The 55,227-nt window shown below is 65.3% G+C and carries 57 protein-coding genes (2 of these 57 running past the window's edge); 37 read left to right on the top strand and 20 right to left on the bottom strand.

All coding sequences use genetic code 11. The features are described from left to right. Positions 1-70: the end of a UTP--glucose-1-phosphate uridylyltransferase GalU gene (galU, locus tag F9929_RS18705; protein WP_152048068.1), read on the top strand. Its footprint begins 800 nt before the window's first position; only the last 70 of its 870 coding nucleotides appear in the window; its start codon lies beyond the left edge, outside the window; it ends in the stop codon at positions 68-70. Positions 71-155: 85 nt separating this feature from the next. Beyond that, positions 156-503, top strand: coding sequence for a hypothetical protein (locus F9929_RS18700; RefSeq protein WP_152048067.1), 348 nt, complete (start codon positions 156-158; stop codon positions 501-503). A 28-nt stretch (positions 504-531) separates the two neighbouring features. Here F9929_RS18700 and F9929_RS18695 read toward each other — a convergent pair whose 3' ends face one another. Continuing rightward, positions 532-2,319, bottom strand: a complete 1,788-nt coding sequence (locus F9929_RS18695; protein ID WP_152048066.1) for an outer membrane beta-barrel protein — start codon at positions 2,317-2,319, stop codon at positions 532-534. 143 nt (positions 2,320-2,462) lie between these two features. On the opposite strand from F9929_RS18695, the gene F9929_RS18690 reads away from it, so the two are divergent. Together F9929_RS18690 and F9929_RS18685 are read left to right on the top strand one after the other, a co-directional pair. Further along, a complete protein-coding gene (locus tag F9929_RS18690) occupies positions 2,463-2,765 on the top strand; it encodes a DUF1244 domain-containing protein (protein WP_152048065.1) in 303 nt (100 codons plus the stop codon). 153 nt (positions 2,766-2,918) lie between these two features. Continuing rightward, positions 2,919-3,167: a DUF2312 domain-containing protein gene (locus F9929_RS18685; protein ID WP_152048064.1), complete on the top strand. Its 249-nt coding sequence runs from the start codon at positions 2,919-2,921 to the stop codon at positions 3,165-3,167. Between the two features lie 107 nt (positions 3,168-3,274). Here the strand turns inward: F9929_RS18685 and F9929_RS18680 are convergent, their stop codons facing one another. From F9929_RS18680 to F9929_RS18670, 3 genes are all read right to left on the bottom strand, one after another. Then, the gene (locus F9929_RS18680; protein WP_152048122.1) at positions 3,275-3,706 is read right to left on the bottom strand and encodes a MucR family transcriptional regulator; all 432 of its coding nucleotides are present in this window, start codon (positions 3,704-3,706) and stop codon (positions 3,275-3,277) included. 478 nt (positions 3,707-4,184) lie between these two features. Next, entirely contained in the window at positions 4,185-6,011 is a 1,827-nt protein-coding gene (locus F9929_RS18675; RefSeq protein ID WP_152048063.1) for a DUF882 domain-containing protein, read from the bottom strand. A 209-nt stretch (positions 6,012-6,220) separates the two neighbouring features. After that, complete coding sequence (locus tag F9929_RS18670; RefSeq protein WP_152048062.1) at positions 6,221-7,645, bottom strand: sigma-54-dependent transcriptional regulator; 1,425 nt, start codon at positions 7,643-7,645, stop codon at positions 6,221-6,223. Between the two features lie 128 nt (positions 7,646-7,773). Here F9929_RS18670 and F9929_RS18665 point away from each other — a divergent pair, with 128 nt between their 5' ends. From F9929_RS18665 to pyk, 7 genes are all read left to right on the top strand, one after another. Next, complete coding sequence (locus F9929_RS18665) at positions 7,774-9,609, top strand: M3 family oligoendopeptidase (RefSeq protein WP_152048061.1); 1,836 nt, start codon at positions 7,774-7,776, stop codon at positions 9,607-9,609. A gap of 182 nt (positions 9,610-9,791) precedes the next feature. Next, positions 9,792-11,246, top strand: a complete 1,455-nt coding sequence (locus F9929_RS18660; RefSeq protein WP_152048060.1) for a homospermidine synthase — start codon at positions 9,792-9,794, stop codon at positions 11,244-11,246. 301 nt (positions 11,247-11,547) lie between these two features. Then, positions 11,548-12,009: a nuclear transport factor 2 family protein gene (locus tag F9929_RS18655; protein ID WP_152048059.1), complete on the top strand. Its 462-nt coding sequence runs from the start codon at positions 11,548-11,550 to the stop codon at positions 12,007-12,009. A 120-nt stretch (positions 12,010-12,129) separates the two neighbouring features. Continuing rightward, positions 12,130-12,501, top strand: coding sequence for a hypothetical protein (locus F9929_RS18650; RefSeq protein ID WP_152048058.1), 372 nt, complete (start codon positions 12,130-12,132; stop codon positions 12,499-12,501). Positions 12,502-12,631: 130 nt separating this feature from the next. Then, positions 12,632-13,666 carry a ferrochelatase gene (gene hemH / locus F9929_RS18645; protein ID WP_235919431.1) on the top strand — a complete coding sequence of 345 codons (1,035 nt, stop codon included), beginning with the start codon at positions 12,632-12,634 and terminating at the stop codon, positions 13,664-13,666. Between the two features lie 103 nt (positions 13,667-13,769). Further along, positions 13,770-14,228 carry a DUF1036 domain-containing protein gene (locus F9929_RS18640; protein ID WP_235919422.1) on the top strand — a complete coding sequence of 153 codons (459 nt, stop codon included), beginning with the start codon at positions 13,770-13,772 and terminating at the stop codon, positions 14,226-14,228. Next, on the top strand, positions 14,225-15,661 hold the full coding sequence (gene pyk / locus F9929_RS18635; RefSeq protein WP_152048056.1) for a pyruvate kinase: 1,437 nt from the start codon (positions 14,225-14,227) through the stop codon (positions 15,659-15,661). Before F9929_RS18640 ends, pyk begins: the two co-directional genes overlap by 4 nt. 67 nt (positions 15,662-15,728) lie before the next feature. Here the strand turns inward: pyk and F9929_RS18630 are convergent, their stop codons facing one another. The 5 genes from F9929_RS18630 to F9929_RS18610 all read right to left on the bottom strand — a co-directional run bounded on the left by F9929_RS18630 (position 15,729) and on the right by F9929_RS18610 (position 18,460). Continuing rightward, on the bottom strand, positions 15,729-16,373 hold the full coding sequence (locus tag F9929_RS18630; RefSeq protein WP_152048055.1) for a tetratricopeptide repeat protein: 645 nt from the start codon (positions 16,371-16,373) through the stop codon (positions 15,729-15,731). Between the two features lie 77 nt (positions 16,374-16,450). Further along, positions 16,451-16,576 (bottom strand): type B 50S ribosomal protein L36, encoded by a 126-nt coding sequence (gene ykgO, locus F9929_RS18625; RefSeq protein ID WP_150970893.1) that lies wholly within the window; start codon positions 16,574-16,576, stop codon positions 16,451-16,453. Positions 16,577-16,689: 113 nt separating this feature from the next. Continuing rightward, complete coding sequence (locus tag F9929_RS18620; protein WP_152048054.1) at positions 16,690-17,769, bottom strand: 5-(carboxyamino)imidazole ribonucleotide synthase; 1,080 nt, start codon at positions 17,767-17,769, stop codon at positions 16,690-16,692. After that, positions 17,766-18,230 (bottom strand): 5-(carboxyamino)imidazole ribonucleotide mutase, encoded by a 465-nt coding sequence (purE, locus tag F9929_RS18615; RefSeq protein WP_152048120.1) that lies wholly within the window; start codon positions 18,228-18,230, stop codon positions 17,766-17,768. The genes F9929_RS18620 and purE overlap by 4 nt, the downstream gene beginning before the upstream one ends. A gap of 26 nt (positions 18,231-18,256) precedes the next feature. Then, positions 18,257-18,460 (bottom strand): YdcH family protein, encoded by a 204-nt coding sequence (locus F9929_RS18610; RefSeq protein WP_152048053.1) that lies wholly within the window; start codon positions 18,458-18,460, stop codon positions 18,257-18,259. 216 nt (positions 18,461-18,676) lie between these two features. On the opposite strand from F9929_RS18610, the gene F9929_RS18605 reads away from it, so the two are divergent. Beyond that, a complete protein-coding gene (locus tag F9929_RS18605) occupies positions 18,677-18,853 on the top strand; it encodes a YdcH family protein (protein WP_152048052.1) in 177 nt (58 codons plus the stop codon). Positions 18,854-18,935: 82 nt separating this feature from the next. Here F9929_RS18605 and F9929_RS18600 read toward each other — a convergent pair whose 3' ends face one another. Beyond that, positions 18,936-19,691 (bottom strand): sulfite exporter TauE/SafE family protein, encoded by a 756-nt coding sequence (locus F9929_RS18600; protein WP_152048051.1) that lies wholly within the window; start codon positions 19,689-19,691, stop codon positions 18,936-18,938. A gap of 140 nt (positions 19,692-19,831) precedes the next feature. On the opposite strand from F9929_RS18600, the gene F9929_RS18595 reads away from it, so the two are divergent. From F9929_RS18595 to F9929_RS18575, 5 genes are all read left to right on the top strand, one after another. Then, positions 19,832-20,506, top strand: a complete 675-nt coding sequence (locus F9929_RS18595; protein WP_235919421.1) for a thiamine phosphate synthase — start codon at positions 19,832-19,834, stop codon at positions 20,504-20,506. Further along, a complete protein-coding gene (locus F9929_RS18590) occupies positions 20,503-21,465 on the top strand; it encodes a tetratricopeptide repeat protein (protein WP_152048050.1) in 963 nt (320 codons plus the stop codon). The genes F9929_RS18595 and F9929_RS18590 overlap by 4 nt, the downstream gene beginning before the upstream one ends. A gap of 187 nt (positions 21,466-21,652) precedes the next feature. Beyond that, positions 21,653-22,477, top strand: coding sequence for an inositol monophosphatase family protein (locus F9929_RS18585; protein WP_152048049.1), 825 nt, complete (start codon positions 21,653-21,655; stop codon positions 22,475-22,477). A gap of 97 nt (positions 22,478-22,574) precedes the next feature. Next, positions 22,575-23,627, top strand: coding sequence for a MotA/TolQ/ExbB proton channel family protein (locus tag F9929_RS18580; protein ID WP_152048048.1), 1,053 nt, complete (start codon positions 22,575-22,577; stop codon positions 23,625-23,627). A gap of 2 nt (positions 23,628-23,629) precedes the next feature. Continuing rightward, positions 23,630-24,658, top strand: a complete 1,029-nt coding sequence (locus F9929_RS18575; RefSeq protein ID WP_152048047.1) for a peptidoglycan -binding protein — start codon at positions 23,630-23,632, stop codon at positions 24,656-24,658. 5 nt (positions 24,659-24,663) lie between these two features. Here the strand turns inward: F9929_RS18575 and F9929_RS18570 are convergent, their stop codons facing one another. After that, entirely contained in the window at positions 24,664-26,466 is a 1,803-nt protein-coding gene (locus tag F9929_RS18570; RefSeq protein ID WP_152048046.1) for an ABC transporter transmembrane domain-containing protein, read from the bottom strand. Positions 26,467-26,645: 179 nt separating this feature from the next. Between F9929_RS18570 and rpmE the strand changes: the two genes are divergently transcribed. Continuing rightward, positions 26,646-26,867, top strand: coding sequence for a 50S ribosomal protein L31 (gene rpmE, locus F9929_RS18565; protein WP_152048045.1), 222 nt, complete (start codon positions 26,646-26,648; stop codon positions 26,865-26,867). A gap of 118 nt (positions 26,868-26,985) precedes the next feature. On the opposite strand, the gene rcdA is transcribed toward rpmE, so the two are convergent. Then, entirely contained in the window at positions 26,986-27,516 is a 531-nt protein-coding gene (gene rcdA, locus F9929_RS18560) for a protease adaptor protein RcdA (RefSeq protein WP_152048044.1), read from the bottom strand. Positions 27,517-27,846: 330 nt separating this feature from the next. Here rcdA and F9929_RS18555 point away from each other — a divergent pair, with 330 nt between their 5' ends. Together F9929_RS18555 and F9929_RS18550 are read left to right on the top strand one after the other, a co-directional pair. Beyond that, on the top strand, positions 27,847-28,872 hold the full coding sequence (locus tag F9929_RS18555) for an NAD(P)H-quinone oxidoreductase (RefSeq protein ID WP_152048043.1): 1,026 nt from the start codon (positions 27,847-27,849) through the stop codon (positions 28,870-28,872). A 291-nt stretch (positions 28,873-29,163) separates the two neighbouring features. Further along, complete coding sequence (locus F9929_RS18550) at positions 29,164-29,865, top strand: DUF1013 domain-containing protein (RefSeq protein ID WP_152048042.1); 702 nt, start codon at positions 29,164-29,166, stop codon at positions 29,863-29,865. Positions 29,866-29,889: 24 nt separating this feature from the next. Here the strand turns inward: F9929_RS18550 and F9929_RS18545 are convergent, their stop codons facing one another. Together F9929_RS18545 and F9929_RS18540 are read right to left on the bottom strand one after the other, a co-directional pair. Next, a complete protein-coding gene (locus F9929_RS18545) occupies positions 29,890-30,699 on the bottom strand; it encodes an SDR family oxidoreductase (protein WP_152048041.1) in 810 nt (269 codons plus the stop codon). Beyond that, entirely contained in the window at positions 30,677-32,557 is a 1,881-nt protein-coding gene (locus F9929_RS18540; protein WP_235919420.1) for a glycoside hydrolase family 15 protein, read from the bottom strand. Before F9929_RS18540 ends, F9929_RS18545 begins: the two co-directional genes overlap by 23 nt. Positions 32,558-32,712: 155 nt before the next feature. Between F9929_RS18540 and F9929_RS18535 the strand changes: the two genes are divergently transcribed. The 8 genes from F9929_RS18535 to phoB all read left to right on the top strand — a co-directional run bounded on the left by F9929_RS18535 (position 32,713) and on the right by phoB (position 41,674). Continuing rightward, positions 32,713-33,810, top strand: a complete 1,098-nt coding sequence (locus tag F9929_RS18535) for a hypothetical protein (RefSeq protein ID WP_152048040.1) — start codon at positions 32,713-32,715, stop codon at positions 33,808-33,810. A 21-nt stretch (positions 33,811-33,831) separates the two neighbouring features. Continuing rightward, positions 33,832-35,142 (top strand): ATP-binding protein, encoded by a 1,311-nt coding sequence (locus F9929_RS18530; protein ID WP_152048039.1) that lies wholly within the window; start codon positions 33,832-33,834, stop codon positions 35,140-35,142. A 119-nt stretch (positions 35,143-35,261) separates the two neighbouring features. Next, positions 35,262-36,302 carry a substrate-binding domain-containing protein gene (locus F9929_RS18525; RefSeq protein ID WP_152048038.1) on the top strand — a complete coding sequence of 347 codons (1,041 nt, stop codon included), beginning with the start codon at positions 35,262-35,264 and terminating at the stop codon, positions 36,300-36,302. Between the two features lie 220 nt (positions 36,303-36,522). Continuing rightward, entirely contained in the window at positions 36,523-38,019 is a 1,497-nt protein-coding gene (pstC, locus tag F9929_RS18520) for a phosphate ABC transporter permease subunit PstC (protein ID WP_152048037.1), read from the top strand. Then, positions 38,016-39,335 carry a phosphate ABC transporter permease PstA gene (gene pstA, locus F9929_RS18515; protein ID WP_152048036.1) on the top strand — a complete coding sequence of 440 codons (1,320 nt, stop codon included), beginning with the start codon at positions 38,016-38,018 and terminating at the stop codon, positions 39,333-39,335. Before pstC ends, pstA begins: the two co-directional genes overlap by 4 nt. Before the next feature lie 17 nt (positions 39,336-39,352). Continuing rightward, positions 39,353-40,171, top strand: a complete 819-nt coding sequence (gene pstB / locus F9929_RS18510) for a phosphate ABC transporter ATP-binding protein PstB (protein WP_152048117.1) — start codon at positions 39,353-39,355, stop codon at positions 40,169-40,171. A 26-nt stretch (positions 40,172-40,197) separates the two neighbouring features. Continuing rightward, complete coding sequence (phoU, locus tag F9929_RS18505; protein ID WP_152048035.1) at positions 40,198-40,941, top strand: phosphate signaling complex protein PhoU; 744 nt, start codon at positions 40,198-40,200, stop codon at positions 40,939-40,941. Positions 40,942-40,945: 4 nt separating this feature from the next. Continuing rightward, positions 40,946-41,674, top strand: coding sequence for a phosphate regulon transcriptional regulator PhoB (phoB, locus tag F9929_RS18500; protein WP_152048034.1), 729 nt, complete (start codon positions 40,946-40,948; stop codon positions 41,672-41,674). A gap of 113 nt (positions 41,675-41,787) precedes the next feature. On the opposite strand, the gene F9929_RS18495 is transcribed toward phoB, so the two are convergent. Then, positions 41,788-42,345: a GcrA family cell cycle regulator gene (locus tag F9929_RS18495; protein WP_152048033.1), complete on the bottom strand. Its 558-nt coding sequence runs from the start codon at positions 42,343-42,345 to the stop codon at positions 41,788-41,790. Between the two features lie 471 nt (positions 42,346-42,816). Here F9929_RS18495 and F9929_RS18490 point away from each other — a divergent pair, with 471 nt between their 5' ends. Genes F9929_RS18490 through F9929_RS18480 form a run of 3 tightly spaced genes read left to right on the top strand, consistent with a single transcriptional unit; the run spans position 42,817 to position 45,985 of the window. Beyond that, positions 42,817-44,028 carry an aspartate aminotransferase family protein gene (locus tag F9929_RS18490; RefSeq protein WP_152048032.1) on the top strand — a complete coding sequence of 404 codons (1,212 nt, stop codon included), beginning with the start codon at positions 42,817-42,819 and terminating at the stop codon, positions 44,026-44,028. A 5-nt stretch (positions 44,029-44,033) separates the two neighbouring features. Then, positions 44,034-44,957 carry an ornithine carbamoyltransferase gene (gene argF, locus F9929_RS18485; RefSeq protein ID WP_152048031.1) on the top strand — a complete coding sequence of 308 codons (924 nt, stop codon included), beginning with the start codon at positions 44,034-44,036 and terminating at the stop codon, positions 44,955-44,957. Next, on the top strand, positions 44,954-45,985 hold the full coding sequence (locus F9929_RS18480; RefSeq protein WP_407922258.1) for an Hsp33 family molecular chaperone: 1,032 nt from the start codon (positions 44,954-44,956) through the stop codon (positions 45,983-45,985). The genes argF and F9929_RS18480 overlap by 4 nt, the downstream gene beginning before the upstream one ends. A gap of 39 nt (positions 45,986-46,024) precedes the next feature. On the opposite strand, the gene F9929_RS18475 is transcribed toward F9929_RS18480, so the two are convergent. Further along, the gene (locus F9929_RS18475) at positions 46,025-46,723 is read right to left on the bottom strand and encodes an NlpC/P60 family protein (RefSeq protein WP_152048029.1); all 699 of its coding nucleotides are present in this window, start codon (positions 46,721-46,723) and stop codon (positions 46,025-46,027) included. A gap of 107 nt (positions 46,724-46,830) precedes the next feature. On the opposite strand from F9929_RS18475, the gene otsB reads away from it, so the two are divergent. From otsB to F9929_RS18450, 5 genes are all read left to right on the top strand, one after another. Then, positions 46,831-47,553, top strand: coding sequence for a trehalose-phosphatase (gene otsB / locus F9929_RS18470; protein ID WP_152048028.1), 723 nt, complete (start codon positions 46,831-46,833; stop codon positions 47,551-47,553). A 26-nt stretch (positions 47,554-47,579) separates the two neighbouring features. Continuing rightward, positions 47,580-48,986, top strand: a complete 1,407-nt coding sequence (locus tag F9929_RS18465; RefSeq protein ID WP_152048027.1) for an alpha,alpha-trehalose-phosphate synthase (UDP-forming) — start codon at positions 47,580-47,582, stop codon at positions 48,984-48,986. A 64-nt stretch (positions 48,987-49,050) separates the two neighbouring features. Beyond that, on the top strand, positions 49,051-49,689 hold the full coding sequence (gene eda, locus F9929_RS18460) for a bifunctional 4-hydroxy-2-oxoglutarate aldolase/2-dehydro-3-deoxy-phosphogluconate aldolase (protein ID WP_152048116.1): 639 nt from the start codon (positions 49,051-49,053) through the stop codon (positions 49,687-49,689). After that, positions 49,689-50,564 (top strand): alpha/beta hydrolase, encoded by an 876-nt coding sequence (locus F9929_RS18455; protein WP_152048026.1) that lies wholly within the window; start codon positions 49,689-49,691, stop codon positions 50,562-50,564. Before eda ends, F9929_RS18455 begins: the two co-directional genes overlap by 1 nt. Further along, positions 50,561-51,229: a GNAT family N-acetyltransferase gene (locus tag F9929_RS18450; RefSeq protein ID WP_235919419.1), complete on the top strand. Its 669-nt coding sequence runs from the start codon at positions 50,561-50,563 to the stop codon at positions 51,227-51,229. Before F9929_RS18455 ends, F9929_RS18450 begins: the two co-directional genes overlap by 4 nt. 16 nt (positions 51,230-51,245) lie before the next feature. On the opposite strand, the gene F9929_RS18445 is transcribed toward F9929_RS18450, so the two are convergent. The 4 genes from F9929_RS18445 to F9929_RS18430 form a co-directional block, all read right to left on the bottom strand. Beyond that, on the bottom strand, positions 51,246-51,701 hold the full coding sequence (locus F9929_RS18445) for a hypothetical protein (protein WP_152048025.1): 456 nt from the start codon (positions 51,699-51,701) through the stop codon (positions 51,246-51,248). Between the two features lie 95 nt (positions 51,702-51,796). Continuing rightward, entirely contained in the window at positions 51,797-52,768 is a 972-nt protein-coding gene (locus F9929_RS18440) for a 2-hydroxyacid dehydrogenase (protein WP_407922257.1), read from the bottom strand. A 14-nt stretch (positions 52,769-52,782) separates the two neighbouring features. Then, positions 52,783-53,802, bottom strand: coding sequence for a LacI family DNA-binding transcriptional regulator (locus F9929_RS18435; protein WP_152048023.1), 1,020 nt, complete (start codon positions 53,800-53,802; stop codon positions 52,783-52,785). A 103-nt stretch (positions 53,803-53,905) separates the two neighbouring features. After that, complete coding sequence (locus F9929_RS18430) at positions 53,906-54,385, bottom strand: MarR family winged helix-turn-helix transcriptional regulator (RefSeq protein WP_235919418.1); 480 nt, start codon at positions 54,383-54,385, stop codon at positions 53,906-53,908. A gap of 139 nt (positions 54,386-54,524) precedes the next feature. Here F9929_RS18430 and F9929_RS18425 point away from each other — a divergent pair, with 139 nt between their 5' ends. Next, positions 54,525-55,227: the 5' portion of a CobW family GTP-binding protein gene (locus tag F9929_RS18425; RefSeq protein WP_152048021.1), read on the top strand. 449 nt of this gene lie beyond the right edge of the window; only the first 703 of its 1,152 coding nucleotides appear in the window; the start codon lies at positions 54,525-54,527; the stop codon falls past the right edge of the window.

Raw genomic sequence — 55,227 nt, 5'->3', positions numbered from 1 at the left:
GGCCTATGCCAAGGCGGATGATGCCATCTGGTCGAAGGTCCGGGACGATCTGGCCGAACTGGTCGGCTGAAAAGGATCAGTTAGCCGGGCGAAGACTTGCCAGCGAACGAGTTTCATGAACACTCGCAGCGAGTGCTTCCTGTTCGAGTTCGTGCATGCGCAAGATCGTTTCCGGCTTTTTGGTTCTCGTTCCGGTCCTGTTGGCCGGATGCGTGACGAATGAGGGCGCAGGCGGGGCCGACCGGGCCTCGCCGGCATCCACCCAGACGCCCGCCGAGGCACTCGCGGCCTGCGTCGAGCGCACCAAGACCATTTCGCCGAGCGCCATGCAGAGCGCTCGCCAGATCATGCGGGTGAAGACGAACGAGGAGGCCGCGCCGCTTCTTTGCACGAGGCTCACCAAAGCGCTCGCGGAAGGGCGCATCGATCACCGCGATCTCAAGTGGGACGATGGCCCCAATCCCCAGTCCAAGCGCTTGATCCGCGCGCTTCAGACCCCTTGAGCCGCTGGGGAAGCGCCGCTCCGTTCCGTCAATGCTGGAAGCGGATGCCGAGCTTCACCGATTCGACACCGTAGTCTCCTTCTTTCCCTTGCCGGTCGACGTCGCGGTGCGTGGCGAGCCCGGTGAGGGCGAGGGAGCGGTTCAGCCAATAGGTGAAGCCGGCGCTGACGCCCCAACTGCGCTCGGTATCGGCCGCGAGTTCGCTGTCGCGATAGCCGCCGGTGAGGCCGGCATCGAGCGCCAGTCGCGCTGTCGCGCGGTGGCTGAGAGCGACGCCGCCCTCGTAGAGCGTGGCCGTGGAGGTGCCGAGCGGATCGGGGTCGAAGGTCGTGGTGGCCGTGAAGGCGACATCGGTGCCGCGTCGGGGCGACCAGAAGAGTTTGGCGTCGAAGGTCGGTGCGCCCACCGCATCGATGGCGTCTTCGTCCGGTCGGTTGCGCGCATAGCCGGCAGCGAACTCGCCGCGCACTTTTTCGCCGAGATCGAAGCCGATGCCGCCGCGCAGGATTTCGATGGTGGAGTCGCGCTTGAAGCTTGAGGAACTCTCGTCGAACACGCGACGCCCCAGCCCGCCTTCCACGAACGGCGCGAAAGCCGGTGAGAAGCGGTAGCCGACACGCGTCAGGCCGGAATATGTGCTGAAATCGGGGTTCGATGCGCCGGGTTTGTCGGCGGATGCGGTTTCGCGCAAAGCCGCGAGCGTTCCGCGGATATACGCTCGGCCGAATTCGTGCTCGACTTCGCCCGACGCCCGGTAGTCCAACCGATCCGCCCGATCTTCGACGCCGGCCAGCGAGTCGAGATCGGCGGCGTCCTCCTTGCGATATTCCACGCCGCCCCGCAGCACCGCGGTCGTCAGCCGATCGACGTCGAGGCGAAGCGCGCCGTCCACGGTGACGTCCGGCTGCTCGGTCTCCTCGCCGGCGAAGTTGCGGCGATAGTTCGCCAGGGCCTCGACTTCCGCCGCATGGCGCGACCAGTCCGACTGGAGACGTGCCGACAGAGCGGTATCGCTGAACGCGCCGCCTTCGCCGCCGCGCTTCGAGTCGACATTGCTGGAGAGCCCAAGGCTCTGCTCCACCGCCGTATAAAGCGTGAAGGCGCCGAGCCGCAGCCCGAGCGGCGCGAAGGGATCGTCCGATGCTGCCGGCCCTGTCTGGCGCAGCGGCAAGGTGCGCTGGTTCAGGCGACTGCCGATCTGCTCCAGGCGCGACGGGCGGATCGGCGCAGCGGGTAGGGAGCCGTTCCGCAGTACCCGCGCTGTTTTTTCGTTTGAATCGAACGCTTCTGCCATCGGATCGGCCGGCACTGCGAGCGGTCCGGCTTCCGGAACGGGCTCGTACGCGGCGGAAGGCGGCGTTTCCGGCGGCGGGCTGCCGATCGGCTCTGCCGGCATGGCGGCCGCGTTGGAGGGCGTTGCGCGGGCGGCAGGCGAGGGGCCTTCGAACAGGTCGAAGCGCGGCCGCGCGGGCGGCGTCGGCGAGCGCTCGTTCCGGTTTTCGTCATCCTCGGGTGACGGTTCGGCCGGTTCCTCCTTCAGCGCGGCCGTTCCTTGAGGAAGCGTCGTCGGCTGGTCGATCGAGAAGGAAGGCGCGTTTGTCCCTCCGTCGCCGTCGCGTTTGAACTGGCGGAGGATGTCGAGGTCGTTGCGGCGCAGCGATCCGTCCTCCAGATCGTCCATCGGCGCGGCTTCCTGCGCATGGCCATTCCCCGCAAGGCCGAGCGCCATCGTCGCCCCGGCGACGCAGCCAAGGACGATGCGACGAAGGCCGCCATGACGGGCATGGGCCGTTGTCCGGCCGCGCGAAGGAATCAAGATGGGGTCCGATACGAAGGCTGTTCGCCGCGAAGACTAGGGGGCCAGCATTACGGCAAGCTTGTCCTCACGCTTGAAGCCTGCGCGGACCGGCGCGATATGCGCAAGCGAGCCGCCAGCCGCGAAGGACGCGAAGCCCAGTCATGACTCCCATCGACGACAAGACCCGAACCGAACTCGAAGCGGCTGCCTTTCGCCGTCTGCGGGACCATCTGCGCCAGCGGACCGACGTTCAGAACATCGATCTGATGAACCTTGCCGGCTTCTGCCGAAACTGCCTCGCCAACTGGTATCGTGACGCCGCCGAGGAAAACGGCCTTGCCATGAACAAGGACGAAGCGCGCGAAGCGTTCTACGGCATGCCCTATGAGGAATGGCGCAAAGCCCATCAGCGGGAGGCCTCTCCTGCCGCGCAGGAGGCCTTCGAAACCCGCCGGCACGGCTGAGGCAAGGCATTTCGGGGTAGGTCCTTCAACGCGCGCCTTTTCGAAGCGCGTCGGTTTCTGCTAGAGCGCGCCCATTCCCGCCAATGAATCGGCGACGCCGCGCTCGACGCGCGAGCGGAACCATGGGCGCAACGGAACGGAACGGAAAAGCCGATGTCGGATGTCGAGGGCGTCGCCCAGGACCAGCTCAAATCTTTCGTGGAGCGTATCGAGCGCCTGGAAGAGGAGAAGAAGACGATCTCCGACGACATCAAGGACGTTTATGCCGAAGCCAAGGGCAACGGCTTCGATACCAAGGTGCTGCGCAAGGTGATCGCGATCCGCAAGCAGGACCAGAACGAGCGGGCCGAAATGGATGCGGTTCTGGACCTTTACCTTCAGGCTCTCGGCATGGCCGAATAAGCGGTCCGATCTCAGAGATCGCTCAAACGGAAAGCCCAGCCTGCGGGAGCAGAGCCGGGCTTCGTTTTATTTGGGGCAGGCAAGCCGGGCGCATGCGCCCGGAAAGTTCAGGCGCGCGCGCCGCGACGGCGCTTGTGGCCGAGGCCCATCTGCTTGGCGAGGCGCGAGCGGGCGGCGGCGTAGTTCGGCGCGACCATCGGATAGTCCGCCGGCAGGTCCCACTTCTCGCGATATTCCTCGGGCGAAAGATTGTAGTGCGTCATGAGATGACGCTTCAGCGACTTGAACTTCTTCCCGTCTTCCAGACAAACGATGTAGTCGTCCGTCACGGACTTCTTCACCGCGACCGCGGGCTTCGGCTTCTCGACCACGGGAGCCTGCGGGGCGACATGGGTGCGGCCGAGGGCGCCATAAACGTCCGAGATGAGACCGGGGATCTCCGAAACGGCCAGAGAGTTGTTGCTGACATAGGCGGCGACTACTTCCGCCGTCAGTTCCATCAGCATCTCGTTGTTATCGAGGCGTTCGCCCTGGTCCATCGTCTCGCTCATTTCCGGTGATTGTTCCAGCAAGCAGCAGCCGACCCGTCCTATCGGAACGTCTTGCCGCGAGAAAACGTGATTACTGATGCGGCGCGCCCGACAAGGTTCACATGGGCTGCCGATGCCTTCTGTATTTATAATTCAATATTTGATGTCAAGGTGGATATCAAGCTAATGGACTATTTCCCAAGCTCAAAAGCACCCGCTCTAGACCCTTATACATAGACGGAACAATCGACGTTGTCTCGGACAGCTAACGATAACGTGGGGTTTACGCGGAGAAATTGCGAACCTTGAGTTGAGCGACACCAAGGAACAAAAGGTCGCGGATAAAGCCCGGCTTCATATTCGCCGGACATTGAGGTTCATCGCAAGATAACGCGATAGTTTCAGATGGAAAAGAAGCCTAATCAAATAAAAACGGGCGCTTTCGCGCCCGCTCGCCGTTTCCCACTGAAACTTTGCGTGAAGTCGATCAGTCGACCTTGATCATCGGCATGAAGTTCACCGCGGAACCGGCGAAGCGATCCGTCGAATAGGACGTGATCGGATCGGAGGTGAAGCCGGTGGCCAGGACCGAGGTCGGCGTGTTCCGAACCAGCGACGACGCGTTCGGATGGATCATGGCGCGCACTTCGTGACGGGCATTCGGGTCCGTCACCAGATCGGCCATGCGAACCTTGTCGCTGATCGCCTGCTGGACCACACGGGCGGCGCTTGTGCCGGTGGCGGCGTTGATGTCCCGCTTGAAGCGGCCTGTCTTGCCTTCGGGCACGGGAAGCTTCACGGCGACGGGTGCCGGGTTGCGCTTGGCCGGGGCGAGTGAGGCGAGAAGCACCTTGTCGTCCGCAGCGCGCCGCGCGCTGGCGGAATGCGGCGGGGCCGCTTCGCGAGCCAAGGTGGCGACGGCATGCGTCTGGGCTGTTGCGATTGCCGCCGAAGCAAGGCTCGTCGCGATCGGCGCGGCGGTTTCCACCGCCGGTGCGGCGAGTTCGGCGACGCTCGGCGCGGCGGGAACCGGAATGTCCCGCAGAACGCTCGCGAAAGGCGGCCGGCTGCGCGGGGTCGGAACGGAATAAGCGAGCTGACCGTCCTTGGCGGCCACGTCCTCGGCGGGGGCCGAGGCGAGGGCGGCGAGAACCGTTTCGCTGTCGGGCGCGACGGGGGCGGTCGGAACGGGAACCTTCATCGCCTGCGCGATCACGCTGGATTCGCGCACGGGAGCGGCGCTCGGCAAGGGCACGCGAGAAATGTCGAGAGCCGCCACCTGAACCGGCTCGGGCTTGGCCTCGCCCGTCAGGGCGGCGGGCGGCACCGGAGACTTCGGCGCCGTCGTGTCGAACGTGTCGCGGATCGGCAGCGGCACCCCGTTCGGCAGAACGTCACGCTTCGGCGTCGGCGCTGCGGCGGCCACGACCACCGGCTCCTCGACCGCCTTGCGCGGGCTTGCCGCCGGCTTCATGATTTGCTGGGCGGGCGACGCGCGGGTCGGCGCGACCGTCGCTTCGGCATTGTCCTCTTCCTCGTCCGCGCCACCGCCGCCGAAAAGCCTGGCGAGCAGCGACTTGCCGGAAGACGATCCGCCCGAACCCTCGCTCACATTGGCGATCTGGATGGAGTCGCCGGACTTGCGGGACTTGTAGGAAGCGAGCGCCTGCTCGTAGCCCGGCAAGGGCTTGCCGTCGGACGGAACATGCAGGGTGTTGCCGTTCGGGAAAACCGCCATGAGCTCCTTGCGGCTCATCTTCGGCCAATGGCGGACGTTGCCGACATCGAAATGCACGAAGGGCGAACCGGACTTCGGATAAAAGCCGACACCGCCGACCTGCATCTTCAGGCCGATGGCGCGCAGCTTGGCGAGCGGCACGTCGGGGAGGGTGAAGTCGAGCGCCTTGCCGAGAACGTGCTGGCTTTCCTTGGCGACGCCGGCGGTGCGCGAGCGCAGCATGCCGTTCGTGTCGGAAGAGCGATAACCGCAGATGACCTGGATATAGGAACTGGAGCCGGACTGGCGGTAGGCTTCCCATACGAGGTCGAGAAGGCGCGGGTCCATGTTGACCGGCTTCTTCTGACGCCAGTCGCGCAAGATCCAGTTGATCTTCTTCAAGCCGTCGGGAAGGTAGCGACCGTTCCGCTTGTAGGTGATCTCTTCCTTCTCGTGCGTATGGAGATGGTAGAACTTGAGACTTCTGGTCTCGGCATTGGCTGCAAGTGTTCCGGTGCAGACGCTGAGAATGCAAATCGCGGCGTAGGAGGCTGCGCGCGACGTGGCGCGGCCGACAGCGTCGGTCAATCCGGTCATTCGGACCTTGTCCCCTCGTCCCGGTTCTCGAAGACGGCTTCCCCAGCAGTCGAGAACTCAAATTGCAAGCGCGAAACTATCGTTCTTTCAGCCGAGAGTGCGGCACGAAGATGACGCTAGCCTCATTTAACCGATATATCAAAAGAAAAGGGTTAAGGTAGGGTAAAGCTTTTCTCGTTCGGGCAAGAATGCGGCAACCATAAAAAAGGTCAATTGCCGGGAATGCGATAGGCGTCGAGTTTTCGGTAAAGCGTCGAGCGCCCGATGCCGAGACGCCGCGCGACTTCCGACAAGCGTCCGTCGTAGCGCTGGATCGCCAACCGGATGAGATCGGCTTCGATATCCTCCAGTTTCCTGATTTCGCCGTCTGCGTCGAAGGCGGAAAGGGCTTGGACGTCCGATGGCGGAAGAAGAGGAGGCGCAACCGGGGCTTCCGACGCTTCGCACGAAGGCCCACGCATCTGGGTCGCGATCTGGGGGAAGTCGCGCGCCGAAAGCTCGTCGCTTTCGGCCAGCACCACCGCGCGGTGCACGGCGTTTTCCAGTTGCCGGATATTGCCGGGCCAGTCGAAATTCCGAAGAAGTTCTAGGGCATCGGGCAGAAGGCGCATCGACGCGCCGGCCCGGTCGCTGGCCGCGAAAGCGCGCAGAAAGCGCTCGGCGAGCGTCCCGATCTCCTCGCGCCGTTCGCGCAAGGATGGAACGCGAATCGCCAGGACGTTCAGGCGGAAATAAAGGTCCTCGCGGAACCGGCCGGCGGCGACCTCGGCCGCCAGATCGCGATTCGTGGCCGAAAGAAGCCGAACATTGGCCGGAACCGAGCCCTGGCCCCCCACCGGATCGACGCGCCCGTCCTGCAACACGCGCAGAAGCTTGGCCTGGATGTCGAGCGGCAGTTCGCCGACCTCGTCCAGAAAGATCGTTCCGCCGTCGGCTTCCAGAAACTTGCCGATGCGGCGCTCGGAAGCGTCCGTGAAAGCGCCTTTCGCATGGCCGAAGAGGATGCTCTCGGTGAGCGAGGCGGGCAGGGCGCCGCAGTTCACCGGCACGAAAGGCTTGGCCGCTCGGGGCCCGGCGGCGACGATGGCCGCGGCCAGCCATTCCTTGCCGACGCCGGTTTCGCCTTCCAGAAGGATCGGAATGGTGGAGGTTGCCGCCGCCCGCGCTTCGCGCAGCGCTCGCGCCATCGCCGGGCTCGCTCCTTCAAGCCGCGTGGCGGGATCGCCCGCGAGCGAGCGGGGGCGACGCTCCCGCGCGGCCGACAAGCGCAGCGCGTCCTCGATGGCAGCGCGCAGCCGTTCGGGCGAGGCGGGCTTCACCACGAAGTCGAAGGCGCCGGCCCGCATCGCTTCCACCGCCGTATCGATGCTGCCCTTGCCGGTCTGGACCACGGCCGGCACGTCGAAGCTCGCGCGCCGCATTTCCTTCAGCACCTCCACGCCGCCGATTCCCGGCATGGAGAGATCCAGGACCATGGCGGCCGGCAAGCGATTCGGCGCGCTCGTGCGCAGTGCCAGCAACGCCGTTTCACCGTCCGCGCATGACAAGGACCGATAGCCCATGCGCCCCACATGTGCTTCCAGGAGGCGGCGCTGAACGGGATCGTCGTCGACGATGAGGACGGTGGTCGGCATGGGATCGACGGGTCTCGCCGGCGGCGTTCGGGGTCCCTACCTTGGCACGAGGACCCTTCGATCGGCTTGACGACAAGGGTTGCCGCGAAGTTAACGAGCATACTCTTCAGCCGAACGGAAACTGCCCCATGCCCTTCCCGACGACCGCAGCATCGGCCAGCGCGCCGACCGCGTCCCGCGACGGGGCGGGTGCGTTGCCCGAATGGAACCTCGCCGACCTCTACCCTTCCATGGACGCGCCGGAGATCGCCGCCGACATCGCGAAGGGCGACGCGATGGCGACCGCCTTCCAGGCGCGCTGGCGCGGTCGCCTTGCCGACACGGCGGCGATGCCGGGCGGCGGCGACCTTGTCGAAGCGCTGCGGGAATACGAGGCGCTGGAGGAAATCCTCGGGCGGCTCGTGTCCTATGCGGGCCTCGTTTATTCCGGCGACACGTCGGACGGCGCCAAGGCGAAGTTCTATGGCGACATCCAGGCCCGCATCACCGAGATTTCCTCGCGCCTCCTGTTCTTCCCCCTGGAACTCAACCGCGTGGCCGACGAGGTTCTGGATCGGGCGATGGCGGACGATGCGGCGCTGGCGCATTTCCGACCCTGGATCGTGGATCTGCGCCGCGACAAGCCTTTTCAACTGGAGGACCGCGTCGAGGAACTCTTCCACGAGAAGGCGATCACCGGGCGCAACGCCTGGAACCGCCTGTTCGACGAGACGATGACGGCGCTGCGCTTCGAGATCGACGGCGAGGATCTGGCGCTGGAAGAAGCGTTGAACCTTTTGCAGGACGAGAACCGCGACCGGCGTCGCGCCGCCGGCGAAGCGCTCGCCAAGGTCTTTTCCGAGAACCTGCGTATCTTCACGCTGATCACCAACACGCTCGCCAAGGACATGGAGATCGCCGATCGCTGGCGGGGCTTCACGGACGTCGCCGATTCGCGCCATCTGGCGAACCGCGTCGAGCGCCCCGTGGTGGATGCGTTGGCAAGTGCGGTGATGGACGGCTACACCTCCATCTCGCACCGCTATTATGCCTTGAAGGCGCGCTGGCTCGGGCTCGACCGGCTGGAGTTCTGGGACCGCAACGCGCCGCTTCCTCACGCGCCCAAGCGCGACATCTCGTGGGACGAGGCGCGGCAAACGGTGCTGTCGGCCTATTCCGGCTTTTCGCCCGACATGGCGGAGATCGCGGCGCGATTCTTCGATCATCGCTGGATCGATGCGGCGGTGCGGCCCGGCAAGGCGCCTGGGGCCTTCGCGCATCCGACCGTTCCTTCCGCGCATCCTTATGTTCTTCTGAACTATCTCGGCAAACCGCGGGACGTGATGACGCTCGCCCACGAACTCGGCCACGGCGTTCATCAGGTTCTGGCCGGGCCGCAGGGCGCGCTGATGGCGCCGACGCCGCTGACCCTTGCCGAAACCGCCTCGGTCTTCGGCGAGATGCTGACCTTCCGCTCCCTGCTCGACGCTGCGAGCGACGACCGCGAACGGCGCGGGCTGCTTGCGGCCAAGGTGGAGGACATGATCAATACGGTTGTCCGTCAGATCGCCTTCTACCAGTTCGAGCGCGACCTTCATGAGGAACGCCGGGCGGGCGAGTTGACGGCGGAGCGGATCGGGGAAATCTGGCTGAAGGTGCAGGGCGCGAGCCTTGGCCCCGCCATTCGGCTCGGCCCCGGCTACGAGACCTTCTGGACCTATATCCCGCACTTCATCCATTCGCCGTTCTACGTCTACGCATATGCCTTCGGCGATTGTCTCGTGAACTCGCTCTACGCCGTCTACCAGAACTCGGAAGCAGGATTTCAGGAGAAGTATTTCTCCATGCTCCGGGCCGGCGGCTCGAAGCATCATTCGGAACTTCTCGCGCCTTTCGGCCTCGATGCGTCCGATCCAACCTTCTGGTCCAAGGGATTGTCGGTCATTTCCGGGTTTATCGACGAACTGGAAAGCTTCGAGCCTTGAGCTTCGGCTTGTCTTGCCAATGTCATAAAGAGCTTTTCCACTAGCGATCAGGCTTGGAAGACAACGCGAAAATTTGACCGGGCGGCGATATATTTTCGCGCGCCCACTTTTAATCGTGGGCCGACTCGATTAGCGCGAAGCGGAAACCTCGAGAGCATCTCCAAGGAAAAGGACCTGCTGCGATGGCAAAATCCTCGCCTTACCCGATCTACGCCGCCATCACCGGGCCGATCGTCCTGCTCGGCTTCGGCTCGATCGGACGGGGCACGCTGCCGCTGATCGAACGCCATTTCACCTTCGACAAGTCGCGCATGGTCGTGATCGACCCGAAGGACGCCGATCGCGGGCTTCTGGACGAACGCGGTATCCGCTTCGTGCAACAGGCCGTGACGCGCAAGAACTACGAAGAGATCCTCACCCCGCTTCTGACCGAAGGGGGCGGGGAGGGCTTCCTCGTGAACCTGTCGGTGGATACCGGCTCGCTCGATCTCATGAAGCTGACGCGCAAGCTCGGCGCCTTTTATATCGATACGGTGATCGAGCCCTGGCTCGGCTTCTACTTCGACGACAAGGTCTCGAACGCCGAGCGCACGAACTATGCCCTGCGGCGGGCCGTCCGCAAGGAAGCCGCCGAGAACCCGCGCGGGCGCACGGCGGTGTCGTGCTGCGGCGCCAATCCGGGCATGGTGTCCTGGTTCGTCAAGCAGGCGCTTCTGGACGTGGCGAGCGAAGTCGGCGTCGACTTCAAGGAGCCGGCGGCGGATGAGCGCCGCCGCTGGGCCAAGCTGATGAAGAAGGCCGGCGTGAAGGGCATCCACATCGCCGAGCGCGACACGCAGCGCGCCAAGGAGCCGAAGCCCCTCAACACTTTCTGGAACACGTGGTCGGTGGAAGGCTTCATCTCGGAAGGCATGCAGCCGGCCGAACTCGGCTGGGGCACGCACGAAACCTGGCTGCCCAAGAACGCCAAGCTCCACAAGCAGGACGGCGCGCCGGCGATCTTTCTGGAGCAGCCGGGCGCCGCGACGCGCGTTCGCACCTGGTGCCCGACTCCCGGACCCCAGCACGGCTTCCTCGTCACCCATAACGAGGCGATCTCGATCTCGGACTATTTCACCGTCCGCGACAAGCAGGACGAAGTGACGTATCGGCCGACCTGCCATTACGCCTATCATCCCAACAACGACGCGCTTGTTTCGATCGACGAGCTGTTCGGCGCGGCCGGACGCATCCAGCCGACCCATCACGTTCTGACGGAGAGCGAGCTGGTGGACGGCTCGGACGAACTCGGCGTCCTTCTCTACGGCCACGACAAGAACGCCTACTGGTACGGCTCGCAACTGACGCTTGCCGAAGCGCGCAAGCTCGCGCCCTATCAGAACGCGACGGGCCTTCAGGTCTCATCGGCCGTTCTCGCCGGCATGGTCTGGGCGCTGGAAAACCCGGAATCAGGGATCGTGGAAGCGGAGGAGATGGATTTCCGCCGCTGCCTCGAAATCCAGAAGCCCTATCTCGGCACGGTCAAAGGCACCTTCACGGACTGGAATCCGCTGACCGATCGGCCGGGCCTCTTCAAGGAAGACATCGACGCCAGCGATCCCTGGCAGTTTCGCAACGTCCTCGTTCACGAGCGCTGATCGCGCCGCACCTTTTCTCATTGGATGGTGGAAAGCCGGCCGATGCGGCCATCTGACGCATCGGCCTTTCGATTTTAGCGGTATTCGTTAGTCTGCTTCGCTGACTAGGATATTCTTCCAGCGACGCGTTCGGAACTATCGAAAAAGTTTCGAAGAGCGGATGCGGAAACTGCATATGCACGATCCGACTTCGTTTTTTCCGCTTGGAGCGGATGGCGAAAACCGGATTCTGTTCTTGCTGAATAGGAGCTTACTCCTATTCTAACTCAACGGTGGTCCGTCTGGGCAAGGAAGCCGTCGCATGAGCCTGACCGAGGACGACGCCGAGCGGAAGCGGGCGGTCCTGAGAGAAGTTCTGGAAGCGCTGATGTCGGGCAAGCTCGGCGTCGTGTCGCGTCACTTCGCGCCGGGGGTCATGTTTTCCAACCGCAGCAATGCCGGCGTGATCGACGGACCCTGGTTCGGTCGGCTGGAAGGAGATTTCCGGCTGGCGGGTGAAGCCGAAACGCGCTCCTTCCTCAACGAACTGATGCAGAAGGCGAAGTACATTTCCTACGAGGAGCGGGGTCTCGTGATTGAGCAGGACTCGGCCGCGTCGCTCTGCAACTGGATGCGGCGAAACGAGAAGGACGGAACGCTCGTCAGCGGCACCACCATGTGGTGGTTCTTCTTCACGTCCGATTCGCGCATCCGCTACGTGGAAAGCATCAGTTCCATCCATTCCGTTCTACCGGCACGCGAACGCGAGGCCGCCGAGGCCTGATTCGTCCCGAAATGTCGTGGATGACCGTTCGGGCGAGCGGTCGGCGGCTGTTGCGCGGATGACAGCGGCGGACGCATCCTCTAGATTTTATTCAAGTTTGATCGATCGAGGGTTCCTTCCATGCGCCGCGCCGCCATCGCCTGTCTCCTTGCCCTGACCGCCGCAAGTGCCGGCTGCGTATCGACGGAGCCCCAGGTCGCCGCTGCCCCGGTTGCGCCGCGCGGCGTCGAGGGAAGCTGGTCTTCCGTCGGCGGAGCGGTCGCCTACAACGCCAATTTCTCGTCGGGCCGCTTCACCTCCACCGAAGCCGGCACGGGCGCGATCCTGGCGGAAGGCACCTATCAAAGCCTCGGACCGGGTCAGGTCACGATCCAATACACCTCGCGTGTCCGCAACACGCGGATCGCGGCCAACTGCAACCAGGTTTCGCCCGACCGGCTCGCCTGCGCCTCGTCCAACGGCAGCCGCTTCGAGTTCACGCGCCTCGGCTGACGGCGCATTCGGAAGGCTTCCAGTCGTTCGGAACCATTCCAGTCGCCCTGCGGCTCATTATATGAGCGGCGAACCGTAGAATCGTCGCGCGCAGGGCGTCTTCATGAACATGCATTCCCCGCCGAAGGATATGCCCGCCATCGGGCCGCTGCCTTCCGGTCATCCCCCCGTCAAGGCGCGCAAGATCGGCGTTCTTCTGGTCAATCTCGGCACGCCGGACGGCACGTCCTATGCGCCGATGCGGCGTTACTTAAAGGAATTCCTGTCCGACAAGCGGGTGATCGAGTGGCCCCGCGCGGCGTGGTTTCCAATCCTCTACGGCATCGTTCTGAACACCCGCCCGAAGAAGTCCGGCAAGGCCTACGACATCATCTGGAACCGCGAGCGAAACGAGTCGCCGCTGCGCACCTTCACCCGCGCGCAGGGTGAAAAGCTTGGCCAGCGGATGGCGGGCGAGCCGAATGTCGTTGTGGATTGGGGAATGCGCTACGGCAATCCTTCAATCGCCGAGCGGATCGATGCCCTTCAGGAGGCGGGCTGCGAGCGCATCCTCGTTTACCCGCTTTATCCCCAATATTCCGCCTCCACCACGGCGACGGTGAACGACAAGACCTTCGAGCACCTGATGACCAAGCGCTGGATGCCGGCCTTGCGCACGGTGCCGGCCTACCATGACGAGCCGGTCTATATCGACGCGCTCGCCCGCTCGATCGAGAAGCATCTGGCCACGCTCGACTTCGAGCCGGAAAGAGTGATCGCTTCCTATCACGGCATTCCGCAGAGCTATTTCCGCAAGGGCGATCCCTATCATTGCCATTGCCAGAAGACCTCGCGGCTTTTGGAAGAGCGTCTCGGCTGGCCGAAGGGGCGGCTGATGACCACCTTCCAGTCCCGTTTCGGGCCTGAGGAATGGCTGCAGCCCTATACGGACAAGACGATCGAGGAGCTGGCGAAGCAGGGTGTGAAGCGCATCGCGGCGCTGAATCCCGGCTTCGTGTCCGATTGCCTGGAAACGCTGGAGGAGATCGCGGGCGAGGCCGCGGAGATCTTTCTCCACAATGGCGGCGAGCGTTTCGCGCATATTCCTTGCCTCAACGACAGCGAGGAAGGCATGGATGTGATCGAAGCCATGGTGCGCCGGGAGCTTCGCGGCTGGATCGACTGAACGGCCAAGCTTCGTTGACAGGCCGCGCAAGCGGGCCGAAAATCGTTGCGAACCCCGCTTCGGGGTTCGCATGCCAAGTCGGGACCGATCGATGTTTCCACGAATGCTCGCCGGCCGGGGCGGCAGGAGCGCGCCGCTGGCGCTCGCCTGCCTCGGCTTTCTTTTCGCGGCCCCCCTTCTGTCGACCGAGGCGAAGGCGGATTTCCGGGTGTGCAACGGCACGCAGTCGCTCGTCGGCGTCGCGGTCGGCTATCGCGCCGAAACCGGTTGGACCACGGAAGGTTGGTGGCAGATTCCGGCGACGACCTGCAAATCCGTCATCAAAGGGCCGCTCTCCTCGCGCTATTACTACCTTTACGCGGAGGATCAGGACGGCCGTGGGTTGTGGGCGGGCAACGTGAACTTCTGCGTGGCCGACCGAGAATTCAAGATCGTCGATGTTAAGGATTGCTTCGCGCGCGGCTTTCAGAAATTAGGTTTCCGCGAATACGATACCGGCGAGCAAGGCAGTTGGATGGTCCAGCTTACTGAAGCGCCACGCGGAGAAGCGACCACGCCATGAGACGCAATCGTCGGGTCAAGATCCTCGCGACGCTGGGGCCTGCCTCTTCGGAGGAGAAGATGATCCGCAGCCTGCACGAAGCGGGCGCGGATGTCTTCCGGATCAATATGAGCCATACCGACCACGACCTGATGCGCGAACTCGTTCGCCGCATCCGTTCGGTGGAAGCCGAGGTCGGCCGCCCGATCGGCATTCTGGCCGATCTCCAGGGCCCGAAGCTGCGCGTCGGCACTTTCCACAATACGGCCGTGACGCTGGATGTCGGGCAGGAGTTCACGCTCGACAACAATCCCGAGCCGGGCGACACGACGCGTGTCTATCTCCCGCATCCCGAGATTCTCGAAGCGGTGGAGGCCGGTCATCGCCTCCTGATCGACGACGGGCGCCTTCAGCTCGTCGCGACCGAGGCGACCGGTACCAGCGTGAAGTGCCGCGTCGTCGCCGGCAACAAGATTTCGAACCGCAAGGGCGTCAGCCTGCCGGACACCACCATCGGCAGCGGCGCGCTGACCGAAAAGGATCGGCGCGACCTCGACGCGGTGTTGGAAGCCGATGTCGATTGGGTGGCTTTGTCCTTCATCCAGCGCCCCGAGGACCTCGCCGAAGCGCGCAAAGTCGCGCGCGGCCGCGTCGGCCTCATGTCCAAGATCGAGAAGCCGCAGGCAGTCGAGCGGCTGGACGAGATCATCGAGCTTTCCGACGCGCTGATGGTGGCGCGCGGCGATCTCGGCGTGGAAATGCCGCTGGAGAAGGTGCCGGGCATCCAGAAGCGCATCACCCGCGCCGCCCGCAAGGCCGGCAAGCCGGTGGTGGTCGCCACGCAGATGCTGGAGTCCATGATCACCGCCCCGGTGCCGACGCGCGCCGAAGTGTCGGACGTGTCGATCGCCGTCTACGAGGGCGCCGACGCGATCATGCTGTCGGCCGAATCGGCGGCCGGCCAGTATCCGACCGAAGCCGTCTCGATGATGAGCCGCATCGCCGAGGAAGCCGAGCGCGATCCGCTTTATCCGGGCATCATCTTCGCCCAGCGCCCGAACCCGGAGCCGACCGGGGCCGACGCCGTGTCGCTCGCCGCGCGGCAGATGTCGGAAACGCTGCGCGTCGCGACCATCGTCACCTATACCGCGACTGGCACGACGGGCCTTCGCACCGCCCGCGAGCGTCCGCAGCTTCCGATCCTGGCGCTGTCGCCGGTGGTCGGCACCGCGCGCCGCCTGTCGGTGTGCTGGGGCCTTCACTGCGTCGTCAGCCAGGACCAGGACAATATCGACGCGATGATCGACACGGCTTGCCGGGTCGCGGTGGAAGAAGGCTTCGCCAAGGCCGGCGACCGCGTCATCATCACGGCCGGCGTGCCGTTGAAGATTCCGGGCTCCACCAACATGCTGCGCATCGCCCATATCGGCTCGGACGGCCTGTCGGCCGTTTGATCGCGCCGATAGCGTCAAGAAACGGAAAGGCCGCCTCAGGGGCGGCCTTTTGCGTATGGGGAGCTCTCTACAGCGCTTGCCCCGCCAACTCGTCCGACAAGCGGTTCACAGCGTCCTGCGCGGGTTTCAGGGCAGGGTAGATTTCCAGCACCTTCATATAGGTCTGGAGGGCCTCGTCTTTCCGGTCGGTTTCTTCGAGGATCGCCGCTAGGCCCATCATCGCGCCGTAGTGGCGCGGTTCCAGCCGCAGGGTGACGCGGATGTCGTCCAGCGACTTGCCGTAGTCGTCGGTCGCGTAGTTCAGCGTCGCGCGCCGGTTCCAGCTTTCGGCATTGTTCGGATCGAGACCGATCGCCTGATCGAGAAAATCGAAGGCGGCGCTGCGATCTTCCTTGGTGATGGCGAGCGTGGCGCGCTGCACGAGAAGATCGACCGTGGCGCTGCCGCTTTCCGTCCATATGGAATTGATCTCGCCGGCGATGGATTCGGCCTTGGTGGCGGAGGCCTCGTGCTTCAACTTGGAGAACAGGTCGTTCAGGCGCTGCGCTCGCGCGCCGGCATCCTCGACGGACTTCAACGGCGTTTCGCCGGATTGCGCCCGAGACTGCGATTTCTCCGGGGCAGCGGGCGGCTGCGCGGGTTCCTGCGCCAAGGCTGCGAGGCCGAGGCCAAGAACGAAAGAAGTGGAAAGCACAAAAGAAAAAGCGCGCATGCGAGGAACTTAATCCCCGCCGCGCGCCCGGCAAATCTAAATTATCGTGAGCGGCCGCTTCAGCAGCGGCCGGCCGATCAGCCCTGGCGGGCCTTGAAGCGCGGGGCTTCCTTGTTGATGATGTAGATGCGGCCCTTGCGGCGAACCATGCGGTTGGCGCGGTGACGGCCCTTGAGCGTCTTCAGCGAGTTCTTGATCTTCATCGACCTAGCGTCCTTTCTCCGGCTCGGCCCGGAGGGCTCGCCGTCCAACGAAAAGCGCGCCGTTTCGGGCGCGCCTGTTAAGCCCGGCTTGGTAAAGGCCGGACCCCGATTTGTCAACGTTCGGGCGGCGACAACCGTGTCACGTGACCCATTTTGCGGCCGGGCTTGCCTTCGCCCTTGCCGTAGACATGCAGCACCGCTTCCCGTGCCCCGAGAAGCGCGAGGGCGTCGTCGATCTCGGACCCGATCAGGTTCTCCATCACGCAGTTCGAATGGCGCTCCGTGGCCCCGAGCGGCAGACCCGCGACGGCCCGGATGTGCTGCTCGAACTGCGAAACGGCGCAGGCCGCTTCCGTCCAATGGCCGGAATTGTGGACGCGGGGCGCGATCTCGTTGACCAGAAGGCCGTTCGCGGTTGCGAAGAACTCGACGCCGATGACGCCGACATAGTCCAGATGTTCCAGAATGCGCGCGGCGATGGCGCTCGCCTCCTGGGCAAGCGCTGGCGTGGTGCGGCCGGGAACGGTGGAGGTGCGCAGGATGCCGAGCGAATGGACGTTCTCGGCCGGGTCGAAGGCCGCGACCGTGCCGTCGATCCCGCGCGCGGCGACCACGGACAATTCGAACTCGAAGGACACCTTCTTTTCCAAGATGCAGGGCACGGAGCCGAGGCCGGCGAAAGCCTCGCCATGCGGGCTGCGCTGGCGCATCGTGGCCTGGCCCTTGCCGTCGTAGCCGAAGCGCCGCGTCTTCAGGATGCAGTCGCCGCCAAGTTCCTGAAAGGCATGGTCGAGCTCCTGCGCGTCGTCCACCGCCCGCCATTCGGCCGTGAGAATGCCGATGCCGTTCAGGAACGCCTTCTCCACCACGCGATCCTGGGCGACTTCGAGAGCCTGCGGCGGAGGAAAAACGGGAACGGTGGCGGCGATCTGGCGAATCGGCTCCACCGCGACGTTCTCGAACTCGTAGGTCACGACGGACACGCGCTCGGCGAGCCGGGTGAGCGCTTCGATGTCGTCATAAGCGCCGACCACGACCTCGTTCGCGACCTGCGCGGCGGCACAGTCCGGGTTCGGGTCGAGAACGGCGATGCGAAAGCCGAGGCGAGCCGCCGAAAGCGCGAGCATCCGCCCGAGCTGGCCGCCGCCGATGATGCCGATGGCAGCGCCGAGGGGGAGGGGGAGTCCGGTCATGCGGCGTCCGTCGGCTCGATGGCGACGGCCTCGCTCTGCGCGGCGCGATAGGCGTCGAGGCGTTCGGCGAGCGGCTCGTCGTGGAGCGACAGCACGGATGCCGCCAGAAGCGCGGCGTTCACCGCGCCGGCGCGGCCGATGGCGAGCGTGCCGACCGGAATGCCCGCCGGCATCTGCACGATGGAAAGTAGGCTGTCCTGGCCGGACAAGGCCTTCGATTCGACAGGCACGCCGAAGACGGGAAGGGGGGTCAGGGAAGCCACCATGCCCGGCAGATGCGCCGCGCCGCCGGCGCCGGCGATCACGACGCGATAACCGGTCGCTTTCGCGCTCCTTGCGAAGTCGAACATGCGCTCGGGGGTTCGATGTGCCGAAACGATCAGCGCGCGGAAGGAGATGCCGAGCTTTTCCAGCGTGTCGGCGGCGTTCTTCATGGTCGCCCAGTCCGACTGGCTGCCCATGACGATGGCGACGTCGCGGCGCTCGCTCACGCGATGATGTCCGGCACGATCTGGTCCTCGACATCCTGAAGCCGGTCCTTCACGGACAGCTTCTTCTTTTTCATTCGCTGCACCTGCAATCGGTCGCAGCCCACCTTTTCCATGGCGTTGATCGCCGCGTCGTAATCGGCATGCTCCTGCCGCAGCCGTGCGGCCATCATGCGAAGCGCCGCTTGTTCCTGATCGGCCATTCGAACCCTTTCGGCCCCGTCGCGAACGGCTTTGCGCCGCCCGAATCCTGAACTCCACGTGATCGATTAGCAGTCCGGCCGCGCTAGGGGAACCGATAGCTTTTGCAAGATGTCGACGGGGCCCAGCTTTTGTGACAGGTTCGTCATCTGAGGTCCGGGATGTGGAGTTGAGGCAGGAACGGGCCTCGGAAAACCTATCGATCGAAAGGAGCGATCATGTCCTTGGATATGCATCTGGCAACGTTGCAGCAGAAGCACGCGGCGATCGAGGCCCAGCTCGAGGCGGCGCACTTAAGCCCGGCAACGGAAGATGTGGAGATCCGCGACCTGAAGCGGCGAAAGCTCGCCTTGAAGGACGAGATCGAGCGTCTGCGCAGCGGCAGCACGCACTGATCGGGTAGAATCGACTTCTACGGAAAAAACGAAGGGCCGGGTGTCGGGACGGGCACCCGGCCCACTTCGTCTGAAGGGCCGCTCAAAGCCAAGCCGACAAGCCTTCCTGCACCAGCTTCAGCCCGACGGGGATCAGAAGCGCGTAGGTGATGAGATAGAACTTCTCGGCTTCCGTCTTCTTCACCAGCCACACGCCGATCACCGTCGCGATCGGGGCGAGGGGCAGAAGCGCGGCGGATGTCGCGAGACTCTGGGCCGAGAACTGCCCGAGCAGGAAATAAGGGACGAGCTTCACGAAGTTCGTCGCGGCGAAGAACACCACCGTCGTCCCCGCGAACACCGCCGGCTGCAGCTTCAAGGGCATCACATAGACCTGGAAGGGCGGTCCGCCCGAATGGCTGACGAAGCTCGTGAAACCCGCGACCGCGCCCCAGAACACGCCCTTCGGCCGGCTGGCTTCCCCCGGCGCGGTCTTGTGGCGGCCCGAAAAGAACCACTGCACCGAGAAGACGAGGCAAAGAATGCCGATGGTGAGGCGGACGCCCGCGTCGGGAATCGAGGCCGACGTCGCGTAGCCGAGCGCGATGCCGATCATCGAGGCCGGCAGGATCACCTTCAGAACCGCCTTGTCGTAGACCCCGCGCCAGGCGACGAGCGCCACAATATCCATCACGATCAGGATCGGCAGCATGATTCCCGCCGCCGTCACCGGCGAAATGGCGAGCGCCATGGCCGGCACGCCGACCATCGAGATCGAGCCCCCGAAGCCGCCCTTCGACAGGCCGACGAGAAAGACCGCCGGAATGGCGACGGCGTAGAACAGGGGATCGGTGATCATGACGGTGGCCCGGCGAGTTCGCCCGTCGCGATACGCCTGCCGCGCACCCGTGACAATCTTTAGCCGGAATGCGGGACGACACGCCGTCTTTCGAGGCGGGGGCGCACGTGATATTCGCCCTTTCTCATTCAAGGACCTTGTTGACGCCCTTCATGCGCCAGGATTTCACCCGCCCGAGACTCGTTCTCGTCACGACACCGCTCGCGGCCACTGAAGCCGGGGTGGCGGCTCTGCGCGCGGCGCTCGGTGCAGGCGATGTCGCCAGCGTCATTCTCGATCCGGCGGGCCGAAGCGAAGCCGAGTTCCAGCCCTTCGCCGAAGAGATGGTCGCCGCCTGCCGCGATCACGAGGTGGCGGTGGTGGTCGCCGATGAAACGCGTGTCGCCGGCCGCGCGAAGGCCGACGGGATGCATCTGTCGTCGGGCGATATCGAGGAGCTTCGCGACACCGTGAAGCGCCTCGCGCCCCGCTCCATCGTCGGGGCGTCCGGGTTCGAAACGCGGCACGAGGCGCTGGAAGCGGGCGAGGCTCTGCCGGACTACCTGTTCTTCGGGCAACTCGGTGCCGACACCGCGCCCGGCGCGCGCGAAGAAGACATGGCGCTCGCCGAATGGTGGGCGGAGATCGTGGAAGTGCCCTGCATTCTCCTCGGCGGCGCGGATCTCGAAACCCTGCCCGAGGCGGTGCGCACCGGCGCGGAATTCGTCGCGCTGGCCTCGGCCGTCTTCGCCGATGCCGATCCGGCAAGCGTGGCGGCGAAGGTCTTGCGGGCGAACGAGATCATCGACGACGTGTCGAAGGCCATCGCGTCATGAAGCCAATCCTGCCGCTTCTTCTGGCCGTTCTTCTGGTGGGGCCGGCCCTCGCCGAAACCAAGAAGACGCCCGCGCCGCAGGCGGCTCCGGAGCGGCATGCGGCCAAGCCAGCGCCCGCCAAGGTCATCTCGCCGGACGACCGCGCTTATGGCGCGCTCCAGCGCGGATATTATCTGACCGCCCGTGATATCGCGCTGCCGCTCGCCAAGCTCGGCGACCCGATCGCTCAGACCCTTCTCGGCGAAATCTATTCGCGCGGCCTCGGCGTGCCGCGCAGCGACCCGGAGGCCGCGCATTGGTACGAGGCGGCCTCCAAGGCCGGCAATGCGGACGGGCAGTTCCGCTATGCCCTGATGCTGCTCGACGGCTCGGCGGGGCGCACGGATTCGGTGGCGGCGAGGGGCTTGATGAAATCCGCTGCCGATGCCGGCATCGCGCTCGCGCAGTATAATTACGGCCAGATGCTGATCGAAGCCTCGCCCAATAGCGGCTTCGGCGAGGCCTTGCCTTATTTCAGCAAGGCGGCGTCGGCGAGCGTTTCGGACGCGCAATATGCCATGTCGCAGATGTTCGCCTATGGGCGCGGCGGCTTGCAGGCCGATCCGGAAGAAGCGCGTGCCTACCTCGCGGCGGCCGCGCGCAACGGCCACATGCTGGCGCAGATCGAGCTCGGCATCTGGATGATCAACGGCCGGGGCGGGGCGAAGAATGTCGATCTCGGCGCGGGATGGCTGCGCCGCGCCGCCGCGCGCGGCAACCCGATCGCCATGAACCGGCTCGCCCATCTCTACAAGGACGGCATCGGCGTTCCCGCCAGCAAGGTCGAGGCGGGCAAGTGGTCGGTGCTGGCCAGACGCGCCGACAACGGCGACGCGACGCTGGACGAGTTCTTCCGCAAGCTCGACGACGACACCAAGAAGGCGGCGCTGGAAGCCGCCAACCGCTTCCGTCCGAGTTGAGGGGAGGCGCGCCGGGCCTTGATGCCACGGCGCAATTGTGGTTTTGACCGCCGCAACGCATCAAACCGCGCGCCCTGACCCTGCCTTGTCCGCAAGGCTCGGGAGGAGCCGACGCCGCCCTCCCTTCGTTCAACGATCCGTCGAACCCGACCGACGGATCGCCGTTATCTCGCAAAGGATCTTCATCATGGCCCGCTCGGCGCTTCTCAACGTCATGACGCAGGCCGCCACCAAGGCAGGCCGTTCCCTGACGCGCGACTTCGGCGAAGTGCAGAACCTCCAGGTCTCGATGAAGGGCCCGGCCGATTTCGTGTCGGCCGCCGACCGCAAGGCGGAAGAGGTCGTGTTCCAGGAGCTGTCGCGGGCCCGCCCCGACTGGGGCTTCCTGATGGAAGAGCGCGGCGCTGTGGAAGGTCGGGACCCCGAGCACCGCTGGATCGTCGATCCGCTCGACGGCACCACGAACTTCCTTCATGGCATTCCGCAATTCGCCGTGTCGATCGCGCTGGAGCGCGCGGGCGAGATCGTCGCTGGCGTCGTGTTCAACCCGGCGACGGACGAGCTCTTCACCGCCGAGCGCGGCGGCGGGGCCTTTTCCAACGATCGCCGGTTGCGCGTCGCGGGCCGCTCCAAGATGACCGAAGCGCTGATCGGCTGCGGCGCGCCCTTCCTCGGCCGGGGCGACCATGCGCGCTTCCTTTACGAGATGCGCAACATCATGGGCGGCAGCGCCGGCATCCGTCGCTTCGGCGCCGCCTCGCTCGATCTCGTGGCCGTGGCCGCCGGGCGCTTCGACGGCTTCTGGGAGCGGACCCTCGCGCCCTGGGACTGTGCGGCGGGTTCGATCATCGTGCGCGAAGCCGGCGGCATCGTCACGGGCATCGAGGGCGAGCGCTTCGACTTCATTTCCGGCGATATCGTTTGCGGCAACGAGTTGATCCACAAGCAACTCATCGAACAGTTGAAGAAGGCGGACGACGCCATCCGCATGACCAAGACGAGCGCCGCTTAACGACGTCCCCAACGCCCGGAGGCCGGGCGTTTCCTCAAGGCGCATTGTCGGATAATGTTTCGATGCTTCACGCGAAGTGCCGAAACATCGAGGCGTCATGCAGGTCTTCAATTCGCCGAACGACCGGATCAGGCCGGACGGTTACGCCGCCGGGCGACTGGGAAGCCCGATGGTCTTCTTCTGGTCGATGCTGGTGTTTCTCGGCCTTGTGGGCTTCGTGGCGCTGATCCTGTCGCGCCAGGTCCGCAGCGCCTTTATCACCAATCCGGGCCTCAACGGACTGATCGTCGGGGTTCTGGCGGTCGGCATCCTTCTGGCGCTCGGCCAGATCATCCGCCTCGCGCGCGAAGTGCGCTGGCTGAACGCCTTCCGCGAGGACGCGGCCAATTTCGACCGGATGCGCGATCCGGTGCTGCTGGCGCCGATGCGCGCGCTGATCGGCCGCCGCAGGCAGATCGCTCTTTCCACGACCTCCATGCGCGCCGTTCTCGATTCGGTGGCGACGCGCCTCGACGAGACGCGCGACATCGCCCGCTATCTCATCGGCCTTCTCGTGTTTCTGGGGCTTCTCGGCACCTTCTGGGGGCTTCTCGGCACGATCGGCTCCATCGGCTCGACCATCCAGGGCCTCGACCCGGCCGGCGGCGACGCGACGAGCGTTCTGAACGCCCTCAAGGCTGGTCTTTCCGCCCCGCTCGCCGGCATGGGCACGGCTTTCTCCTCCTCGCTCTTCGGCCTGTCCGGCTCGCTCGTCCTCGGCTTCCTCGACCTTCAGGTCGGGCGGGCGCAGAACCGCTTCTATACCGAGCTGGAAAACTGGCTGTCCTCCATCACCGATGTCGGATCGGACATGCTCCTGCCGCCGGCGGGCGTGCAGCCGGTGGTGCCGGTGGCCTCCGACAGCAGCCAGGAGATGCGGATCATCTCCGAGCGCCTGACGAAGCTCGTGCAGGACCAGTCGGCGAGCCCGCGCACCTCCGCTGCCATGGCGAGCCTTGCCGAAAGCATCCAGGGCCTCGTCCAGCACATGCGCTCCGAACAACAGCTCTTGCGCGATTTCGTGGAAGCGCAGGCGGTGGAGCAGCGTGAGTTGCGCGGCGTGCTCGACCGGCTCGCCCGCGTCGCGGATGCGAACACGCCGGGAGAATAACCATGGCGCTGTCCCGCAACCGTCGTTCCGAACGCACGATTGATTACTGGCCGGGGTTTGTCGACGCTCTATCGACGCTGCTTCTCGCCATCATGTTCCTTTTGTCGGTCTTCGTGATCGCGCAGTTCCTTCTCAGCCGCGAAGTCTCCGGCAAGGACGAGGTTCTGGATCGCTTGAATTCCCAGATCGCGGAACTGACGCAATTGCTGGCTCTGGAGCGTTCCACCGGCCAGGATTTCCAGGATCAGATTTCCGGGCTTCAGGCCTCGCTCCAATCGAGCGAGAGCGAGCGCTCGCGCCTTCAGGACGCCTTGAATTCGGGCTCGGGCGCGGCGGCGAGCGCCGAGGCCAAGGTCGGCGGACTTCAAGGCGAGCTTGCCACACAGACGCAGATCTCGCAGCGCGCGCAGGCGCAGATCGAGCTTCTGAACCAGCAGTTGACGGCGCTGCGCCAGCAGATCGCCGCCCTCGAAGACGCGCTCCAGGCATCTGAAAGCCGCGACCGCGAAAGCCAAACGAAGATTGCCGATCTCGGCAGCCGCTTGAACGTCGCCTTGGCGCAGCGCGTGCAGGAACTGGCGCGCTACCGGTCCGACTTCTTCGGCCGCTTGCGGGAGATCCTGGCGGATCGCGAGAACATCCGCATCGTCGGCGACCGCTTCGTGTTCCAGTCGGAGGTTCTGTTCCCGTCCGGCGGCGATCAGCTCCAGCCGGGCGGCCGGGAGGAGATGACGAAGCTCGCCGACGCCGCCAAGCAGCTCGCGCGCGAGATCCCGACCGACCTCAACTGGATCATTCGCGTCGACGGCCACACGGACAACGTGCCGATTTCTGGCGGGCGTTTCGCCGACAACTGGCAGCTTTCCTCGGCGCGCGCGGCGTCCGTGGTGCGTTTCCTCGTGGAACAGGGCGTGCCGGCCGAACATCTGGCGGCCGCCGGCTTCGGCGAATATCAGCCGCTCGACAATGCCGACACGCCGGAAGCGCACTCGCGCAACCGCCGCATTGAGTTGAAGCTGACGGAGCGCTGAAAGCCCTATTCGGCGGCGGTCGCCACCGCCGCCATGTCGAACTGCAGCCGGGCAAGGCGCGTATAGAGCGCGCCGCCGGACAGAAGCTCGGCATGGGTGCCCGATTCCACGATCCTCCCCCCGTCCATGACGAGAATGCGATCGGCCTTCAGGATCGTCGCCAGTCGATGCGCGATGACGATCGTGGTGCGCTGGCGCATGAGGCGGTCGAGCGCTTCCTGAACCAGAAGCTCGCTTTCGGCGTCGAGCGCCGAGGTCGCCTCGTCCAGAAGGAGAATCGGCGCGTTTCTGAGGATCGCGCGGGCGATGGCGATGCGCTGGCGCTGGCCGCCCGACAAAAGCATTCCGCGCTCGCCGATCATCGTGTCGTAGCCCTGCGGCAGGCGGCGCACGAACTCGTCGGCGAGAGCGGCCTTCGCCGCCGCTTCCACGCTCGCGCGCTCGGCATTCGGCGCGCCGAAAGCGATGTTGTCGGCAACGCTCGCGGCAAAGACCGTCACGTCCTGCGGCACGATCGCGATCCGATGGCGAAGTGTTTCCAGATCGGCGTGGCGAAGATCGACGCCGTCCACAATGATCTCGCCCGACAAAGGATCGTAGAAGCGCTCCAGAAGCCCGAAGACCGTCGATTTACCCGCGCCCGAGGGGCCGACGATGGCGACCGTCTCGCCGGGTTTCACCGTGAAGGACACCCGGTCGAGGATCGGCTGGTTGCCATGCGTCGGATAGGTGAAGACCACGTCGCGGAAGGTCACCGACCCGAGAGCCGGAACGGGGAGGGGCGTCGGGCGCGCCGATGAGGCGATCGCCGGGGTTTCGGCGAGGAGTTCGGTCAGGCGCTCCGTCGCGCCGGCGGCCTGCGTCAGCTCGCCCCAGACTTCCGACAGCGCGCCGAGCGAGCCGGCGGCGAACACGGCGTAGAGCAGGAACTGGCCGAGCGTGCCGGCGCTCATCGTGCCTTCCGCCACCCGATGCGCGCCGACCCAAAGAACGGCGACCACGGAGGAGAAGACGAGAAGGATCGCGACCGCCGTCAAAAGGGCGCGCTGTACGGTGGAACGGCGGGACGCTTCGAAGGCGGTATCGACCGCTTGCCCGAACCGCCCGGCGGCGAAGCCTTCGCTGGTGAAGGACTGGACGGTGCGCACCGCGCCGATGGCCTCGCTCGCATAGGCGTTGGCATGGGCGAGCATGTCCTGCGCGAAGCGCGAGCGCCGGCGCACGGAGCGGCCGAAGGCGACGAGCGGCAGGACGATCAAAGGCAGCGCCAGGATCACGATGGCCGACAGGCCGGGGCTGGTCCAGGCCATCATCGCCAGCGCCCCCAGGCAGAGAATCACGTTGCGCAGCGCGATGGAGGCGGTCGGCCCGACGGCGGACTTGATCTGCGCCGTGTCGGCTGTGAGGCGCGACGCGATCTCGCCCGATAGCGTGCGGTCGTAGAAGGACGGCGACAGGCGCATCACATGGGCGAAGACGTCGCGCCGGAGATCGGACACCAACCGCTCGCCGAAGGTGATGACGAAATAATAGCGCGCGGCGCTCGCGAAGGCAAGAATCACGGCCAGCACCAGAAGCATGCCGAAATAAGCGTCGAGCAGCCCGGTATCGCCGCTCTGGAAGCCATGGTCGATCACGCGGCGCACGGCGATGGGCAGGGACAGCGTCGTCAGCGCCGCCAGCGTCAGGCTGATCAGCGCGCCGGTGATGCGTGGCTTCTGCGCGGCGAAGTAGGGGGCGAGCTGCTTCAAAGGGCCGAGGGTGCGCCGTGAGGCGCTGTCGCCCGTTTCAGCTTTCCGTTTTGCCATATCGTCTCCGGGATCGTCGGCCACGGCGGGCGCCGCCGGACCTGCCCGCCTTGTGCGTTCGAGGCCGATCATGTAAAGGCTCGCCCGACACTTTGAAAGCGACCGCGCGGTTTTGCCCCCGGAGCCCTTCGTTCCGGCGGAGCTTCCAGCATCCTCGCACCGAACGAACGGACCTATCGATGAAGGCGAACATCCATCCCGACTACCACACGATCACGGTCGTGATGACGGACGGCAGCGAGTACCAGACCCGTTCGACCTGGGGCAAGGAAGGCGATCGCCTGAACCTCGACATCGACCCCTCCACGCACCCGGCCTGGACCGGCGGCAGCCAGCAGCTCATGGATCGCGGCGGCCGCGTGTCGCGCTTCAAGAAGCGCTACGAAGGCCTCGGCATCTAAGACCGTTCCAAGCGGTTGGAAACACGAAAGCCCGGCAATGCCGGGCTTTTTTGTTGCTGCTTGACGACCGCCGAGGGGAAACAAAAAACCCGGCGAGGATGCCGGGCTTCTTCGGGTCTCAGGCGCGGAAGGCGGTCTTCAAGAGGTTGAGCTGCTCGGCCACTGGGTTTGCCGAGGTCTCGCGATCCTCGTCCGTCGCGCCGCCGTAGATTTCGCGGTCCAGCATCGCGATCCGCCGCTCCAGCTTCATCACGCGGTCCACGAGATCGCGGAAGGCTTCGGGGAGCTCGGGAAAATGCACCGATTCCTGACTGCTGCCGATGCCTTCGAGCTTCACCTTGCTTTTTTCAGCTTCGACCTGCGCGCGGGACATATCGCCCTGGTTGGCGGCGCGCTGGAGAAGGAGCCAGGAGGCGATCTGCATGAGCCGTGTCGTCAACCGCATCGATTCGGCGGCGTAGAGTGTCGCCGCCTGACGTGACAGCACCTTGGATTCCAAGCGACCCGCACCGTCGAGATAAACGGCGGTCTCGTCCACCAACGTCATTCCGTCGTTGAACAAGGGCTGAAACGAGCGTGAGAACGCCAGATGCTCGGCTAGCCTGATGGGCTGGTCTCGCTCGTCCGATTCCACTTTTTGACTCGTCATGATTTCTTGCGGCTTTCGGGAACGCGACATTCAACGCCGTGTCTGCCCGCATCGTTCCGAAGCAAGGCAATATAGGCGCGACTAGGTTGGCGTTCCGCGACGGCTTTGGCAAGGAGGCTTGCGCGAAGCTGGTTAACCCCGAAGAGCCTACGCAAAAAGAAGCCGTACCCCGAGGATACGGCTCATGAGGCGCAACAGGGAGACACGGTGGAAACCACAATGCCTAGCCAGCGAACCGGCTGTCCTCAGCTTTAGGAGAACGAGGTTGACGATCCCTTAACGGGCCTTGAACGCGGCAGAATTGGGCTACCTCCCGAGGGGATCGAACTGATGAGGCGGGCTACAGTGGAACTTGCGCGGGAAATGACGGCAATCGTGCTGAACGGTTTCGGCGGCCCGGAGGTGCTGACCCCGCGCCAGATGCCGGTGCCGGTGCCGAAATCCGGCGAGATCCTGATCGAAGTCGCAGCGGCGGGCGTCAACCGGCCGGACGTTCTCCAGCGCCTCGGCGCCTACCCGCCGCCGCAAGGCGCGCCGGACTGGCCGGGTCTCGAGGTTTCCGGCCGGGTCGTGGCGAGGGGGGAGGGAGCGGAGCGCTTCGCTGTCGGCGATCTCGTGATGGCGCTTCTGCCGGGGGGCGGCTACGCGGACTATGCGACGGTCGCAGAGGGCAGCGTCATGCCGGTGCCCGAAGGGCTCGATCTCGCTTCGGCCGCCGCCTTTCCCGAAACCTTCTTCACCGTTTGGCACAATGTCTTCCAGCGCGGCGCGTTGAAGGAGAGCGAGACCTTGCTCGTTCATGGCGGCACGTCCGGCATCGGCACCACGGCGATCCAGCTCGCCAAGGCCTTCGGCGCGCGCGTGGCGGTCACCGTCGGCAGCGCCGACAAGGTGGAGGCGGCGCGTCGCCTCGGCGTCGACCATATCTACAACTACCGCACCGAGGATTTCGTCGAGGGACTGCGCGAAGCGACGAGCGGGCACGGCGCGGACGTCATCCTCGACATGGTCGGCGGCGACTACGTTTCGCGCAACCTCGCCGTCGCGGCCGAAAGCGGACGCATTGTGCAGATCGCCTTTCTGCGCGGCAAGACAGCCGAGATCGACCTTTCGCTGATCATGCAGAAACGCTTGACGCTGACCGGCTCGACCCTTCGCGCTCAAAGCCTCGCCTACAAGGCGGCCATCGCCCGCGAGATCGAGGAGAAGGTCTTGCCCTTCGCCGTGTCGGGGCAGGCGCGGCCCATCATCGAGGCGAGCTATCCGTTGACTGAAGCAGCCGAGGCCCATCGCCATCTCGACGAGGACCATGTGGGCAAGATCGTCCTCAAAACGAAGTTCTTCCCCATGGAATAAGAGCCGGGGACGAAACCTCCGGGCGGAGGATGGGCGAGGGATTTTCGTCCGAGGACGAGGAGCGAAGCGCAGTCGATGCTGGCGGCATCGGCGAGCATTCGTGACGACGTCATCGGTGGAAAGACCCGGCCAGCCGACCCCAGGAGGGTTCGTCCCCGGCTTTAAAAGGTGCGGCCACCGTATTCCTTGCGGAAAGAGCCATCTATTCGTATAAAACTCGTATCCCCGCATTTGTGGTGAACTGCCACCGCCCGCTTCCGCAAGGAGGGGGCTCGACAAAGGATCGTATTCATGGCCGAGCAGCTTCTCATGCCGAAGGCGACGGCCGTCTGGCTTGTGGACAATACGTCCCTGTCCTTCGAACAGATCGCCGATTTCTGCACCATGCATCCCCTTGAAGTGAAGGCCATCGCGGACGGCGAGTCGGCGCAGGGCATCAAGGGTCTCGACCCGACGCTGACCGGCCAGCTTTCGCGCGACGAGATCAAGCGCGCCGAGAACGACGAGAAGCACAAGCTGAAGCTTTCGCCGCCGAAGGTGCGCGTGCCGGAAGCCAAGCAGAAGGGCCCGCGCTACACGCCGGTTTCCAAGCGCCAGGACCGGCCGAACGCCATTCTCTGGCTGGTGCGCAACCATCCCGAGCTGAAGGACGTGCAGGTGTCGCGCCTCGTCGGCACGACCAAGAACACCATCCAGCAGATCCGCGACCGCACTCACTGGAATTCGGCCAATCTCCAGCCGATGGACCCGGTGACGCTCGGCCTTTGTTCGCAGATCGACCTCGACATCGAGATCGAGAAGGCGTCGCGCGGCATCGTGCGCTCGGCCGAGGAAGTGGCGGAGGAGGAGCGTCTCCTGTCCGCCGCCCAGACCCAGAACTATCGCCCGCGCGAGCGTGGCGAGGACGAGGAACTGGACGCGGCGGCGGTCTTCGCCAAGCTGTCCTCCATGAAGCGCACGACCCCCGACGACGAGGAAGAAGAGCGCTACTGATCTAACGCTTCAAGGGGCGGCGGCTCAGCCGTTGCCCCTGAATTCCGGATAAAGCGTCATCGCCCCGTCCACGAAGATCGTCTGGCCGACCACGTAGTCGGATGCGTCGGAAGCGAGCCACGCGACGGCGCGGCCGACATCCTCCGGGTCGCCGACGCGGCCATAGGGGATGAGGCGCATCATGCCCTCCAGGTTGTGCGCCCGCTCCTCGGCGTTGATCGCGGTGGCGATCGCGCCCGGCGCAACGGAGTTGACGCGGATCTTCTCCACCGAAACCTCCTGCGCCAAAGACTGCATCAGCATGTGGATGCCGCCTTTCGACGCCGCGTAGTTGACGTGGAAGGCCCAGGCGATGATCTGGTGCACGGAGGAATTGAAGATCAGCTTGCCCCGCGCGCGGCTGACATCCTCCCGCAAGCCCTTCTTGCGGAAATGCTTGATGGCCTCCCGCCCGATCAGGAAGGCGCCCGTCAGGTTGACGCCGATCACCGCGTTCCAGTCGTCCAGCGTCATATCGCCGATCTTGGCGTCCTTCTGGCGGCCGGCATTGGAAAACACGATGTCGATCGGCCCGAGCTTGGCCTCCGATTCGGCGAAAAGGCGAAGGACGTCCTCTTCCTTCGAGATGTCGGCCTGGATGGCGACGGCGCGGCGTCCAAGGGCTTCCACCTTGGCGACCGTGTCCGCCGCGTCGTCATGCGAGTCGCGATGGTTGACGACGATATCCGCGCCGGCCCGCGCCAGTTCGATGGCGGCAGCCTCGCCGATGCCCGTCGATGCGCCGGTGACGATGGCGCATTGGCCGGTCAAATCAATGCCGTGAGAGATAGTCATCGATGTCCTCGATGTTTTGGTACTGAACGTTGTCGGGATCGGTGTGGTGGCCTGTCAGGGAGCGATCGAGCCAGACGGCCGCCGAGATCAGCGACAGGTGGGTCAAGGCCTGCGGGAAGTTGCCGAGATGGTCGCCCGTCGTGGACAGTTCTTCCGAATAAAGGCCGAGATGGTTGGCATAGGCGTGCAGCTTCTCGAACATGAAGCGGGCTTCCGACACGAAGCCGCTGCGCGCCAGCGCCTCGACATACCAGAAGGAGCAGGTGGTGAAGGCGCCCTCCTGGCCGCTGAGACCGTCCGAATTCTCGTCGAGATTCTTGTAGCGCTGGACGAGGCAATCGTGGACGAGCTCGCGCCGCACGACCTTCAGGGTCGAGATCCATTTGGGGTCGCGCGGATTGATGAAGCGCACGAGCGGCATCAGGAGAACCACGGCGTCGAGGCCGCGCGCGCCCTTGTATTGCGTGAAGGCGCCGACCTCCTCGTTCCAGAACTCGTTGAGAAGCGACTTCTGGATTTTGTCGCGCTCGGTGCGCCAGCGCACGATGTCGCCGGAGAGCGATTCCATCGCAGCCATGCGCTGCCCCCGGTCGAGGGCGACCCAGCACATGAGGCGCGAGGACAGGTACTCGCGCGGCTCGCCCCGGCTTTCCCAGATGCCCATGTCGGGCTGGCGCCAGTTCTCGGCCAGCCAGTCCATCAGGCCCTCGATCTTTTCCCACACGTGGTAGGGCGGTTTGCCGCGAGCCTTGGACGAGATGTAGAGCGCGTCCATCAGCTCGCCGTAGATGTCCATCTGCGTCTGCGTATAGGCGGCGTTGCCGATGCGCACGGGCTGCGAGCCCTTGAAGCCACTCAAGTGGTCGAGCGTGGTTTCGGTGAGTTCCTTCCGGCCGTCCATGCCGTACATGATCTGCATCCGGTCAGCGTCGTTCTCGATCGCGTGCCGCATCAGGAACTGGACGAAGGCGGTGGTCTCGTCGTGATAGCCGAGCCGCGACAGGGAATAGAGGGTGAAGGCCGCATCGCGCACCCAGCAGAAACGGTAATCCCAGTTCCGCTCGCCGCCGACCTCTTCCGGCAGGCCGAAGGTGGCCGCCGCCGCGATCGAGCCGTGCTTGGCCGAGGTCAGGAGTTTCAGGGTCAGCGCCGAGCGCACCACCAGCTCGCGCCAATAGGTGGGATATTGGCCGGACGCGACCCAGCGATGCCAGAAGCCGCGCGTTTCCACAAAGCTCTGCTTGACGTAGTCCGCGTCGACGCTCGATGTCGCCCGGCCCGAGCAGAAGGCCACATGGCGCGGATCGTCCTCGCCGAGCGTCACCTGCCCAAGGATGGTGTCGCCTTCGATGCGAAGGGGAATGTCGGAATGGATATAGGCGGTATGCGCCTTGCCATCCTCTTCCCAATGGATCGACACGCCACCCTTGACGGGGTTCAGATGCACCTTGGCGAGCCCGTAGCGCGGGCGTGGAAGCACCGCGACGGAGAAGGTGACGTTGCCGCGAATGACGCGCGCGGTGCGCAGGATGCGGCCCGATCCGTCGAGCGGCATGAAGTCGGCGATCTCGCCGATCCCGTTGTCGCCGAGAAAGCGGGTGATCAGAATGTTCGTGTCCGGCAGATAGATCTGCCGGTGCTTCATGTCGGCCCCGTCCTCCACGCCGAAATGGAAGTAGCCGCCCTTCTCGGCGTCAAGCAGCGATGCGAAGAGGGTCGGGGAGTCCACCTCGGGGTGGCAAAAGAAGTCGATCGTCCCGTTCTGTGCCACGAGGGCCAGCGTGCGCATGTCGCCGATGACGCCGTGATTTGCTATCGGGTGCTGCTCCGGAGCGAAACCGGCTTTCGAATCGGTCATGAAACGTGTCGCAACTGCCAAGGGGAAGGCTGGCGTCTCCGTGCCGGCCATGCGACGCAAGATTGCCCGCGATGCGATAAAGTAAAGACGCGGCCTCTTGCGGAGCCGGTCCCGGCAGGGCTTGGTCAAACAGGGCTGAGAATGGGAGGCCGATCATGTCACAACCCGCCATGAGCGCGATGGAGCGGAGCCTTCGGCGGGCGCTCGAGGCCGGCGACGCGGTCGATCCGAGCTTTCGCGAATCGATCTACTCGGCTTCCGAGCGCGCGCTCGAGCGGATGCTCGACGGCAAGGCGATGGAGGAAGCCGCCGCCAACGCGCAGCGCGCGCGCCTTGCCGAAACCATCAACCGCATCGAGGACGAGTTCTACGAGCGCCAAACGGCCGCCGGCCTCGCGGCCGATGGTCCGGCGCAGTACGACCCCGAAATTTCGCTCGATCCGGCCTATGCCGACGCCCACGGCTATGCCGCGCACGGCGCCGACCACCCTTCCAATCCCCGCCCCATGCGGCCGGCGGCCGACGAGGACGAGGAGGAAGAAGAGTTTTCGCTGACCCCGGTCTTCGATGGCGGCGAACAAGAGCATCCCGCGATCGCCATGGCCGCGTCCTCGCCGGGCGCGAGCGCGGTGGAGGAGCCGGTGCGGCCTTCCGCCCGCGCCCGCGCCGACGAAGCCATGCGCGACGAGACGCGGCAGAGCGGCCGTTACATTCGACGCATCGTTCTGATCGGTCTCCTGGCGCTCCTCGTCATCGCCGGCCTCGCTTGGTTCGTTTCCGGCCGCGAGGGGAGCGGCGCGGCGACGGGCGAGACCTCGGCCATCGAGCTCTTCGACGGCCGGCGCCTCGATGCGCTGTCGACGCCGAACGGCGGACGGATGGAAGCGCTCGAAGTCGCCGACGGGCAGCAGGCCGCCGTGCGCTTCACGCCGGCGGGCGCGGGTTCGGTGATGGCGGTCGCCATGGGGCCGGGCGTCGTGTCCGATGTCGGCGGGCGTCCCGTGCGCATCGAGATCGTCGCCGGGTCGCCCGACGGCGCCGCGCGCTCCTTTTCCGTGCGCTGCCTCGTGGACGGGACCGATCGTTGCGGCGAACAGGTCTTCACCACCGCCCGGCGCAACGAAAGCTTCGCTTTTGATATGACGATTCCGGAAGCAGCTTCGGCCGGCCGCTTCGAGATCGCCCCCGTTCCCCCGGATGGGCGGGAGGATCTCGATCTCTTCGGCGTGCGGCTGCAAAGCCAGCCTTCCTGATCCGCGGCAGCGAGCCTTTTCATGTCACAGTCCGAGCCCGGCGCGGGCGCTGACGAGGCGAAGCGCGGCTTTCGACAACTGCCGATCGGGCGGGCGATCGCCGCGGCCGTTCTCGGTCCCGCGCTTCTGGCGTTCCTCCAGCCCGCTTCGCCGTGGGTGGCTCTTGCCGTCGCGCTTCTATGCGCTGCCCTTTGTCTCGTTCCCGCCCCCCATGCCGGCAAGGCGAAAAAGGAGGAGGCGAGCGCGCGGGGAGGGGAGGCCAGCCTGCCTCCGGTGGCCGGAGCGGTTCTCGACGCCTTCCCGGAACCCGTCGTCGCGATCGACCGGCATCTTCACGTGCGCCACGCCAATCCGGTCGCGACCCGCAACTTCGGCGAATTTTCGGTCGGCGAAGCGATTGCGCTTCGCTTCCGTTCGCCGGAATTCCTGTCGGCGCTGGAGATCGCGGTCGGCACGGACGGGGGCGGCAAGGCGACCTTGGTGGAAGGGCGCTCGTCGGGCCGCGTTTGGGCCGTGGATGTCGCGCCTCTTGCGGTGGCACAGGGCCAGACCGTGCCCTTGTTTCTTTTGATCCTGCACGATCGCTCGGCGGAGCGCCGCATCGACCGGATGCGCACGGATTTCGTGGCCAATGCCAGCCACGAGTTGAGGACACCGCTCGCTTCGCTCATCGGTTTCATCGAAACCCTGCAAGGTCCGGCCCGCGAGGACAAGGTCGCCCGCGAGCGGTTTCTGGCGATCATGCGCGAACAGGCCGCTCGCATGTCGCGGCTGATCGACGATCTCCTGTCCTTGTCGCAGCTCGAGATGAAGCGACCGCCCCCGCCCGGCCGCACGGTGGATCTCGCCGAGCTTCTGGAAGACGTTCAGGGCTCCCTCGCGCCGATGATCGAGGACAGCGGGCTCGCCATCGAAACGGATTTCGCGGCGGGCGACCATGTGGTCGACGGCGACCGGGACGAGTTGCTGCAGGTCTTCTCCAACCTTCTGGAGAACGCCCTGAAATACGGGGCGAGCGGCGGGCGCGTGGTTCTGTCCCTCGCAACCGATGCGGAGGACCCGAACTCGGTTCGCGCGACGGTGCGCGATTTCGGGCGCGGCATCGCCGCCGAGCATGTGCCGCGACTGACGGAACGGTTCTACCGGGTGGACGTCGAATCCTCGCGCACGCAGCGGGGAACGGGGCTTGGACTTGCCATCGTGCGCAACATCCTGGCACGCCACGGGGCGCGACTCGCCATCTGGTCGGAGCCGGGGCAGGGATCGGCCTTTTCGGCGATTCTTCGCAAGAGGAAAAAGACCGATAGGGAACAGCAGGTTAGGCTGTCATAAATGCGTAGTCACTTTGTCATAGATGTTTGATCCAAAGCCGGTACTTCCCGGTCGAAAGCCCGATCACCGAGAGTGAAAGCATCGGGGCTCGAAGCGCAACGCGCCAAGGAGACGCATTCATGACCATCCGCACCATCGCCGGCCTCGCCGTCGGCACGGCGGTCGCCCTCGTCGGTTCGGCGTATGCGCAGAGCGCGCGGCCGGTCCATGTCGCCGGTTCCTCGACCGTTCTTCCCTACGCCCAGATCGTCGCCGAGAATTTCGGCGAGGCCTATCCGTCCTTCCCGACCCCGATCGTCGAGTCCGGCGGCACGGGCGCCGGCCTCAAGCAGTTCTGCTCGGGCGTCGGCCCGGACACGCTGTCGGTCGCCAACGCGTCGCGCCCGATCAGCGCCGACGAGAAGAAGACCTGCACGGATAACGGCGTTACCGACGTTCAGGAAGTCAAGTTCGGCTATGACGGCATCGTCTTCGCCACCGACGCCGGCGGCCCGGACTGGAAGCTGACCCCTGATCTCGTGTTCAAGGCGCTCGCCGCCAAGGTCGTCGCGGACGGCAAGGTCATCGACAACCCGGCCAAGACCTGGAAGGACGTCGACGCTTCGCTCCCCGCCTGGCCGATCAACGCCTATATCCCGGGCGAAAAGCACGGCACCCGCGAAGTCTTCGAGACCAAGCTCCTGGAAGCCGGCTGCAAGGGCACCGGCGCGATGGACGGCTTCACAGCGTCCGGCATGGACAAGAAGGCCGCCACCTCGCAGTGCCATGCGGTGCGCAAGGACGGCTCGGCTGTCGACATCGACGGCGATTATTCCGAAACGCTGGCCCGCATCAATTCCAACAAGCAGGGCGTCGGCGTGTTCGGTCTCGCCTTCTACGAGCAGAACCAGGACAAGCTGAAGGTCGCCACCGTCAACGACGTCGTGCCCTCCGTCGAGACGATCTCCACCGGCAAGTATCCGGTGTCGCGTCCGCTCTACTTCTACGTGAAGAAGGCCCATCTCGACGTCGTCCCCGGTCTCAAGGACTACGCCGACTTCTTCCTGTCCGAGCAGATGATCGGCCCCGAGGGCCCGCTCGCCCAGTACGGTCTCGTTCCCGCCCCCGATGCCGAGCGCGAAAGCTACCGCGCCGACTTCGACGCCGGCAAGACCATGTAATTCATTCGGCCGGCGCACCCTCGCGCCGGCCGTTTCCTTCGCCGGGTCGCATCCTCACGAGGCGTCCGGGCGAGGATGAAACTGGATATCGGCCGTTCCGCCAAAGGGAGTGGGCGATGATCCTTCGCAATGGCGTCTTCCATTCGTTTCGCCTGTCCGCGCTCCGGCGTCGTCAGGTTCCGGTGGAAATCATCAACCCGTCCATTCGAGGCCCGCTTTCGTGTCGGCATTCGCGATCATCGCGCTCATCCTTCTGATCGGTTTCGTCGGCTGGCTGGCCGGCGCCCATCGCGCGTCGCAGCTCGTCCGAAAGGAAGAGGGTGCGGCCCCCAAGCTTCATTCGCGCTCCGTTTATCACGGGGCCTTCGTGTTCTCCCTGGCCGTCGTGCCGGCGCTGATCGTGCTCTTCGTCGGTCTGGCCGTGGCCCCGGCCTATGTCGCATCGAGCGTCAGGTCGAGCTTCCCGACGGAAGCGCTGGACGCCAACGGCGCCGTGTCGCCCTTGTCCTACGAGCTCGTGTCGCAGCTCGGCCGCAACCTCCGGCTTCTTTCCGCCGAGGAACAGGCGGCGGCCCATTCCATGTCGCTCGGCGATCTTCAGCCGATCTTCCAGCGCCGGGGCATTCCGATCGCGCAGGGCATCCAGCCCTACATGCTGCCGATCGCCCTTCGCGCCGACGATCTGCAGAACAGCCTTTGGCTCGGCATCGCCGCGATCTCGCTCGCCATCGCCGTTGCCGGCGCCTTCTTCGGCCTCAGCCGGATCGCGGTGCGCTTCCGGGCGAGAAACCGCGTGGAAGGCATCGTTCGCGGCGCGCTGATCCTTTGCTCGATGATCGCGATCCTCACGACGATCGGCATCATCCTGTCGATGTTGTTCGAGACGATCGACTTCTTCGGCCGCGTTTCGCCGAGTTCGTTCTTCTTCGGCACGGTCTGGGACCCGCGCTTCGCGGCGGCCGGATCGGGCGGGGCGCAGGGCCAGTTCGGCCTGATCCCGCTTCTCGCCGGCACGATCTATATCGCCGCCGTCGCCATGCTCTTCGCGGTGCCGACCGGCCTTCTGTCGGCCATCTACATGGCCGAATACGCCGATCGCCGGGTGCGCTCGGTGGTGAAGCCCCTGCTGGAAGTCCTGGCCGGCATCCCGACCATCGTCTACGGATTCTTCGCCCTTATCACGGTGGGCCCGTTCCTCCGCGATATCTCGGCTGAGATTTCGGGGCTCGCGACCGGCAACTACGTGCCTTTCATCCAGGCGCAGAGCATCCTGACCGCCGGTCTCGTGATGGGCGTGATGCTGATCCCCTTCGTGTCTTCCTTGTCGGACGACGTGATCACCGCGGTTCCCCGCTCGCTTCGCGACGGTTCGCTCGGGCTCGGCGCGACGCAGTCGGAAACCATCAAGAAGGTGGTGCTGCCGGCGGCGCTTCCGGGCATCGTCAGCGCCATTCTTCTGACCGCCTCGCGCGCCATCGGCGAAACCATGATCGTGGTTCTCGCGGCCGGCGTCGCGGCGCGGTTGACGATCAATCCGCTGGAAGCCATGACCACCGTCACGGTGAAGATCGTCAATCAGCTCACCGGCGACCTTGAATTCAATTCGCCGCAGACGCTGGTGGCCTTCGCCCTCGGCATCACTCTTTTCGCCATCACACTCCTTCTGAACATCGTGGCCCTGTATATCGTGCGCAAGTATCGGGAGCAGTACGAATGACCGATGCAAGCATCCAAGCCGGCGCGGTCAGCGCTTCTCCCGCCAGCCGCCGGGACATCGGCCTTCGCAAGCGCTACGCCGCCGAACGCCGCTTCCGGATCTACGGCATCCTGGCCATCGCCATCGGTCTTCTGTTCCTCGTCGCGCTCCTTTGGAGCGTCGTGTCCAAGGGCTACACCGCCTTCTGGCAGACCGAGATCCGCCTGCCGGTGAGTTTCGCGCAGTCGGTGATCGACCCGAAGAATACCGGCGGCAAGGACGAGCGCGCCCTGACCACGGCGAACTATCCCAAGCTCGCCCAGGACGCGATCGTCGCCACGCTCGGCATCGCGCCGACCGACCGCGCGGCCGTTCGCGACGCGGTGGAACTCGTCAGCCAGGGCGTGCGCGCCGAGTTGCGCAATGTCGTCACCTCGGACCTCACCGTGATCGGCCAGACGCGCGAGATCTGGCTTCCCGCTTCCAGCGAGGTCGACAGCGCCGTGAAGGGGCAGTTCGACCTGACGGTCGAGGAAAGCCGCCGGCCGTTGAACGATCGCCAGATCGGCTGGATCGAGCAGCTTCGGGACAAGGGCGTTCTTCAGCAGCGCTTCAACTGGGGCATCGTCACCAACGGCGCATCGAGCCGCGCCGAAAGCGCCGGCGTCGGCGTCGCGATGATCGGCTCCCTGACCATGATGCTGATCGTTCTGGTTCTGGCGCTGCCGATCGGCGTCGCGGCCTCCATCTATCTGGAAGAGTTCGCGCCCAAGAACCGGCTGACGGATCTCATCGAGGTCAACATCAACAACCTCGCGGCCGTGCCGTCGATCGTCTACGGTCTTCTCGGCCTCGCGGTCTTCGTGAACTGGTTCGGGCTGCCGCGCTCGGCGGCGCTGGTTGGTGGTCTCGTCCTGACCCTGATGACCCTGCCGACGATCATCATCGCCACCCGCGCGGCGCTGAAGGCGGTGCCGCCCTCCATCCGCGCGGCGGCTTTGGGGCTCGGCGCCTCCAAGATGCAGATGGTGTTCCATCATGTCTTACCGCTGGCGGTGCCGGGCATCCTGACGGGCACGATCATCGGCCTCGCCCACGCCCTCGGCGAAACTGCGCCCCTGCTTCTCATCGGCATGGTCGCCTTCGTGGCGAACTATCCCGCGACGCCGCTCGATCCCTCCACCGCGCTGCCCGTCCAGATCTATATGTGGGCGAACGAGGCGGAGCGCGCCTTCGTGGAGCGCACGTCGGGCGCCATCATCATCCTTCTCGTGTTTCTCGCGTTGATGAACCTGTCGGCCGTGTTTCTGCGCCGCCGGTTCGAGCGCCGCTGGTAATGGATAAAGTCATCCCCATGCTGCAAAACGCTTCCTCCATCGTTCCGACGACCGCCGGCACGGCTCCGAAGCCTGCCCAGCCTCTCAAGATGCGTGGGCAGGACGTCACCGTCCATTACGGGCCCAAGAGGGCGCTGCACGGCGTTTCCCTCGATGTCCAGGAAAAGCAGGTCACCGCGCTGATCGGGCCGTCTGGCTGCGGCAAGTCCACCTTCCTGCGCTGCCTCAACCGCATGAACGACACGATCGACGGCACCAAGGTCGGCGGCAAGATCACCCTCGACAACGAGGACATCTACGATCCGGCCATCGACGTCGTGGAACTTCGCGCTCGCGTCGGCATGGTGTTCCAGAAGCCCAATCCGTTTCCCAAATCGATCTTCGACAACGTGGCCTACGGGCCTCGCATCCACGGCCTCGCCCGCTCGAAGTCGGATCTGGAAGAGATCGTCGTCACCAGCCTGAAGCGCGCCGGCCTGTTCGAAGAGATCAAGGATCGCTTGAACGAGCCCGGAACGGGATTGTCGGGCGGCCAGCAGCAGCGCCTTTGCATCGCCCGCGCCATCGCCGTGTCGCCGGAAGTCATCCTGATGGACGAGCCCTGTTCGGCGCTCGACCCGATCGCGACCGCCCGCGTCGAGGAACTCATCGACGAGTTGAAGCGCGCTTATACGATCGTGATCGTGACCCATTCGATGCAGCAGGCCGCCCGCGTCAGCCAGGTCACGGCCATGTTCCATCTCGGCAACGTGGTGGAGGTCGGGCCGACCGAAAAGATGTTCCAGAATCCCGACGACAAGCGGACTCAGGACTACATCACCGGCCGCTTCGGCTGATCGCGGCGCCGCTTGAGGAGGACACCATGGACGAGCATATCGTAACGTCCTACGATCAGGAATTGAAGACCATCGTCCGCCGCATCTCCGAGATGGGCGGGCAGGCGGAGAGCATGGTGGAGCGGGCGGTGAACGCCCTGACCCGAAGCGATGCGAGCCTCGCTCACGCGGTGATCGCCGACGACGCCGTTCTCGACGCCGCCCAGCGCGAACTGGACGAGCGCGCCATCCTGACCATCGCCAAGCGCCAGCCCATGGCGCAGGACCTGCGCGAGATCATCGGGGCAATCCGCATCTCAAGCGATCTCGAACGCATCGGCGATCTCGGCAAGAACATCGCCAAGCGCGTCGTCGCGGTGACGGAGCATCAGCAGCCGTTGCAGCTCGTGCGCGGTATCGAGCACCTGTCGGACCTCGCGCTGGAACAGCTTAAGGACGTGCTCGACTCCTACGCCACGCGAGACCATCGCCGCGCCGAGTCGATCCGCGCACGCGACGAGGAAATCGACGCGATGTATACGTCGATCTTCCGCGAACTCCTGACCTACATGATGGAAGACCCGCGCAATATCAGCGCCTGCACCCATCTCCTGTTCAGCGCCAAGAACATCGAGCGCATCGGCGACCACGCCACCAACATCGCCGAGACGATCTACTACATCAAGACGGGCCAGCAGATGGGGATCGACCGTCCGAAGGACGACCGCACCTCGACCATGACGCTGCCTGTCGAGAACGGCGGCAAGCCGGCCTCGGACATCGGAGCCTGATCGCATGGCCGCAAGGATCGCGGTGGTGGAGGACGAGGAAGCTCTGTCCATCCTCCTGCGCTACAACCTGGAAAGCGAAGGCTATGTCGTCGACACGGTGATGCGCGGCGACGAGGCGGATATCCGATTGAAGGAGGAGATTCCCGATCTCCTGATCCTCGACTGGATGCTGCCGGGCCTTTCGGGCGTCGAGCTTTGCCGGCGCATCCGCATGAGGCCGGAAACGCAGGACCTGCCGATCATCATGCTGACGGCGCGCGGCGAGGAATCGGAGCGCGTGCGGGGCCTGTCGGTCGGCGCCGACGATTACGTGGTGAAGCCCTTCTCCGCGCCCGAACTGATGGCGCGGGTGCGGGCGATGCTGCGACGCGCCAAGCCGGAGCGCATCTCCGGCCGGTTGGCGGCGGGCGACATCGCGCTCGACCGGCAGTCGCATCGCGTGCATCGCGCCGGCCGCGAGATCCGGCTCGGGCCGACGGAGTTCCGGCTGCTCGAATTCCTGATGCAGTCGCCGGGCCGGGTCTTCTCGCGCGAACAGCTTCTGGACGGCGTCTGGGGACGCGACGTTTATGTGGACGAGCGCACGGTGGACGTTCATGTCGGGCGCCTGCGCAAGGCGATCAACCGGGGCCGGGAGCGCGATCCGATCCGCACGGTGCGAGGCGCGGGCTATTCTTTCGACGAGACGTTCCAGACGAACCGCTCGCCCAAGAGCGCGTCCGTTCCCGCCTGAGGGGAGCGGCCGGCCTCTGCTCGGCGGGGCAGCCGGAACCTTATCAATCGCATGAAAAAGGCGGCCTCGCGGGCCGCCTTTGTCGTTTTCGCCAATCCGGCGTCGATGCCGCTTCAGCGCACGCGGCGGCGCTCGGAAGCCGGCTGAAAGGCGATCCGGGCGTGATACTGGCAATAAGGCGAGGACTCGTCCGAATGATTGCCGCAGAAGCGGAAGTCGGGTGAGAGCGGGTCGCCGAGCGGCCATTTGCAGGTCCGCTCCGTGAGCTGGACCAGCGTCAGGTTCCGGGAAATGGGCACCACCTCGCCGGGGCCGCGCGGCATCTCGACGACGGGGCTGAGATCGACCTCTTCCGGTTCTTCCATCTTGAACGCCGTCGCTCCCTGAACTCCACCGCCGCGCATGACGCTGCGCATGCTGGTCTGGATCTGTACGATCTGCGCCGTCGCGATCTCGACGCTTTCCTCCACTTCGACGACTTCCACCACGGGAAGCCGCACGGGTTCGGCGACGCCGGCGATCTTCAGCCGGGTTTCCAGCTTGAGGCGATGGACTTTGCCGATCACGGCATTGCGCGTCACACCGCCGAGTTGGCTCGCGATCTGGCTGGCGCTGAGGCCTTCGCCCCACAACTTGGCCAGAAGTTCGACGCGCTCGTCGGTCCAGCTCATATAAAGCTCCTATCGAGGCGGAACATGCGCAGCAACTTTCGCCCTCACTCGGCAGGAGTTCCGGAGGGCTACTAAATCTATTGCTGTACCAGGGTCCGCCGCACGAAATCTAGTATATAAAGAAATCTAGCCCATCGCTGGACTCTGTGACAAGAGCAGACAAGGTTCGCGAAAGGCACCAAATCGGCTTTTCCCCAGCTTGTCGCTCGCCTTGCGGGTTCGAACGACGCTGGTTTTGCAACGTGGCGCGAAGTGTTCGCGCGGCTTCGCGTTGACAATACGAAGCTCGCGCGTTGTATAGACGAGCGCGCGTGCGGCGCACACTGCCCGTGCGAATGCGATATCCGGCCGTGACTCCAGCCTGCCCGATGGCAGGCTTTTGGTGTTTCCGGTGCCGGCGCTCCACCCGAAGGCGTTCGGCATTCGCCGTCGGCGCCTTCATGTCCGCTTATCCTCGATGTGAGTCTTGCAATGTCCGCGGCCTCCGAAACCTCGTCGCCTCTCTACGGAACCTACGCTCGGGCAGATGTGCGTTTCGAGCGAGGCGAGGGTGTCTGGTTGGTGGCGGAGGACGGGCGCCGATACATGGATTTCGCCGGCGGCGTCGCGGTGTCCTCGCTCGGCCACGGCCACCCGCATCTGGTGGAAGCCCTTAAAAGCCAGGCCGAGAAGCTCTGGCACGTTTCCAACCTCTACGAGATTCCGGGACAGCAGAGGCTCGGCGAGCGGCTGACGGCGGCGACTTTCGCCGACAAGGCCTTCTTCACCAATTCCGGCGCCGAAGCGCTGGAATGCGCGATCAAGACCGCGCGCCGCTATCATTACGCCAAGGGCAACCCCGAGCGGTTCCGCATCGTCACCTTCGACGGTGCCTTTCACGGGCGCACGCTGGCGACCATCGCAGCGGGCGGGCAGCCGAAATATCTGGAAGGCTTCGGCCCCAAGGTCGAAGGTTTCGATCAAGTGCCGTTCGGTGATTGGGAGGCGCTGAACGCCGCCATCAAGCCGGAAACGGCCGCGCTTCTGATCGAGCCGATCCAGGGCGAGGGCGGCATCCGTGTCGTGCCGCGCGAAATGATGCGCCGCCTGCGCGAGATCTGCGACCGCGAGGGCATCCTTCTCGTGCTCGACGAGGTGCAGTCCGGCACGGGCCGGTCGGGCCGTCTTTTCGCGCATGAATGGTCGGAAATCCGGCCGGACATCATGGCGGTCGCCAAGGGCATCGGCGGCGGCTTTCCGCTCGGCGTCTGCCTTGCGACGGCGGAAGCCGCGTCCGGCATGACGGTCGGCTCGCACGGCACGACCTATGGCGGCAATCCGCTGGCCATGGCGGTCGGCAACGCGGTTCTCGATGTCGTTCTGGAAGAAGGCTTCCTGGAGAACGTGCGCGACCGCTCGCTTCAAATCAAGCAGGCGCTGGCGAGCGTTCTCGACCGCTATCCGGATGTCGTGTCCGAGATTCGTGGCGAAGGTCTGCTTCTCGGCGTGAAGGCCGTCGTGCCGAACGGTGCGCTGATCGCGGAAATGCGCCGTCACGGCATTCTCGGCGTTCCGGCGGGCGACAACGTCGTGCGCCTACTGCCGCCTCTCGTGATCACGGCCGACGAAGTGCGCGAGGGAATGGAGCGGCTGGAAGCCGCCGTTGCCGCCATGTCCGCATCCAACACCGCCAAGGCGGGCTGAGTCCGATGGTTCAAAACGATCTTCCGAGGCATTTCCTCGACATCTCCGCGCTGCCTGCAGCCGACCTCACCGGCATTCTCAGCGATGCCGCGCGCCGCAAGGGCCTCGGCCGCGCCGGCGACAAGCCGCTCGCCGGCCGCATGTTGGCGATGATCTTCGACAAGCCCTCGACCCGCACCCGCGTGTCCTTCGATGTCGCCATGCGTCAGCTCGGTGGCGAGACCCTGTTTCTGTCGGGCTCCGAAATGCAGCTCGGCCGTGCGGAGACCATCGCCGACACGGCCCGCGTCCTGTCGCGCTTCGTAGACGCCATCATGATCCGCACCACGGCGCACGACCGCCTGACGGAAATGGCGGAGTTCGCCACCGTGCCCGTCATCAACGGCCTCACCGACGACACCCACCCCTGCCAGATCATGGCGGACATCATGACCTTCGAGGAAAAGCGCGGGCCCGTGAAGGGCCGCACCTTCGCCTGGGTCGGCGACGGCAACAACGTCCTCAACTCCTTTATCGAGGCGACGAGCCGCTTCGGCTTCTCCTTGCGCATCGCGACGCCGGAAGGCTCGGAAGCCGATGCCGGGCGCATCGCCAGGGCGCGCGGGGAAGGGGGCTCGATCCTCACCACGCTCGACCCGGTCGAGGCCGTCGCGGGCGCCGATTGCGTCGTCACCGACACCTGGATTTCGATGGGCAAGGAACACGTGGCGCGCGGCCACAACGTCTTCGCGCCATATCAGGTGAACGAGCGCCTGATGGCCCATGCCAAGCCCGACGCCCTTTTCATGCACTGCCTTCCCGCCCATCGCGGGGAGGAAGTGACGGACGAGGTCATCGACGGGCCGCAATCGGTGGTGTTCGACGAGGCCGAGAACCGCCTCCACGCCCAGAAGTCCATCCTGGCATGGTGCTTCGGCGCAACTACATAAGCGGCATGACAGAATCCGAAGCATTCGAGGGCGCAGGCTCTCCCCATCATCTCGGCGAGTTCGGTTTTGCGGGCGACGACGCGGTGGTGCCCTTCACCGTGGAAGGGCTCGACTCGCGCGGCCGCGCCGTGCAGCTCGGCCCGATGCTCGACACCATCCTGGCGCGGCACGACTATCCGCCCGAGGTCGCATCGCTTCTGGCCGAGATGATCGTTCTGACGACGCTGCTCGGCTCGTCGCTGAAGTTCAACGGCAAGTTCATCGCGCAAACGCAGACGAACGGCCCCGTCGATCTTCTGGTGGTGGACCTGACGGTGCCGTCCAGCGTGCGCGCCTATGCGCGCTTCGATGCCGAGCGTCTGGCCACGGCGCGGGGGGAGGGGAAGACGTCCTCCGCCGAGCTTCTGGGCAACGGCATCCTGGCGCTGACCGTCGACCAGGGCGAGCATACCCAGCGCTATCAGGGCATCGTGGAACTGAACGGCACGAGCCTGGAAGCGGTCGCGGAAGGCTATTTCCGCCAGTCCGAGCAGATCCCGACCACGGTGCGCCTGGCGGTGGCGACGATCCGTAGGCGGGCGGAAGGCGGCGGCTTCAGCCAGGGCTGGCGCGCCGGCGGCGTCATCGCGCAGTTCCTGCCCGAAGCCCCCGACCGCATGCGCCAGCCGGACCTGCCGGGCGGTGATGCGCCGGAAGGCTCCGAGGATGCTGCTCTCGATCTTGGCGAGGACGACGCCTGGACGGAGGTGAAGTCGCTCGTCGGAACCGTGCATCCGTCCGAACTGACCGACCCGGAGGTCGGCGTCGAGCGGCTGCTGTTCCGCTTGTTCCACGAGCGCGGCGTTCGTGTTTTCGAGGCGACGCGGATGCTGGACGACTGCACCTGCTCGCGCGAGCGGATCAAGGAGGTCCTGTCGAACTTCACGGCCGAGGAAATCCAGGACTCCGTCGAGAATGGCCAGATCGATGTGACCTGCGAGTTCTGCTCGACGCATTACAGCTTCGCACCGGAAGAGTTCGAACGCTGAACAACGGGAGGCGTGGAGTCGCCTCCCGGTTCCGATCCGTCAGGCCTCGTTGGTGGAGAACGGATCGGTCGAGGGCGTGAACCTGACGGTCCGCTTCTCGCCGAAGGGGACGGTCGCGGGGAAGCGCACGTCCAGTATCCGATCCTTTTTCAGCCTCGCGATGCTGACGCTGTCGGACTGATTGCCGCCGAGCACGTAGAAGCTGGCCTCGTCCTCGCCCGCATAGAAGCCGACATGGCCGTTCGGGCTTCGCAGCCTGTTGGTGCGCCAGAACACCAGAACCGCGCCCATCGTCGGCTCGCAGGCGCGGCCGAACCGGCGCCAGTTGCGCGCGCTCAAAGGGCCGTTCGGCAGGGGCTCGTCCGGCAGGGTGGCCGCGATGCAATGCGCAACGAAGAGGCCGCACCACGGAATGTCGTCGCTGCGGTAATCGAGGTTCAAAGGGGCGGCCCAGTCCAGAATCCTCGGATTGCTGTTCCGCCCTTCGATCTCCTTTGTGCCCATCAGCCGACGGGCTTCCTCGTACCAGGGCAGATCGGTCTTTGACGGCGCTGAGCCCTTGCCTCCAAACAGCAGCCCAAGCGTCGCCGGCCCGATCAGGCCATCCGCTGAGAGACCGTGTCTCTGCTGGAACTCCCTGATCGCGCGGATCGTCAAACGCCCGCGAACGCCGTCCACCGGCCCCGGATCGAGCCCGAGTTCGGCGAGCCGTTTCTGAATTGCGATCACCGTGCCCATGCGCGCCCTCCTTGTCGATGGGTGAGCATAGTGAGGCGCATGGAAGCGGGGATAAGCGGGGGAAGGGGGTGGGCCCGTGTCGTGCCTCGCCTATCTGCTTTGCGACCATGACAGCACCTCCTGCCCTCGACACAGACCGCCATGCCCTGTTTCTCGACTTCGACGGCACGCTCGTCGCGTTCGCGGACGATCCTGCGGCCGTCGCGATCGAGAAGCCGGCTTTGGCCCGGCTCGTGGAGCTTTCCGCGGAACTTGGCGGCGCGCTTGCCATCGTCAGCGGTCGGCGTGTGGTCGATCTCGACCGCTTCCTGTCGCCTCTTCGCTTCGCGGCGGCCGGTGTCCACGGGTTGGAGCGCCGTGCTGCGCCGGAAGCGCCCACGCGGCTCCTCGCCGGCCCGGAAACATTGACGGATGTCCGCCAGGAACTCGTGGCGGCGGTCGCCCTCCATCCTCGTCTGATCTTGGAAGACAAGGGGACGGCGCTCGTTCTCCATTACCGCACCGCGCCGGACCTCGAAGAAGTCGCCTCGGCGGCGATGGCGAAGGCTGTCGCGGGGCGCGGCGATCTCCTGGTGATGAAGGGGCAGGCGATCGTGGAAGTGCATCCGGCCGGCATGGATAAGGGGCGGGCGGTCGCCGACCTGATGGCGCAAGCTCCTTTCGCCGAAAGGATGCCCGTTTACCTCGGGGACGACACCACCGACGAATTTGCGTTGACATGGGTGCGCGAGGCCGGAGGTCTCTCTATCAAGGTCGGTCAGGCACCGAGCGCGGCGGAGTTTCGCTTGAGGGATGTCGCCGCCGTCCACGGCTGGCTGGGCACGGCCTGATGCAGGAAAAGGAAGGGAACACACCGATGGAGAGGGAATCCCGCCTCGTTGTCGTCTCGAACCGCGTCGGACCGCTCAGTGACGAGGGAAAGGCGGGGGGGCTTGCCGTCGGTCTCGCGGACGCGCTTCGCCGTCGTGGCGGGTTGTGGTTCGGCTGGAGCGGCGAAACTTCGGAGGCCGGCACGACGAGCGAGGCGAAGACCGAGGTCGAAGGCGATGTCAGTCTCGTGACCATCGACATGACGGAGCCCCAGGTCGCCGGCTTCTATCTCGGCTACGCCAACCGTTCCTTGTGGCCGCTCCTGCATTACAGGCTTGATCTCGTGCGCTTCGACCGCGAAAGCGAGCGGATGTATCGCGACGTCAATCGCGAGTTCGCCCGCCGTTTGATGGAGCATATCTCCGACGAGGATCTGGTCTGGGTCCACGACTACCATTTCTTCTTTCTCGGCGACGAGTTGCGCAAGCTCGGCTTCCGGGGCCGGCTCGGCTTCTTTCTCCACATCCCCTTTTCGCCGCCGGAAATGTTCGCGGCGCTGCCCGCCGCCAACGACATGGTCCATGCGATGCTGGCCTATGATCTCGTCGGCTTCCAGACGCAGAACGACCGGCGCAACTTTGCCAACTTCTGCAAGCACGAGCTTCACGGGCACAAGGAGCCCGACGACTACGTGCGGGTGGGCGATCGCCACATCCAGGCCAAGGTCTTTCCGATCGGCATCGACGCCGAAAGCTTCGCCGAGTTCGCCGCCTCCGACGAGGCGGAGGAGAATGCCGCGATGCTGCGCAACAGCATCGGCGGGTCGCTGCCCATCGTCGGCGTCGACCGTCTCGATTATTCCAAGGGCATCATCGAGCGTTTCACCGGCTTCGAGCGCCTTCTGGAAGATTATCCCGACCGCATCGGCAAGGTGCAGTTCATGCAGGTCGCACCTTTGTCCCGTTCGGAGGTCGAGGAATATGTCGATCTGCGCGGCGAGTTCGAAGGGCTCGTCGGGCGCATCAACGGACGCTTCGCTTCGCTGGAATGGACGCCGGTCCATATCATGACGACGGGCCTCAGCCGCCGCGCGCTTGCCGGCATCTATCGCGCCGCGCGCGTGTGCATGGTGACGCCGCTTCGCGACGGCATGAACCTCGTCGCCAAGGAGTTCATCGCCGCGCAGGACGAAGCCGATCCCGGTGTCCTGATCCTGTCGCGTTTTGCCGGCGCGCGGGCCGAACTCGCCGAGGCGCTGATCGTCAATCCGTTCGCCACCGACGACGTCGCCGCCGCGCTCGAGCGAGCGCTCGCCATGCCCCTGGAAGAGCGGCAGGAACGGTGGCGCGCGATGCGCGACAAGGTCTTCGCCAACACGGCCGCAGTGTGGTGTCGCAACTTCATCGAAGCCTTGGAAAAGAGCGGTTCGGCACCAAGCGGGAAGGGCGTTTGACGGCGGCTCGATGCAGGCCTAGAGCGTTGCGCGAAGTCGGGTCGAAGGGGACACACGGATGACCATGCCGCAGGACAAGACGACGCTTTTGAAGGTGCTGCAGGCGCAGCCGGTGATGCCGGTCGTGGCGGTCGCCTCCGCTTCCGAAGCCGTGAACCTTTCGCGTGCGCTCGTCGCGGGGGGCCTCAAAGCCATCGAGATCACGCTGCGCACCTCGGCGGCGCTCGAAGCCATCCGTGCGGTCGCCGCCGAGGTGCCAGAGATCGTGGTCGGGGCCGGGACGATCCTGACGCCGAAGCAGTTCGACGATGCCGAGGAAGCGGGCGCAAAGTTCGTCGTTTCCCCCGGCGCGACAATGGAAGTGCTGGACGCTGCGAAGGGCTCGCCCGCGCCGCTTCTGCCGGGCGCCGCGACCCCGAGCGAGTTGATGGCGATGATCGAGGAAGGCTACGAGGTCCTGAAGTTCTTTCCCGCCGAGCAGCTCGGCGGCGTGCCCTATCTCAAGTCCCTGGCGCCGGTCTTCCAGAACATCACCTTCTGTCCGACGGGTGGCATCTCCATGGCCAATGTCCGCGATTATCTCGCTTTGCCGAACGTCGTCTGCGTCGGCGGCTCCTGGGTCGCGCCGAAGGACACCGTCTCGGCCGGTCGTTTCGACGAGGTGACGCGTCTGGCCGCCGAGGCCGCTGCCCTGACCGCCTGATGCGGCTGGCGCGGGCGGCTCTTCTTTCCCTTCTGGCGCTCGCCGCCCCGCTTGTCGCCGGTTGCAATGCCGGCGCCGATTTCCTGAATGCGGTGACGAGCCGCAGCGGCTACGAGCTTCAGCGCGACATCCGCTACGCGCCCGGAAAACGCGGAACGCTCGATCTTTATCTGCCGGCCGAGATGGGACCGCGAACGCCCGTGGTCGTCTTTATCTATGGCGGCGCCTGGGACTCGGGCTCGAAAAGCATCTACCGCTTCGTCGGCCAATCCCTGGCGAGCGCCGGCATCGCCGTGGCGGTGCCGGACTATCGCGTTTACCCGGAAGTGTGCTTCCCCGATTTCGTGAAGGACGCGGCCGAGGCCGTGGCCTTCGTGGACGAGGCCGCGAAGAAGGGCACGCAAGGGTTTCCCGCAGGCCGGCATCCGCTTTTCCTGATGGGGCATTCGGCCGGTGGCGAGATCGCCGCGCTTCTGGCTTTGGACGAGCGCTATCTCAAAGCGGCCGGCATGTCGCCGAAGAGGTTGTCGGGCCTGATCGGCCTCGCCGGCCCTTACGATTTCCTGCCGTTGAAGGAAGAGCGCTACAAGCGCATCTTCCCGCCGCAAACGCGGAAGGACAGCCAGCCGGTCAACTTCGTGAACGGCGTCGAGCCGCCGGCTCTGCTTCTGGCGGGAAGCGCCGACCGGACGGTCGATCCGAAGAACACGCTGTCGCTCGCCAAGCGCTTGCGGGAAGCCGGCAGCCCGGTCGAAACCGACATCCTACCCGGCGCGGACCATATCTCGGTGCTGAGCGGTCTGGCCACGGCGCTGCCGGTCGGCGAGCGGTCGGTGCGCGACAGGGTCATCCAGTTCGTGAGGGTACGTTCTTGAACACCGATCTTTCGCAATGGACGGCGCGTCCGCGCCCCGACGACACCCCGATGGAAGGGCGCTTCGTCACCGTCGAACCGATCGTGGACGACCGGCGCTTCGACGAGCTCTTCGAAGCCTTCGCAGCCGACAACGGCGATATGTGGCGCTGGCTCGCCTACGGGCCGTTCGGCGACGCGCAAGACTTCCGACGCTTCGCGGAAGGGTTCTATTTCACTGATGACCCTAAGTTCCACGCGGTCGTGCCGAAGGAAACCGGACGTGCGGCGGGCGTCGCTGCGCTGATGCGCATCGTGCCGGCGGACGGCGTAATGGAGATCGGGCACATCGCCCTGTCGCCCTCGCTTCAGCGGACCCCGGCGACCACGGAGATGCAATATCTCATGATGCGCCGCACGTTCGACGAACTCGGCTATCGGCGCTACGAGTGGAAGTGCAATTCCCGCAACGAGCCGTCGAAGCGCACGGCTGCGCGGCTCGGTTTCAGCTACGAGGGCTTGTTTCGCCAACACATGGTGACGAAGGGCGAGAACCGCGACACGGCTTGGTTCTCGGTGACCGACGGGGACTGGCCGGCGTTGAAGGCGGCCTTCGAGGCGTGGCTGTCGCCGGAGAACTTCGACGGCGACGGCAGGCAGATCCGGTCTCTCGAATCCTTCCGCTGACGAAGGGGCGTTCCCGTCAGCTCTTGGCGGGAACGATGGTGATCAGCTCGTTCGGCGGGTAGACGCTTTCGAACATCACGCCGTCGCCCGGCGCGAATTCCAGAACCTTATGGCCGCCGGCATCCGCCATCACCAGGGTGCCGCTCGGCGTGGAGCCCCAATAAGCGATCCGGGCGAGGCTCGGCGACTTGGCGCAGTCCGGCCCGAGCGGCGCCGACGACATGGCGCCGTCTTCGGGCGGCATCACGGTCTTGCAGGACGCCCCGGTCTTCAGGTCGATGAGACGCACCGCGCCGTTCGGGTTCTTGTCCCCCGCGGCCTGCAGCGGCGCGACGCTGCCCGTGATCTCCGGGTCGATCACCACCATCTCGCTGTTCACGCCCGTTCCGGCGATGGTGGCGCGCCCTTGCAGGCTCGACGCCAGCAACACGCCGACAATTCCCACGCCGATCGTGATCGCGGCAAACTTCATGACCAAAATCCTTCGATCGCCTGACCAAGTCGGAACATTACGAACGAAAGGTTAACCAGAACTTACCGAAACCTTCCCGGCAGGAAACGGGATCTTCAGGCGTTCGGGTTGGCGACCCCGGCGGTTTCGGTGACCGGCGTCACCGGCGGCTTGCCGTCGAACCAGGCGGTGAGGTTGTCGATCACCACCCGTCCCATGGCGCGCCGCGTTCCGCGCGAGGCGGACGCGACATGGGGCAGCAGCACCGCGTTCGGCAGGTCGATCAGTTCCTGCGGCACATGCGGCTCGCGCTCGAAGACATCGAGGCCTGCCGCCGCGATCGTGCCGTCCTTGAGGGCGGCGATCAGCGCCGTCTCGTCCACCACCGTTCCGCGACCGATATTGATGAGAACGCCGTCGGGCCCGAGCGCCTTCAGCACCTCGGCATTCACGGCACCGATCGTGCTCTCGCCGCCGGGTGCGGCCACGATCAGCGTATCCACCGCGCTCGCGAGGCTCTTCAGGTCCGGGTGATATTCATAGGAAACGTCGCTGCGCTGCGAGCGGTTGTGATAGGCGATCGTCAAGCCGAAGGCTTCCACGCGCTTGGCGATGGCGAGCCCGATGCGGCCGAGCCCGAGGATGCCGACCCGCCGCCCGCGCAACGTCAAGGGCGTCAGGCGGTAAGGGCGCTCCGGCCAACGGCCTTGGCGCAGATGGACTTCGGAGGCGGAGAGTTCGCGCACGGTGTTGATGAGAAGGCCGAGCGCGGTGTCGGCGACTTCTTCTGTGAGGACGTCGGGGGTGTTGGTCACCATGATGCCGCGTTCCGCCGCCGCGCCCGCATCCACGCCGTCGTAGCCGACGCCGAAATGGGCGATGATCTCGAGATTGGGCAGGGCATCCATGTTCGCGGCGGTGAAACGGCCTGCGACGGCGGCGCCGCGTACCCGCGCACGCTCTTCTCGGCTCAGCGCATCGATCGGCTGCCCGATGCTGGATAGGACATCGAAAGTTTCCTGAAGTTCGGCCAGCGTATCCGGGTTGAAGTCGCGCGTGACCAGAACGGCGACGGATTTCAGGTCGATCATGGCTGCATCCTTCAGGCGGACCAGTCGAAGGCGGAGGAAAGTCGCACCTTCAATTCGGGTGAGATGAGTTCTTCGCTCGTGGCGAAGGCGCTGCCGCCGAGCCGGGCGAGAAGGGCGCTCGCCGCGCGTCGTCCGACTTCCTTCTGGCCGTTGGCGACGGTGGTGAGGGGCGGGGTGGCGATCGCCGCCTCGTCGATGTCGTCGTAGCCCGTCACGGCGATGTCGATGCCGGGGCGCAGCCCTGCGCGCGACAGGCCGTACATCAGGCCGAGCGCCACCAGATCGGAAAAGCAGCAGACGGCCGTCGGCCGCTCATCGATGGCGAGGAATTTGGGCGCGGCGTCGAAGCCGGAATGGCGGGAGCGCGGGCCGGCGATGCGCCATTCGGGGCGGAACTCGATGCCGGCCTCTTCCAGCGCGCGCAGATACCCGGCTTCGCGCAGGCGCCCGGTGGAGGTCAGTTCGGTGCCGCCGATAAAGGCGATGCGCTTGTGACCCTCGCCGATCAGATGGCGGACGGCCATGGCCATGCCCACCGAATCGTCGCCCCGGAAGCTGCCGGCATCCCAGCCTTCCACGGTGCGCGCGATCAACACCACGGGAAGCTCGTTGGATTCGGCAAGTTCCAGATCGGAAGCCGGCGTACCGATGGCGGGCGAGAGAATCAGTCCGTCGGCACCGAGCTGGAGCATCGTGTCGATGAAGGAGCGCTGCTTCGACAGGTCGTCGTAATGGTTGCAGAGAATGAAGGTCTGCCGGTTGCGGTCGAGCTCTCGCTCGATGGCGATCAGGATTTCCCCGAAGAAGGGATTCATGATGTCGTGGACGCAAACCCCGACGATACCGGATTTCGAGGTCCTGAGGCTCGCCGCGCGGCGGTTGTAGATATAGCCCGAGGCGATGGCTTCCGCCTTGATGCGCTCGCGCGTCACCTCCGCGACGAGCGGACTGTCGCGCAATGCCAGCGACACCGTGGCCGTGGACAGGCCAAGAGCCTCGGCGATGGTGGAAAGCTTGACCTTCTGCGCCAAACCGTCAGTCCGGCCGCTGTTGGGATGCCTGATTCATGGATCGTGTATCGCAAATGCCGGTCGCAACGGAAAGCACAAGACAGGCGAAAACTGGTGCCTCGGCTCAAGGAACTTCGTGGGGCACGTCCTTTTCCTCCTCGATCTCGGCCGGTGGGGCTCCGAAATTGGCGTCGATCCGTTTCAGGAGCTTGCGCAGCCTCTTGCGTTCGCGGCCCGAAAAGCCGGCGAAGGCCGCTTGTTCCACCGCCTTCTGTGCCGCCTTGACCTCGCCCACCAGCGCCTCGCCCTTTCCGGTCAGGAAGGCATGGCTCTGGCGCGCATCGTCGGGGGAAGGGCGCTTCTCGATCAGCCCCTGCGCCGAGAGCCGCGCCATGGTCTTGGTGATGGTGGGCGGGCGCACCGCGAGGCGGGTGGCGAGGTCGCGGAGCGAAATCCCGGCATCGTCGTCGAGAGCCAGAAGCACCGCGTCCTGTCCGGGATAAAGATCCTGTTCGGCGAGCCTTGCGGAAAGGGCCGTTCTTCCCGCCCGCGCCGCCAGAAAGAGTTGCGCGAGGACCGAGGTCTTTTTCTTTCGGCCCGTCATGTCGGTTCGCGGCTCCAGTTCCGGTCGCGGCAGAATGAAGAAGCGTAGCCGGCTTGTCTACCGCGCCGGCGAGGTCGACAAGCCCCGTGCAATCCGGCCAAGACCGGCCTATATGCCCGGCACGTCAAGGAGAGATCCGATGTCCGATACGCTCGCGCAGGCGAAAGAACAGATCCCCGTCACCGTCCTCACCGGCTATCTCGGCTCGGGCAAGACGACGCTATTGAACCGCATCCTTTCGGAGGACCATGGTCGCCGCTACGCCGTGATCGTCAACGAGTTCGGCGAGATCGGCATCGACAACGATCTGATCGTGGAATCCGACGAGGAAATCTACGAGATGAACAATGGCTGCGTTTGCTGCACGGTGCGCGGCGATCTCGTGCGCGTCGTGGAAGGGCTGACGAAACGGCGCGGCCGGTTCGACGCCATCGTGGTGGAAACCACCGGCCTCGCCGATCCGGTCCCCGTGGCGCAGACCTTCTTCATGGACGAGGACGTGCGCGCCAAGACCCGGCTCGACGCCGTGGTCGCGCTGGTGGACGCCAAGCACCTGCCGCTTCGCTTGAAGGATTCCAAGGAGGCAGAGGACCAGATCGCCTTTGCCGACGTGGTTCTCCTCAACAAGACCGACCTCGTGACGCCGGAAGAACTCGGGCGCGTCGAGGCGACGATCCGCGCGATCAACCCCCATGCCGTGATTCACCGCACCGAGCGCGCCGCCATCGCCCTCGACCGCGTTCTGGGGCAGGGCGCGTTCGACCTGAAGCGCGTTCTGGACGAGGACCCGAACTTCATCCAGGAAGCCGAAGCCGCGCATGACGACCATGTCTGCGGGCCGG

The organism is Aureimonas psammosilenae, from assembly GCF_009176975.1.
Lineage (GTDB): Bacteria > Pseudomonadota > Alphaproteobacteria > Rhizobiales > Rhizobiaceae > Plantimonas > Plantimonas psammosilenae.
The sequence above is the reverse complement of the archived record's forward strand: the minus strand, read 5'-3'. Positions and strand labels throughout refer to the sequence as shown.

What these genes read in the sequence shown, in the direction of transcription:
- F9929_RS18585 (WP_152048049.1), top strand. Translation starts at nt 21,653, where the DNA reads ATGGCCCGCTCGGCGCTTCTCAACGTCATGACGCAGGCCGCCACCAAG.
- F9929_RS18680 (WP_152048122.1), bottom strand. Translation starts at nt 3,706, where the DNA reads ATGGACCAGGGCGAACGCCTCGATAACAACGAGATGCTGATGGAACTG.
- F9929_RS18495 (WP_152048033.1), bottom strand. Translation starts at nt 42,345, where the DNA reads ATGAGCTGGACCGACGAGCGCGTCGAACTTCTGGCCAAGTTGTGGGGC.
- pstA (WP_152048036.1), top strand. Translation starts at nt 38,016, where the DNA reads ATGACCGATGCAAGCATCCAAGCCGGCGCGGTCAGCGCTTCTCCCGCC.
- F9929_RS18670 (WP_152048062.1), bottom strand. Translation starts at nt 7,645, where the DNA reads ATGCCGACCACCGTCCTCATCGTCGACGACGATCCCGTTCAGCGCCGC.
- F9929_RS18640 (WP_235919422.1), top strand. Translation starts at nt 13,770, where the DNA reads ATGCTCGCCGGCCGGGGCGGCAGGAGCGCGCCGCTGGCGCTCGCCTGC.
- F9929_RS18690 (WP_152048065.1), top strand. Translation starts at nt 2,463, where the DNA reads ATGACTCCCATCGACGACAAGACCCGAACCGAACTCGAAGCGGCTGCC.
- F9929_RS18490 (WP_152048032.1), top strand. Translation starts at nt 42,817, where the DNA reads ATGTCCGCGGCCTCCGAAACCTCGTCGCCTCTCTACGGAACCTACGCT.
- phoB (WP_152048034.1), top strand. Translation starts at nt 40,946, where the DNA reads ATGGCCGCAAGGATCGCGGTGGTGGAGGACGAGGAAGCTCTGTCCATC.
- rcdA (WP_152048044.1), bottom strand. Translation starts at nt 27,516, where the DNA reads ATGACGAGTCAAAAAGTGGAATCGGACGAGCGAGACCAGCCCATCAGG.
- F9929_RS18600 (WP_152048051.1), bottom strand. Translation starts at nt 19,691, where the DNA reads ATGATCACCGATCCCCTGTTCTACGCCGTCGCCATTCCGGCGGTCTTT.
- F9929_RS18575 (WP_152048047.1), top strand. Translation starts at nt 23,630, where the DNA reads ATGGCGCTGTCCCGCAACCGTCGTTCCGAACGCACGATTGATTACTGG.
- F9929_RS18430 (WP_235919418.1), bottom strand. Translation starts at nt 54,385, where the DNA reads ATGACGGGCCGAAAGAAAAAGACCTCGGTCCTCGCGCAACTCTTTCTG.
- F9929_RS18550 (WP_152048042.1), top strand. Translation starts at nt 29,164, where the DNA reads ATGGCCGAGCAGCTTCTCATGCCGAAGGCGACGGCCGTCTGGCTTGTG.
- F9929_RS18530 (WP_152048039.1), top strand. Translation starts at nt 33,832, where the DNA reads ATGTCACAGTCCGAGCCCGGCGCGGGCGCTGACGAGGCGAAGCGCGGC.
- F9929_RS18665 (WP_152048061.1), top strand. Translation starts at nt 7,774, where the DNA reads ATGCCCTTCCCGACGACCGCAGCATCGGCCAGCGCGCCGACCGCGTCC.
- F9929_RS18455 (WP_152048026.1), top strand. Translation starts at nt 49,689, where the DNA reads ATGCGGCTGGCGCGGGCGGCTCTTCTTTCCCTTCTGGCGCTCGCCGCC.
- F9929_RS18655 (WP_152048059.1), top strand. Translation starts at nt 11,548, where the DNA reads ATGAGCCTGACCGAGGACGACGCCGAGCGGAAGCGGGCGGTCCTGAGA.
- F9929_RS18660 (WP_152048060.1), top strand. Translation starts at nt 9,792, where the DNA reads ATGGCAAAATCCTCGCCTTACCCGATCTACGCCGCCATCACCGGGCCG.
- F9929_RS18570 (WP_152048046.1), bottom strand. Translation starts at nt 26,466, where the DNA reads ATGGCAAAACGGAAAGCTGAAACGGGCGACAGCGCCTCACGGCGCACC.
- F9929_RS18545 (WP_152048041.1), bottom strand. Translation starts at nt 30,699, where the DNA reads ATGACTATCTCTCACGGCATTGATTTGACCGGCCAATGCGCCATCGTC.
- phoU (WP_152048035.1), top strand. Translation starts at nt 40,198, where the DNA reads ATGGACGAGCATATCGTAACGTCCTACGATCAGGAATTGAAGACCATC.
- F9929_RS18630 (WP_152048055.1), bottom strand. Translation starts at nt 16,373, where the DNA reads ATGCGCGCTTTTTCTTTTGTGCTTTCCACTTCTTTCGTTCTTGGCCTC.
- F9929_RS18580 (WP_152048048.1), top strand. Translation starts at nt 22,575, where the DNA reads ATGCAGGTCTTCAATTCGCCGAACGACCGGATCAGGCCGGACGGTTAC.
- argF (WP_152048031.1), top strand. Translation starts at nt 44,034, where the DNA reads ATGGTTCAAAACGATCTTCCGAGGCATTTCCTCGACATCTCCGCGCTG.
- F9929_RS18590 (WP_152048050.1), top strand. Translation starts at nt 20,503, where the DNA reads ATGAAGCCAATCCTGCCGCTTCTTCTGGCCGTTCTTCTGGTGGGGCCG.
- F9929_RS18610 (WP_152048053.1), bottom strand. Translation starts at nt 18,460, where the DNA reads ATGGCCGATCAGGAACAAGCGGCGCTTCGCATGATGGCCGCACGGCTG.
- F9929_RS18685 (WP_152048064.1), top strand. Translation starts at nt 2,919, where the DNA reads ATGTCGGATGTCGAGGGCGTCGCCCAGGACCAGCTCAAATCTTTCGTG.
- otsB (WP_152048028.1), top strand. Translation starts at nt 46,831, where the DNA reads ATGACAGCACCTCCTGCCCTCGACACAGACCGCCATGCCCTGTTTCTC.
- ykgO (WP_150970893.1), bottom strand. Translation starts at nt 16,576, where the DNA reads ATGAAGATCAAGAACTCGCTGAAGACGCTCAAGGGCCGTCACCGCGCC.
- F9929_RS18465 (WP_152048027.1), top strand. Translation starts at nt 47,580, where the DNA reads ATGGAGAGGGAATCCCGCCTCGTTGTCGTCTCGAACCGCGTCGGACCG.
- hemH (WP_235919431.1), top strand. Translation starts at nt 12,632, where the DNA reads ATGCCCGCCATCGGGCCGCTGCCTTCCGGTCATCCCCCCGTCAAGGCG.
- F9929_RS18650 (WP_152048058.1), top strand. Translation starts at nt 12,130, where the DNA reads ATGCGCCGCGCCGCCATCGCCTGTCTCCTTGCCCTGACCGCCGCAAGT.
- pyk (WP_152048056.1), top strand. Translation starts at nt 14,225, where the DNA reads ATGAGACGCAATCGTCGGGTCAAGATCCTCGCGACGCTGGGGCCTGCC.
- F9929_RS18525 (WP_152048038.1), top strand. Translation starts at nt 35,262, where the DNA reads ATGACCATCCGCACCATCGCCGGCCTCGCCGTCGGCACGGCGGTCGCC.
- F9929_RS18555 (WP_152048043.1), top strand. Translation starts at nt 27,847, where the DNA reads ATGAGGCGGGCTACAGTGGAACTTGCGCGGGAAATGACGGCAATCGTG.
- F9929_RS18620 (WP_152048054.1), bottom strand. Translation starts at nt 17,769, where the DNA reads ATGACCGGACTCCCCCTCCCCCTCGGCGCTGCCATCGGCATCATCGGC.
- rpmE (WP_152048045.1), top strand. Translation starts at nt 26,646, where the DNA reads ATGAAGGCGAACATCCATCCCGACTACCACACGATCACGGTCGTGATG.
- F9929_RS18700 (WP_152048067.1), top strand. Translation starts at nt 156, where the DNA reads ATGCGCAAGATCGTTTCCGGCTTTTTGGTTCTCGTTCCGGTCCTGTTG.
- F9929_RS18475 (WP_152048029.1), bottom strand. Translation starts at nt 46,723, where the DNA reads ATGGGCACGGTGATCGCAATTCAGAAACGGCTCGCCGAACTCGGGCTC.
- F9929_RS18675 (WP_152048063.1), bottom strand. Translation starts at nt 6,011, where the DNA reads ATGACCGGATTGACCGACGCTGTCGGCCGCGCCACGTCGCGCGCAGCC.
- F9929_RS18445 (WP_152048025.1), bottom strand. Translation starts at nt 51,701, where the DNA reads ATGAAGTTTGCCGCGATCACGATCGGCGTGGGAATTGTCGGCGTGTTG.
- purE (WP_152048120.1), bottom strand. Translation starts at nt 18,230, where the DNA reads ATGGGCAGCCAGTCGGACTGGGCGACCATGAAGAACGCCGCCGACACG.
- F9929_RS18540 (WP_235919420.1), bottom strand. Translation starts at nt 32,557, where the DNA reads ATGACCGATTCGAAAGCCGGTTTCGCTCCGGAGCAGCACCCGATAGCA.
- F9929_RS18605 (WP_152048052.1), top strand. Translation starts at nt 18,677, where the DNA reads ATGTCCTTGGATATGCATCTGGCAACGTTGCAGCAGAAGCACGCGGCG.
- pstB (WP_152048117.1), top strand. Translation starts at nt 39,353, where the DNA reads ATGCTGCAAAACGCTTCCTCCATCGTTCCGACGACCGCCGGCACGGCT.
- eda (WP_152048116.1), top strand. Translation starts at nt 49,051, where the DNA reads ATGCCGCAGGACAAGACGACGCTTTTGAAGGTGCTGCAGGCGCAGCCG.
- F9929_RS18535 (WP_152048040.1), top strand. Translation starts at nt 32,713, where the DNA reads ATGTCACAACCCGCCATGAGCGCGATGGAGCGGAGCCTTCGGCGGGCG.